Genomic DNA, 57,671 nt, shown 5'->3' on the forward strand with positions numbered 1-57,671 from the left:
CGATAGACCACCTTGCCCGTGCCCTCTATACACTCACCCATAATAAAGGGGTCAAAACCTTGCTCGGATAGCGCTTCACATACCTCATCAACATCCTGAGCAGCGCATATAACACTCATGCCTACGCCCATATTAAAGGTCTTGTATGCCTCATCTAAGGTAAGCCCCGCGCGACGAACCATATACGGAATTACTGGAGGCACATCCCAAGCAGGACCATCTTCGCCACAGCGGTCCACTACAGCATCCACGTTGGAAGGCAATGCGCGGTTAAGGTTTTCTGTAATGCCACCACCTGTAATATGAGCCATGGCATGAATGGGTGCTCCTGCCCTTAGAGCAGCTATCAAACCACCGGCATAAATAGTGGTAGGACGCATAACAGCATCTGCCAAGGACTCTCCACCAAGTTCCTCAAGTGGCTGGGTAAGCTCTTCTGTGGTCTTGCCTTCAATGGCAACCTTGCGAACTAATGAATAGCCATTTGAGTGAATGCCAGAACTCGGCAAGCCAATAATAACGTCACCCGCCTTGACCTTCTCGGGGCCAATCATATGGGGACGATCAACAACACCCACCACAAAGCCAGCTAAATCGTAATCATCTGGATGCATGACACCGGGGTGCTCGGCCATCTCACCACCAACTAAGGCACAACCAGCCTTACGACAACCCTCTGCAATGCCAGCAACGATTTGAGCTACATGCTCTGCTTTAAGCTTGCCAATGGCAATATAGTCCAAGAAAAAAAGTGGCTCGGCACCAACGGGAACTACGTCGTCCACACACATAGCTACCAGGTCTTCTCCCACCGTATCATGACGGTCTAACAGCTGTGCAATAGCAAGCTTGGTGCCTACGCCATCCGTACCAGAGACCAAAATAGGGTCATCCATCTCTTTAAACGACTTCATAGAGAAACAAGACCCAAAGCCGCCCAAGCTTCCAACAACCTCTGGGCGAGAAGTGCTTGCAACAGCAGCTTTAATAGCATCTACTGCACGAGCTCCCTCATCTACGTCTACTCCTGCATCGGCGTATGTTACGTGCTTGACTTGCTCAGACATATGCATGGCCTTCCTGTTGGCAACGGGTAGCAACTGTTAGCAATCGAGGTACGTGGGAGTTTTTGACTCCATAAACTTGTCAGACGCAAAACTATCGGGAATACAAACGGGATACTCCCCGGTAAAACAGGCAGTGCAATACGAGCCCTTTGGAACACAGGCAAGCATGCCTTCTACCGATAAAAACGCTAAGGAATCAGCGCCAATAAACTCACAGATTTCCTGAGTAGTGGCACGTGCAGAAATGAGCTGTTCCTGAACGGCGGTATCAATGCCATAAAAACAAGGCCACGCCACCTCAGGTGAGTTAATACGTACGTGAACTTCCTTGGCGCCAGCATCCTTAAGCATGCGAACAATTTGCATGGATGTTGTCCCGCGCACAATGGAATCATCCACCATAACAACTCGTTTACCTGCAACGTTATCAGGTAAAGCATTGAGCTTAAGGCGCACGCCCAGCTTGCGCAAGTCTTGCGTCGGCTGAATAAACGTGCGCTGCACGTAACGATTTTTAATAAGGCCCTCACCAAATGGAATACCAGACTGGTGAGCAAAGCCTTCTGCAGGAGGCATGCCAGAGTCTGGCACACCAATAACAATGTCTGCATCTACAGGAGACTCGCGTGCAATTTGACATCCCATGTTATAGCGCATGGAATAAATGGACTTGCCCTTTACGCGAGTATCAGGACGAGAAAAATAAATGTGCTCAAAAACGCAGTCTGCAGGACGGCGCGCCGCAATGCCTTGCTCACACACCATGCCATCATCCGAGAAACGCACAATTTCACCAGGATTGACATCGCGAACGTACGTAGCGCCCACAATATCCAAGGCACAACTTTCTGACGCAACAACCCAGCCCTCGGGCTTATCGTCACGCGCCTCTAAATGACCAATAACAAGCGGACGAATGCCATTGGGATCACGGAAGGCATATAAGGCATTTTCTCTAACGAGAGCCATAGCATAGCCACCCTCTATGAGCTCCATGGTTTTGGCAATGCCCTGCCGCAGGTGGCTTGTTTGCTGGGTATAGTAACCAACCAGCTTGGCCGCAACTTCAGAATCGGTGTTGGAGCGAAAAGGAACACCCAGCTTAATGAGTTCTTGACGCAAGGAATCTGTATTGACCAGCGTGCCATTATGCGCAAGCGCAATAATGGTGGTATCGATAACAGCTAAGTGAGGCTGCGCTGCCTCCCAACTCTTGGCGCCAGAGGTGCCATAGCGTACATGACCAACAGCAACCTTGCCAGGCATGGCTGCCAAATCTGTATCAGAGAAAACCTGATTAACAAGGCCTAAATCTTTACGTACTAATACTGTTTGGCCATCACCAACAGCAATGCCAGCAGAATCTTGTCCGCGATGTTGTAATGCAAATGTACCAAAATACGTCAGACGAGCAACGTCACGCCCTGGAGCCCATACTCCAAAAACGCCACACTCGTCATGCAGTGTGTCCTGCTCGCACAGGTCATCTACCTCAGCCATGAGCTGGGAGTTATGCATGGATGAGCTCCTTTGCGCTTAGGATTGCGAAGAGGTAGCAACCTCACTCTTTACTGCACACACAAGAATAGTACGTCCATATCCTTCAATATAGTCACAGGTGCCAAGCGTAAGCACATGTTTAACATTGGGAAGCAGTTGTGCTACATCAGAACGTTTTGTAACCGCCTTTTGGAGCTTCTCATTCAAATGTGCATGAAAAGCCTCATCCGTATCAAAATTAAACTGTCTGACTGACGTATCTTCTCCCGTGGTGTAGTACAAAAAGAGCGGCTCAAGCTCATAGTTGGCTGTCTCTGTTACGTACCAAATGGTGTCAATCGAATCAAAGAACTGCTGCTGGTCCATGTCAGAAATCTGTTTAAACATGGCGCCATTCTTAAGATGGTGGCCATATATAATGGTCTGCTGATCAACCATGCCAGGCTTAGTGTTTTGATAGTCCATAAAAATCTGACCACCTACACCATATACGCCCTCTGCATTGGTATTAAGATAGCGATCGTTATCTTTTCCCTGGTACACGGGATAGTTAATAACCGTGTTGGGAACCTGAATCCAGCCCACTACGTCTTTATTGATGGCCTTCAGTCCAGTCCAATCTACCGTAGGAGCGCCTCCCTTTTGAGGTACCTTTGCATAAGCAGCGAGCTTCTCATTGATTTTGTCTTGCTCATGATAGTCCCACTGAGCTTTGCCCCACATAAAACCAGCAACGCACAGCAGTACAATACCAACAACCAGCAAAATGTTAGAAATAATGCGAGAAACAGAACGCTTCTTTTTTGGTGGCTCTGGTACAGCATAAGGCTTGGAAGGCACAGGACTCTGGTTAGGAGCTGGCGAGAAGTGCTTAGCCATTGGTAAATCCTTTACTTATGCAAGCTTGCTGCCAATATATGCAGCAGCAGCGGGTTTATCAAAATTACCGTTAGTCTGCTTAGTGAGCGCTCCCATAACCTTGCCCATATCACGCTTGGTACTTACGCCCAATGAAGCAATAAGTTCATCTGCTAGAGCTTCTAGCTCACTGCCAGCAAGCTGCCGAGGCAATAAAGAAGACAGGATATCCGCCTGAGTGGCAAGAGACTTAATGCGGTCTGCATGGGAACTCGTATTGGCGCCGCGTAGGGCCTCGAGCTCCTCATTGGTAACCTTTTGGAGCTTTTTGATGCAGGCAACAATATCTGTTTCCGTGACATCGCGACGCTCATCTACCTCAATCTGCTTGATGGCCTGATTGATTTGGCGAAGAATAGAGAGACGCGTTTTATCCTGCGCTTTCATGGCTTGTTTAATGAGTTCTAATAACTCCGCCTTTTGCATACGGTCTCCTTACGTATTGATTACCTCAAGCGCCTGACGAGCAAGCTCTAGAAGGCACGTATAGTTAGAGCACAAACGCTCGCAAGTGCTCTCTTCAAAATATACACTACGCTTCTTCCATACCCTGCTTAAAGTCCATAATAACCTTGCGATATTCGGGCATCGTTGCACCTAAAATCTGAGTGGCATAAATAGCAGCATTTTTGGCACCACCAATGGCAACGCAAGCTACAGGAACTCCAGAAGGCATTTGCACCATAGACAGCAAAGAATCCATGCCGCCTAAATCAGAGGTCTTCATGGGAACGCCAACTATAGGCAGTGGCGTAAAAGCTGCTACGACGCCACCCAAATGTGCTGCCTTACCAGCGGCGGCGATAATAACTTTAAGGCCGCGCTCTGCTGCAGAAGCGGCCCATTCATGAACCTTGGCAGGATTGCGATGTGCAGAAGCGATAATCAGTTCATATGGAACACCAAACTCCTCAAGTTGTTTGGTGCATGCCTCCATGGCTGGCATATCCGATTTTGATCCCATGATGATTCCTACCACAGGCGCTTGTGCCATTTGGAGCCTCCTTGTATGAGTATGCGTATACTGTTCTAGTATACGTGTTAAACATATGTACCTGCCTACAGGTATGCTTGTACATTGTTATTGCACGGTATATAAACATTCACATTCTAATTGCCTGGAGGGGCCCATGAACAGCGCATCTACTCTTGTTCTTTATACGCGCCACGATGCATACATTCCTCGCATTGCCGCCATTCACGACCTATGCGGATATGGCAAATGTTCCCTTGGTGTTGCAATCCCTGTTTTGAGCGCAGGTGGCTGTGATGTATGCTCGGTACCTACCTCGCTTTTCTCGGCACATACGGGCTACAAGGTCTTTTATAGGCACGATACCACTGCCATGTTAGAGGCGTATCTCGATGCATGGCAGCAAGAAGACGTAGATTTAGATGGTGTGTATTCTGGGTTTTTAGGTTCTGCCGAGCAAGTGGCAACCATCAAGCGCTTGTACGCAGAATATCCCCATGCGCTCAAGTTAGTGGACCCCGTCATGGGCGACGGTGGCAAGATATACCCTACCTACACACCAGAGCTGTGCGATGCCATGCGCACCTTGGTGCATGGCGCAGACCTTCTGACGCCCAATATGACTGAGGCATGCATTTTAACTGATATTGCATACTCCGGGACTAATCCCTCTGACGAGAAGGTCGCGCAAATCTGTAATGCCCTTCTTAAGATGGGCGCTAAAAACGTAGTGTTAAAGGGCGTTATTCGCGGCGATGGTTACATTCGCGATTACCTTGCCGGCCAGGACTTTGAGCTGGAAGAAATCTGCTCTGAACTACTCCCCTTTATGCTGCATGGAACGGGTGATTTATATGCCTCTTGCTGCATTGCCGCTTTAATGAGTGGACGCGATTTCCGCAGCGCAGCAGAGTTTGCTGGCAATACCGTACGCAAAGCCATGCAAATAACCACTAAGCAGCCACACTACCTTGATCGCGGCGTAAGCTTTGAGCTGGTATTGAGCGAGCTTACATCGTTAGTAAGCGCGCTCTAAAAGCAGCGGATTTACTTTTGGCTGGAGTTAGAGTTAGAGCTAGGGCTTGAACCTGAGCTGGCGTCAGAGTCAGTGTTGGAGCTTGAACTTGAGCTGGAATCAGAACTGGAGTCAGCATCGGAGTTTGGTGCTGACTCAGTCTTTTGAGCTGCATTAAAATCGGTTGTAGGCAAAATGTTGCTCAAAACAATATTTGCCTGGAGCTTCTCGCGAATACCAGCCGTGGTTTCTTCATCTAAACCAGTAATGCGGCAGGTAAAGTTAACTCCTTGGTCAGAGGTATTCTTAGTCCAGATAAAGGTCATAAAGTTGCGCACGGTACCCACGGGGCGCAAAAAACCAAACATCGCATTATGTAAGAACTTGCCATGGTCGTCCACGCGCACGTTAACATGGTAAATAACCGCATGAACCTTGGGATTAAGCAAGGCATTGATGGACAGCGCTGATGCCTGAACCTGAGCAGAAGAAAAAGCCTCTGCTGCGTTATCAGACGTGGTATCAATCACCGTGACCTCAACAACACCAGAGCTTTCATCTGCTTGTTCTACAGAAAACTCCTCTGGAAATGAGGTAAAACCGTTGCCCCAACCAATACCATTTCTCATGGAGCGAGACACGGTCGTAATGTTAACTTCTTTAGACAGGTGCCCCGTAGTAATGCGGCGGATAAGCCCGCAACTTGTTTGAGCAAGCGTCACAATAATCAGCGTAATAACTACAAAGCCAACAGCCGTACGCCTAATAGTGCGGTCAATGGTGGAGCCCGATGGATCGTTGTTGGACAGCGGGTCTACATCTTGCGCATTGCCTTTCTCGGCACGACGCTTACGCTGAGCCTCGGCAACTTCTTTATTGGAGTGGCCCGTCTCATCCAAAGTCTCAAAAAGCTTCTCGGCCTCATCGGAGGATAAAAACTTTTTCTGTTTTGCTTTATGAAACCCCATTAACACCCTCTTTTACCAACCTCTGCGATGTAAGTATACGCAAAGATGGCAACGTTACTGCAGCTCGTCGTCTGTCTGTGGAGAAAGCCTATGAGCCACGGCATCACAAATGAGCGCACCAACCACGGTCTTTGCGTCCTCAATCTGACCGTCTAATACGGCATCTACCAGCTCATTTAAGGAAACTAAGTCCACATTAATAAACTCATCTGTGTCTGGATTAGACGCAGCAAACGTAAGACCGGTAGCCATATAAATATGGATAAGCTCGTCCGAAAAACCCGCAGAACTTGCAATGGTAGTAAGGTATGCAATGCTTGCAGGCACCATGCCCGTCTCTTCCAACAACTCACGACGTGCACAATCCAGCGGATCTTCCCCTGGCTCAAGCTTTCCAGCAGGGATCTCCACCGTTACCCGATCAAGCGCCGCGCGATACTGACGCACCAAACAAATACGCCCATCATCCGTAAGGGCAACAATAGCCACAGCACCACTATGACGCACCACATCACGCAGGGCTTCTCGTCCATCCGCCAAGGTAACCTTAAGGCGATCTACCGAGAAAATCTTGCCATCCCACACACGATTCTCTGACGCAATATGCTCACATAAATCCTGGTCACAGGGGTCATCATTGCCTAATACCAACTCACGACGCTGAGGCTCACCAGAATGGTGCTTCTTGCACCCCTCTTCTACCTGGGCATCATCTACAAACTCTGACATATACTAGACCTCCCATGCATCGCGGCCACGCAATGCGCGAAGTCCGATGTCCCTCCGAAGCGTTTTGCCTTCAAATGCGATGGCATCGCAAGCAGCATAGGCCCGTTCACGAGCAGCCTCAAAGCTGTGAGCGCGCGCCGTTACATTAATAACGCGACCGCCAGCCGTAACAAGCTCGCCCTTCTGGTTGAGAGCAGTGCCTGCCTGATAAACAGTAACGCCCTCAAGCGCCTGGGCATCCTCAATGCCAGTAATAACCTTGCCCTTCTCGTAAGAACCAGGATACCCAGCAGAGGTAAGCACCACAGAGACAGCCCAGTTATCTGCCCAAGTTAGCGTTGCTTGGTCGAGCGTACCAGCATCAATGTGCATAAAGACGTCGAGAAGGTCTGCGTGCATGCGAGGAATAACAACTTGAGTTTCTGGGTCACCAAAGCGAGCATTAAACTCCAAAACCTTAGGTCCATCCTTAGTAAGCATAAAGCCGCCATAAAGACATCCTTTATAGGTAATGCCCTCCGATGCCAACTGGTCTACAACCTTTTGCTCAATTTCTACCATAGACCTAAGTTCTTCATCCGTAACAAAGGGAACGGGAGAATACACACCCATACCACCCGTGTTAGGGCCAAGATCGCCTTCGAGCGCACGTTTATGATCTTGTGAAGTAGCCAAAGGAATGAGCGTTTTGCCGTCGGTAAGCGCTAGCAGCGAGCATTCCGGACCTTTGAGCATTTCCTCTACTACCACTACGTTGCCTGCCTCGCCAAATGCACTAAAGCATTCATGTACGCCAGCCAAGGCCTCTTCTGTGGTTTGAGCAACAATAACGCCCTTACCTGCAGCAAGACCGTCTGCCTTAACAACTACTGGACCACCAATTTTTTGTACGTAGTCTGCGCAGGTTTTCTCGTCTGTAAAAGCCTGATACGACGCAGTGGGAACGCCTGCGCGCATCATAATTTCTTTTGCAAATTGCTTTGAACCCTCCATGCGGGCAGCAGACGCACTGGGGCCAAACACCGCAATGCCGGCGGCAGATACTGCATCTGCCACACCAGCCACTAAGGGAGCCTCGGGACCAATTACAACCAAACCAATACCATGCTCAGAGGCAAAAGTGGCAACCTCACAAGGGTCTTCCGCGTTGAGCTCTACCTTTTGAGCAAGCTGCCACATGCCGCCATTGCCAGGGCATACATACAGTTTTCCAGCATGTTTAGATTCAGAAATCTTTTGCAATAAGGCATGCTCGCGACCGCCAGAGCCCAATAACAGTACATCTACCTTGGTATTAGCAACACTCATTGGTCTGTCTCTTCCTCGTAGTGAGCCAAAAATGTCTACATGCTTGTATCTAGTGCACCAATAAGACCATCAGGCACAAACGCAACACCAATTGCACCCACGCCTACATGAACTGCCGCGGCAGCACATACGTTGGAAATGCGAATGCGCCGCTTCTCAAACTCATTAGTATTCATGGGTTTTTCTACCATGGCTAGGTCACGCGGCATACCAGAACCAATTTCTGCATACGCGACAGGACCGTGCTCGTGAGAATAGACACTCATTTCACGCACGATTGCTCCGGCCAAGCGTACTAAGAGCTTACCTGAAGAAATGCGTATAAACCCACCATTTTCATCCAGCATAAACAGCTCGCGCGTACCAGACATGCGAGCCAGAAGCTGATGGGTTTTCCCACGCACACCCGTTACCCGACGGCCATTATGCCCTATAGAACAACCAGGCGCCGGAACAAGATACATACGTGAGTACTCACGCACCGTGCGCGCATGAGCAATAGCCTCCTCAAACGAAACACCCGCAGAACGACTTGCAACCAAATCCTCAACAATAAAACCCTGAGCCGCAGAGACAGTTTTGGAATCCATCACAATAATTTTGTCTTCTGCGTCTAGAGCACGCGCTGCAACAACAGCTGTACCGTACGAACCACTCAGCAAACTTGATGCGTGAACAGAAATAACATGGTCATAGCCCTGGGCGAGAAGATTTTGGTAAATTGCTTTGTACTCTTCTACAGACGGAGTTGAAGTTGTTATCTCCCCTTCCGCCTGTGCCAAAGTAATATAAAAATCAGGAACACATACGTCTACGTAATCCCGCAAGGTTTTGCCGCGACGCATGTGTATATACATTGGTACAGCACAGACGTTTTTCTCGGCCAGCCATTCGCTCGGCAAATCACACGCTGTGTCAGTAACAATCGCATAGGAGGCAGTGTTGTAAGTGACCTCGGACACGTTTTACTTCCAGTAACGATCGATCGTTTGTTCACGATCAGGACCAACAGTGATAATGGAAACACGCACGCCAGCAAGCTGCTCTAAGAAATCAATGTAGTCTTTTGCCTCACGGGGAAGCTGATAGAAATTGCGCACCCCAGAAATGTCGCACTTCCAGCCAGGCATGGTTTCATACACAGGTTTTGCATGGTAAAAAACACTTTGATGCTCGGGAACTGTAGTGTAACGTTTGCCTTCACATTCATAAGCAACGCAAACTTTAATCTCATCCAAGCACCCAAGGACATCAAGTTTGGTGATTGCTAAGTCAGTTAAACCATTAACGCGAGTTGCATAATTTACAACGACTGCGTCATACCAACCACAGCGACGTTTGCGACCAGTAGTTACGCCATACTCATGGCCCACTTCACCCAAAAGGTCTCCTGTTTTGTCAAACAGCTCTGTTGGAAAAGGACCAGAACCCACGCGCGTAAGATATGCCTTCGCAATGCCTAAAACACGCTTAATCTGAGTTGGACCAACGCCAGAACCAGTAACAGCACCACCAGCCGTGCAGTTAGAAGAGGTAACAAACGGATAGGTACCATGATCAATATCGAGCATAGTTGCTTGAGCACCCTCAAACAAAATGTTTTTACCAGCCTCAATTTGCTCATTAAGGAACAGGGAGCTTTCTACAATATAGGGACGAATGCGATTTGCAAAAGGAAGATAGGTTTCACAAATCTGATCTACGGTATACGTGGGCAGCTCATATACCTTCTCTAAAATGGGATTGGTATACGCCAAAGCCGCCTCGAGCTTCTCGCGAAAGATTTTCTCATCCAACATATCCTGGATGCGCAAACCAGTACGGTTCATCTTATCCATATAGGTTGGTCCCACGCCACGTTTGGTGGTACCAATGAGATTCTTGCCGAGCTTTTTCTCGTGTGCGCCATCTAAATCTTTGTGATACGGCATGACAATATGAGCGTTGCCAGAAATCTTGAGGTCATCACAAGAAATGCCCTGCTCTTCCAGCATGTCAATTTCCATGAGAAGTACTTCAGGATCTACAATGCAGCCATTGCCAATTACAGGATAGGTGCCTTTGTACATAACACCAGATGGCACCTGATGCAAAGCAAGTTTGTGACCATTTGCAATAACGGTATGGCCCGCATTTGCACCACCAGCATAACGACATACCACATCAAAATCACCAGAAATAAGATCGGTGACTTTACCCTTGCCTTCGTCGCCCCACTGGGTTCCCACCAATACGGATGCAGACATATACTTCCCTCTCAAAAAAGCATTGGAACGTGCCGTATGCGCGTTCTTGTCGGTTCCCTAGTATAAGGGATTGATACTTCAAATCCGCGTCTATCACTCGTAATCACGAGACAGTTCCACGAACTTGGTAGAACCAGGCATAAAGACCAGATGAACGATGCCTAAAGGACCAGAGCGGTTCTTTGCAATAATGAAGTCCGTTACATTGGCGTCTGGGCGATCTTCGCGCGATGCCTCTTCCTCCGTCATGGAGCGGTCAAGCAATATTACGATGTCAGCGTCCTGCTCGATTGATCCAGATTCACGCAGGTCAGACAGCTGCGGACGTTGGCCTTTGCGGTCTGCCACCTGACGGTTAAGCTGCGAAAGCGCAACAACAGGAACTTCAAGATCCTTGGCCATAATTTTAATGCCACGGCTCATCTCGGAAACCTCAGTGGCACGAGAATCAGAACGACGTCCGTTTGATGGCGGCGAGACAAGCTGCAGGTAGTCGATAATAACAATCCCGTTTTCTTTACCATGCAACATGCGTCGCGCTTTAGCACGAATCTCTGTAATAGTGGTGCCTGGCGTATCGTCAATCATAATATCGAGACTTGAAATCTCAGAAGTTGCTTGCACGATTTGCGCCCATTGGTGATCTTGAATATTTGCCGAACGAATATCCTGCAAGTTGATTTTTGCCTGAGCGGACAGCAGGCGCTGAGCAATCTCTTTTTTACTCATCTCAAGCGAGAAAAGCGCAACGGAAGCTCCAGAGGCAGCAGCATTTACAGCAAGGTTAAGACAAAATGATGTCTTACCTACACCGGGACGTGCGCCAATAACAACCATTTGACCAGCACGCATGCCAAGCAACGCTTTATCAATACCAGGAAATCCTGTTTTTACTCCAAGAGCATCTGTCTGATGTTTGGATTGTTCATCCAATTCCTCAAAGAGTTCTTCCATTACATCTGATATGCCTGAGTATGTAGAGCGAATAGCGCGGTTAGTAACACCAAGGAGCATTTGCTCTGCATCGTTAACAACCTCTTTAGTGTCCTCAGGAGCACTAAAGGCAAGCGCGGTAATCTGGGAAGAAGTTTTAATAATCTCGCGCAGCGTTGCATTACGACGCAAAATCTCACTGTGATATTGCCAGCTGGCAAGCGCAGGTGTGTTACCTGCTAAGTCAACAAGATAGGCACGACCACCTACGCGCTCCAGCTCTTTCTTACTCAAAAGATTGTCTGCTAAAGAAATAGAATCCACAGGGCGCCCGGTATCATGTAGCTCACGCATGGACATAAAGATGAGTTGATGCGAAGGAATGTAGAAGTCATCCTCTTGTAAGAAAGAAAGTCCCTCTTCTAGTACATCTGGCGAGATAAGCATTGCCGCAAGTACCGCAGCCTCTGCATGGGAATCCTGAGGCATGACCGCGCCTGCCTCTACGGTAGGAGCCATGGGAGCAGTAGCACGCGAGCGATTATCATTACTTTGGAAAAGAGAACTCAAAGCATATCCTTCCAACATTCTTCCTATTCCAGAATAGTAAAGCAAAATCAAGAGTTTATCCGTTAAGAAACTATGCGTTTACTACTTTGAAAAGGGCATTGTTAATAGCTACTCCGCTCTATCGTGGGGAATGTGAGTTTTAAACATTTTCGACAATTTTTTCTCAAATACGTAAACGGTTTTCGACAAACTCTGCACCAGTAAAAACCTTGTTTTTTAAAACCCCAGTTCAGATAGATGGCAACTATTTTTACCTGCAGTAATGCTGTTTTCGCAGGTAAACGGCATTGGTATTCTTGAGCACAAGAGAAGCCCCATTCTCACGCAAGCGTGTGAACAGGGCTTTTATAAAAACCTGCGTTGTGTAAAAAGTACAACTATGCTCGTAGCTAGCTTATTTTTGTTGAAATAGCTATCTGAGCTTTGAGGCCTGCTGATTTACTCAGCAGACTCCTCAGTTGCCTCTACAGCAACTTCCTCAACGGCCTCCTCGGTTGTCTCGGCAGCCTCCTGTACAGGAGCCTCCTCAACTACCAAAGAAGGGTCGCCTACAAGAAGTTGTACCTGTGCGTTAATCTCACGGTAGAGGTTAACGGTTACAACATGAGCGCCAGCAACCTTGATGGAGGTGTGCTCAATGCGCTTACGGTCAATCTCGACGCCAAGCTGAGCCTTAACAGCATCAGCAATCATGGTATTGGTGACAGAACCAAACAGCTGGCCCTCTTCACCCACCTTAACGTCAATGTTTACAGTCTTGCCCTCAAGAGCTGCCTTCGTTGCCTGAGCATCTGCAACGCGCTTCTCTTCACGCTTTGCGATGTTATGACGGCGCTCCTCGAGCTGCTTGATGTTGCCAGGGGTCGCAGCGAGAGCCATACGGTTAGGGAACAGGAAGTTCTCCGCATAGCCCTGTGCAACGTCTACGACGTCGCCTTCGCCACCCTTGCCCCTGAGCTCACCCAAGAGGATGACTTTCATGGACACTCCTTACGTAATCGAATGTCTTCGCATCCGACTTTGGTTACGAATTGCGGGCTAGTTACGCTCGCGACGGCCACCACGGCTGGACACTACAGGAACAGTGTACGGCAGAAGTGCCATCTCTCGTGCGCGCTTGATTGCAAGTGCAATGTCGTGCTGGTGCTGCGTGCAGGCGCCAGTGACACGACGAGGCTTAATCTTGCCACGGTCGGTCATGTACTTGCGAAGAAGTTGGACGTCTTTGTAATCAATGAAGTCCGTATCTTCCTTGCAGAACTGGCAATACTTGCGACGCGGCTGACGCTGATAATCAGTAGCCATGTCTTGTTACCTTTCGTCTGGCGACAATTTGTCGCAGAGCGTTCTTAGAACGGGATATCCTCATCAGCATAATCGGCAGCGGTTGGCGGAGCCTGAACAGGACGCACTGCTGTAGAAGCTGACGGGGCGGAAGCTGCAAAGCTGCCTGCGTTGCCGCCTGCACCTTGCTGATTCCTAGAGAGGAACTCAATCTCGTCAACAATAACCTCAAGCTTGCTACGACGCTGACCGTCGCGCTCCCATGAGCTGTAACGAAGCTTGCCCTCAATAGCAACCTTGGAGCCTTTGCTAATAAAACGTGCAACTGCATCTGCACGAGGTCCAAACATTACGCAATCAACGAAATTGGGATAATCTTCCCATTCGCCAGACTGAGGGTTGCGACGGCGATCATTAACGGCAACACCAAAAGAAAGAACTTGGGTGCCGCCAGCAGTTGCCTTAAGTTCAGGTTCACGAGTAAGGTTTCCACTGATAACCACGCGATTAATGCTCATTGTGATCACTGCCTCTCATTTGTGGGTACAACCCACCTTCCAGTACTAGTCCTTATCAGGGCGGCGTACAACCATGTGACGCTTTACCGCATCATTAATGCGAAGAACACGGTCGAGCTCTGCAATCTGAGTTGGATCTGCATGGAAGTTAATAAGGGTGTAATCACCCTCAGTAAGCTTGTCGATCTCATAAGCAAGCTTGCGCTTGCCCCAGTCCTCGACATTGTCGACCTGACCACCGTTATCGGTGATAGCAACATCAATGCGCTTCATTACACCAGCGCGCACTTCTTCATTAGAAGAAGGGTCGACAAAAAACAGCAATTCATAAGCCTTCATATTGTCACCTCCTCTGGGCTCAAGGCTTCGGGATGTGAAGGTTGCACCCGAAGCAGGAAAGGTTCGACCTGCAATGGTATCACAATGTCCTTGTAATGCCATGTGAAGGCTCATATTTTTATTTCCCTCCCGTACGTCTCCATAAATGGCAGTCTAGCAACCGTATCTAACACTACTCTAACAGCTATAAACATAATCCAAACAAAAACAAGCTCGTTTGTCCTGTATCTTACGTTTTATAAAAAGGCCTCCCGTAGCACCATGCTGCAGGAGGCCATATTTTTTACCCAGCAAAGTTAACCCAATAAAGCAGGAAAATACTTTCTGTTCTTATCCCTCAAGCTTAGAGCCGCACTGAGGGCAAAACATGCTATTCTCAGGAACCTTCGTGCCACACTCAGGGCAAAAGGCAGTGGTATCTGTTGTAGGTACTGACGTATTGTCATCCACAGCGTCATCTTTTACAGCCACAGCATCCACAGAAGAGTCGTTAGAGACAGGTGTTTCCTCAATAGGCGTAGCTGTCTCAGCAGGCGTCTCAGTAGGCTCATCAAGCTTAGATGGTTCTTCAGCAGGTGCAGGCTCTTCTGGCTGCATATTTGCTGTTGCATCCACAGATGCATCTGCTTCATTGGTTTTCTCGGCAGCAGCGGTGGCATCTACCTGAGCATCTGTCTGAGTATCCGTTACAGAATCTGCTGTATCAGGCGAGGTGGACTCAGGTAAAGGAATAGCCACGGGCGTAGGTACATAAGAAGCATTGGCTGATGTTGCTGAAGATGCAGGTGCGTCAGGATTTATAGGAGACGCGGGCGTTGTAGAACCAATGCCTGAGTTTGGCGATGTTAAGGGAGTAGGCAGTGGATCGTCTGGGTTGGTCCATTCGGAAACCCTAAACTGAAGCATCCAAAGGCCCATCATGTTATATGAAAGCAAAAGGGTAAAAACCGACGAAAAAGTAATGGCAATCCAAGACAAAACAACAAGAGGCAAGAAAGCAGTAATTAGTCTACTAATGATATCTAGCACAATTGACGCTTCAGAACCCGAGGAAACGTAAGGGCTGGCCAATCGACTAATATCTCCAGCTAAACCTGGAGCAGCCGTACCAAGAAGAAGTATTCCTATAACAACCGTCCATATAAAACCTATTGCCGATAGGATAAGGCCAAGTATGATTTGATCACCAGTAATCTTAAGTAGACCCTTCCAGTCATGGCTTATCATCTTCCAAAGATTGGAAAAGCTCATAGCAGCACTAAAGCGGCCATAAATGGTTGCATAAAGAGCTATAACACCCGCAACAACCTCGCCAAAAAGTAATACTGGAAAAGAAAGAATGGTCAAAAATGGCACAATTGCTATTACTACAGCCATAACAATGTGTAAGATTGCCTGCACAATAAGCATAATGATAAAAGCAAAAAAGCCCGTCTTGAGACACTTACCAAAATCGATGCTCTTTTGCTTAGGAGAAGATTCTACGCCCCATGCAGTTAAACGAGCCCATTCAAATGCAGCGCCCAAGACAACAAGGCCGCCGATAATAGGAATAAGTCCGCACAATGTAAGCAGTATAATTGCCTTCATCCATCCCTTTTCACGCGTAAGCATATGCCAAGAACGTGAAAGGTATTGCTTGTCTGAAAACTGAAGTTGAGACATATAAACTCCGTATGTTGACAGGTATAGTGATGCACATTATAGAGAAGTTCGACACGTGCCACTGCTATGCAACAAGTAACTATAGGGTGAATACATAAGTGTACTTTTACATCTATCTTTTAAGCAGCAAGCTCTTCAATGAAATCATCCTGATTTACACCCCACTGGATTGGTTTCATTCCATAGATTTCGCACGCCGATAAAACAGTTTGATCGATATGGCCATCTTTTCCATTGGCAGCATTCAGGAAAATATAGCCTGTAGAACCAGTGCGGCTCTGCTCAATATCTTCCCATCCAAAAAGAGCGTTCTTCACATTATTTTCTACCGGCGTATTCACGGTCTTAACAAGCTTCCGCTCTCCCCTCTTTACGCCTGGAATAGCATAATCAAACTTGTGGAGCATTCCAGATTTGCCTGTAAAGGATGGGCCTTCGATAGCTCTAATCTCATGCTTATCCATCCACTCACCGACTTCTTCATAAAATAGAGCTCGCACACTATCGGAGTTAATCTGGAACAAGTCATCGACCGATGCCATTGCTTGCATCATCATATTCATTTTGACTAGAAGATCACTGTCGCCTGCTTTGACATAAAGCTCTCCATCATCTGTTTTACTAATGCCAAAACCAGCGATGACACCGTTAAGCTTTTCTCTTCTCTTTTCAGAGTTAAATAAAAAGCCAGAAAGTTCCAAATCTGAAATTGTCTCGCCCAAATCAGTTAAGGCATAGCCGCCTGCCGGTAAATCACCAATAACGATAGACATACAATCATTATTGCGATTAAGCATGGGTGTAATAATTTTTACAGAATCACCTTGCTGTACTGCAGACATATTAGCAGCAATCCATTTTGAATAGCTATCAATAATCGTATTTGCCTGCTCGAGCAGCATTTCTTACACCCCCAACGAATAATTGCGTATTAGTTTATCGCTAATAGAATCAACTCGTAATAAGGACTCGAAAAATGGATAAATCGTTCCATTTTCATATTCAGCAACTATTATATCTTGCTGAAAGATTGGAACTGCGAATTTTGACCCATAATCAGGAACGTCAAGATGGATGTGGTTGCCATATATCATTGTGCCGTCAGGATTCCGATGTTTTAGCAGTTCTTGATTATTTGAGAAATCAATCCGAATCATCACATTGCTAGCGTAACGCGCTTGAGTTGCAGACTTCCTATCGGGCTGAGCGGTAAGCAAAATAGAAGATTGTAATTTTGATTCATGGATATCAAGAAAGAATTTAATTTTCATACATTCGTCGGAAATAAGCTCAATGTTTAACTTGCAGCCAGCTTTTGGCCAGTCTAGAACAGGAATACCATTTACTGGTCTCTTTGGCATCTTAAGATACTCTTGCGTTTTATCTGTAAGGTCAGAAAAAGAGTAAATCTTGTTGTCGATATCCACTTACACTCTCCCCTATATCTCGAAATTAAGTGGTACGGCGCACCCAACAACACGTCCGACAATCGCAATTGACTCAGTACCGGCCACTATATAATCGTATGCCCTCGAATGAAACATTGGGTCGGTTGAGTCAGATGCCAGCTCAACATCATTTTCCAGCTGCCTAACGCACTTTACAGTAGCTTCATGGATGTTTATGCAAACAACATAGAAGGACGACTATCGTCGAGCACCGTAATAAGCTAGTAAAAGTCTCCAAGAAAGCAGCCTAACCCCTTTTGTTCTATAACCCTAAAACGTGACCCAAATGTGACCCATAAAATGACCCGGCAGATAAAAATGCCTGATAGAGATATACGACACTTAAGGACGGGGTTTAATTTTCGCAGCAATGTTAAACAATCAAAACGCAGGTAGACAGGCTGTTTTATTTAAGAAGCACTGGCGGAGAGAGAGGGATTTGAACCCTCGTACCTCCATAAGAGGTAAACGGTTTTCGAGACCGCCGCATTCAGCCGCTCTGCCATCTCTCCCTATGTGCAAACGGCGCCTTGCGGCGCCGCGAAATAAACTGGCGGAGAGTCGGGGATTTGAACCCCGGAGACGCTTTCGGCGCCTACACGATTTCCAATCGTGCTCCTTCAGCCGCTCGGACAACTCTCCTTAATAGAAAACGCATCGGTTAGTATAACGTATTTCTCGCCGAAAAGAAAAGAACTTTTCTGTAAAGTCCTAGTAAGATACTTTCGTATTTATTTCTTCATTCGCAGGAGATTATGTGCTTCAGATACCTATTTGGCTAGACCTTGCCGCCGTTATTGTTGGTGCGTTAGCGGGAGTTTGGGCAGCTCAAGAACGTAAGTTGGACTTAGTTGGCTATATTGGCTTGGGATTTTTGTGCGGCCTGGGTGGTGGCCTCATCCGTGATATGGCTATGCAGGTTGGCAGCGTCTATATGTTGCAGTCTCCATATGCCATTCCGTTTGTTGTAGCAACAGGTGTTATCGGTTACTTTTTTCCACAAATTATCAAGCGATACCCCAATTTATTGGATTGGCTAGACATCTTATCTGTTGGCCTGTTTGTTGTTGCCGGCACCGATAAAGCCATTCACTACAATCTGTACCCCATGGCCTGCATGCTTATGGGTGTGCTTACTGGTGTTGGCGGCGGTATGATGCGCGACGTCTTTTTGGGCGATACGCCACGCATCTTCCAGCGCTCCAATTTCTACGCTGTGGCAGCTATTGGTGGTGCCGTTGTGTATTACACCCTCGTTGCCGTCAGTCACTACAATTTGGAAATCTCTGCTATAGCAAGCGTTGCTACAACTATGGGACTGCGCAGGTTATCGCTTTATTACAACGTAACACTGCCCACTGAAGTTGATTTGACTCCCAAAGTTGCAGCAAGCGCCAAAAGAATCAAAGAGAAAGCACGACGTAAAAAGTAGCACACGCACGTCTGCCCACGCATCCGCTTAAAGCACTTAGAACACTCAAACACGCAAAGTGCTCAGAGCGACGAGGAGCTACTTGTTTACAAGACCAGAGCGTACAGCCCACTTTTTGCGCTCGGTAGCGTTAAGAATGCGCTTGCGCATACGAATATTCTTGGGCGTAATCTCTACAACCTCATCATCCATAATGTACTCCAAGGCTTCTTCTAGCGAGAAGGTCCGTGGAGGTGTAAGTTGCACCGAAATGTCAGCGGTAGAGGAACGCTGGTTGCCCAAAGACTTGGTACGTGCAATATTAACCACCATGTCACCAGGACGAGAACGCTCACCCACCAGCATACCCTCATAACACTCATCACCAGGACCAACAAAGAGCTGACCACGCTCTTGCAGGGTACCCAATGCATACGCGACGGCTTTCTCGGTAGACATGGAAATCATGGCGCCATTTTGACGAGAACCAATGTCACCAGCAAAAGGACCATATTCTAAGAAAGTGTGATAGAAGACTGCCTCGCCGTGAGTAACATTAAGGACGCGCGTCTTAAGACCCATAATGCCGCGCGTAGGAATCTTAAACTCAAGATGAGTTTGCACAGTACCAGCTTCCATATTGGTCATGGTGCCACCTGCATCACCAAATACCTCAATAACCTTACCGGAATACTCGCTGGGGCACTCTACTACAGCCTGCTCAACAGGCTCAAGCTTATTGCCGTTCTCGTCCTTCTTGAACAAAACGCGCGGGCTGCCCACTTGGAACTCAAAACCTTCACGACGCATGGTTTCCATCAAAACAGAGAGGTGCAAAATACCACGACCAGCCACCTCGGTACCCGTCTTGTCGGGAAGCTCCTCAATGCGCATGGTTACGTTATTTTCTCGCTCGGCCATCAAACGCTCTTTAAGCTGACGACCGCCCACGATCTCTCCGTCACGACCAACCAAAGGTGAAGTAGAAGCCTCAAATACAATTGCGAGCGTTGGAGGATCAATCTCGATGGGATCAAGCTCTACGGGAGTATCTGGATCTGTATACACATCGCCAATGTCTGTGGAATCAACACCTACAACAGCGCCAATGTCACCAGCACATACCTCGGTGCACTCTTTGCGACCCAAATAGTCAAAGGTAAACAGCTGCTTGACCTGGCTCATTGTGCGAGAACCATCGTTTTTAACAACCAAGATCTTATCGCCTGCATGGATGGTACCCGAGTACACACGACCAATACCAATGCGTCCTACATAGGTAGAGTGGTCAATAGTTACGCACTGCATAGCCAAAGGAGCGTCCACGTCTGCAGAAGGAGCAGGAAGCTCGTCCACAACCATATTTAGTAGCGGGTACATATCATTGTTGTCATCATCAGGAGACAGACGAGCAAAGCCATTAACAGCACTGGCATACACAACATGCTCCATAGAAAACTCAAGCTGCTCATCCGTGGCGCCCAAATCCATCATCAAATCCAGACAGGCGTTGAGTGCTCGCTCAGGGTTTGCACCATCACGGTCAATCTTATTAACAACAATCATGATGGACAAGCCCGCATCAATAGCGTGACGCAAAACAAAGCGCGTTTGAGGCATAGGACCTTCTGCAGCATCTACCAGCAGCAACGCAGAGTCAGCCATCTTTAAAACGCGCTCCACCTCGCCGCCAAAATCTGCGTGACCAGGCGTGTCCAAAACGTTAATTTTTACGCCTTTGTACTCAATGGAAATATTCTTTGCCAAGATGGTAATGCCGCGCTCGCGCTCTTGATCATTTGAGTCCAGAACACGCTCTTCTACCTGCTGATTATCGCGAAAAGCATCCGTCGCACGCAGGAGCTTATCTACCAAAGTAGTCTTGCCGTGGTCAACATGGGCGATAATTGCAATATTGCGAATGTGCTCTTGGAGCATGGTTCCTACTTTCTAAATATTTTTCTGCCTCTGAGTACATCAGGATGTATACGTTATATTTTGTACGCTGCCGAGAAAAGCGACAAAGGAGATATTTTTACAAAAGTGAAGCAACTTCACCAGCAGGCTCGGGGTCACACCACTGAAATGCTTCGCCTGCGCCAAAGCCCTGCCACAATACATATGCCGAAAAAGCCTGCTGGCCTTTCTCGGCAAACTCAAGGATGAGGGCGTCTTCATAGCCGTCATTGCCCAAGTCTACGGCACCCTCATATACCATGGCATACCGCACCGGAACATCAAGGTTGTCTGGACGAGCCGCTTTTTCTAAAGCTAGTGCAGCTATGTAATTGTGAGCCTCATCAATACAGGCCTCTATGCCATCCTCAGAAAATGAGTTGGTAACGCGCGTGCCAGCGGCATCTTCTACCGAGGTAATGACGCATACCTCTACCCCTGCAGCAAGTGCATCCAACGCTGAGCCTAACAGGTCACAAGATAGTGCATCTAGCTCTTCTGAAACGGCACCTGACTGATCATATTGATTACTTTGGGCCACAAATCCCCTATCGTTAAGCGAAATAACTGCACTCATAATACTCTTGCATTGCAAATACATGCTGCACAGCACGCTTTGTCACAGAGCCTGCAGAATTAGCATCACAACAGCATTGGTGCTTCTAGGGATTTGTTGCCTTCATAAAGGCTGTTAGAGCCCTGCCAAACAAAGAGCCTTGCTGCTGGAGCAAGGCTTCAAAACAACTTCTAACGACACTTTTTGGTGATTACAGCATTACTGTTACTTCTAACAACTTTTTTCCTTCAAAAAAAGTTGTTAGAACTCTAGAAATCAAGCTAACGACAGAAAGTTGAGCTTACATTCCAAAAGCTGTCTTTTTGATGCTGCGGCATGCTTGTTGCTGCATACCATGCCGAGCGCACTGTAAAAAGGTGGCAACCATATTGGCCACCACCTTACAAAAAGCTATGTACTAGGACAAAACCGTACTAAAAAAGACTCTTATCCCAAGAATCCAAAATACACTCCCACAACACCCAAAATCATGGTGAAAATAATAATCCACGTTGGAGAGATTTTCTTACCCAGCATCCAGTAATACAAACCCATAAAGCCCATGCCAACAATGCCAGGCATAACGCCGTCAAGAATTTCTTGGAGTGTCTTTGCAGACTCGCCCGTACCAATAGGCAGAATAACTGAAGCCCAGAACATATCCTTAGTCATAGACCCAATTACCATGGCGCCCACAATGCCAGCAGCAAACATAATTTTGTCCATGAGCCCTGACTTCTGAGCTTGCTCAAGGAAATTCACGCCCAAGTTATAGCCCAGTTGTACACCATATACACGAGTGAGAAACGCGGGGATATTGTAAATGAGCAAATACACAAGAGGCGCCAAGGCATTACCTTGTTGAGCAAGAGAAATTGCCACGCCAGCAGCAACAACACGCAATGTTGCCAAGAAAATCGAATCGCCCACACCAGAAAGAGGGCCCATAAGTGCAGACTTTACTTCATTAATAGCATCGGGTTCCATCTCACCACGAGCTACACGCTCTTCCATAGACATAGCAATGCCGCCTACAAAAGGAGCAAACTGTACCGTGATGTTAAAGAAGGCCATATGACGCACGAGCGCTGCTTTATACCCCTCAGGATTACCAGCATAAATCTTCTCTAAAAGCTTATTAACCATCAAGGCAAAGGCAAGGTTCATTTGCTTGTAGTAGGTCCAAGAGAACTCCATACCAAGCGAACCCAAATTCAAAGATGAGGCAATGAGGTCAGCCTTTGTAAGCTTGTGAGTAGTAGGTTCAGCAGCAGAACCTAGAGCAGGCTCAGTAGCGGGTACATTAGAAGTCATCGTCATCAGCTCCTTCCACTGTGGTTGCAGGCTGCAGCTTATCAAGCAGACCGAGTTTCTCGATAGCAATAATGATTGCTAGTAAAGAAACGCCCAAAACAGGAACGTTCATGTATGAAGTAAGCAAGAAACCCAAAACAAAGAAAGGAAGCAGCTCACGATTAAGAATCATGCGAGCAAGCATGGCAAAGCCCATAACGGGCAAGATGTTTGCTGCCACACCAAAGCCATCAAGCACAAAGGATGGAATCCAATTAAGGAGACCCTGAACAGCGTCGGCGCCAAAGTAAAACGCTAAGAAACACAAACCAAAACGCTTGGCAACGCCTAACAGACCCAAAATCCAGTGTATGGCGTACACACCTTTAATGTCGCCCTTCTCGGCTGCCTTATCGGCAATTCCAAGCAGCAAAGGGCCAAGCGCGTTAATGGCATTACCTAAAGCCAAAGCCAGAGTGGCAATGGGCATAGCAAGAGCAATTGCTGCTTCGGTGCCCTGTCCCAAAGAAATGGCAAATGCGGCCGAAAGCACACCGCCAGTGGTAACATCAGGTGGCACGTAGGCACCAATGGAAATAGACCCCATAAACAGCAATTCTAAGCTGGCACCAATCATCAAACCAGCTTGTAAATCACCAAGCACCAGGCCCACAAGCGGGCACAGGACAATAGGCCTAAACGCATACAGTGTACCAAGCTGAAAATCAAGACCGCCAAGAGCACCAATAAGACCAATTGCCAAAGCTTGTCCGAGCATTTGTTCCTCCAATCTTTTTGTCTGCGTAATACTGCTAAATCAGGTGGCTCATATCAACTTTCTTGTCGTCGCACAAGGCGCGGTATTCCACTTCTACTCCACGCGCGATAAGCTCTTTGAGCATGGCAATCTCTTCTTGCTCCAAAAAAATCTGACGAGTAACCTCTGTCGTAGTGGAGCTCTCTTTGGTGTTTCCCAAGTTAAGGCTGGTAATTTGTGGGCAGCCATCAATGAGCGCTTTGGCATCCGCAATGGTTTGCACACATATCAGCATGCGGTACTTATCGGTTACGCCAGAGTTAATGGCTTCAATGGCGCTTGCCATGTCTTTAATTACAAGCTTGCATCCCGCGGGCTTGCCCAACTTAAGCGTCGTGCGCCACGTAACATCATTGGCTACTTTATCGCCTACAATAAAAATGCAATCTGCATGCTGGGCCGTGGTCCAGCTTACCGCTACTTGACCATGTAAAAGTCTATGGTCAACGCGCAAAAGACAAATCATAGCTCCCCCTCATACTCATCTTTCCAAGAGGCAAGATGCTCCCCGTGATGTAATGCGTGCTAAAAATCATCGTCGTCATATATGTCTGACAAAAGGTCATTACAATACTTTGGCGATACTTCTGAACTGGCAACAAGCTCACGAAGCAGCTGCGGTAAATCAGGAGCATCGTTCAGAGAAAGCGCGAGGGTAAGCAACAAGGGCAAGTTCATATTTGCTACCAAATAGATACGCTCCTGATTTTGGATGCGATTTAGAAACGCATTGGTAACGCTCCCGCCCATCAAATCAGTTGCTACCACAAGCTCATCCGTTTGCGGAATGGTTGCCAACAAGGCGTCTATCTGAGCTGTTACATCGCTTGATCCATCTACAAAAGCATTGATGACATGCACGTCACAAGGGTGACCAGCCAAAAGCTCAAGACTTTCGGCAATCCCCTGTGCAAAATGAGCGTGCGATGCAAGTACTAAATGCCTCATGCAACTTCCTTACGGCTTTGAATGCGATTACCCGCGTTGAACTGTTTTAATAATCAAACTGGTGATAATACCGACGATACTTCAGGTTATGCTTGGTGACTGTCTCGTAATACCTGGTAAGACGGTCAACCATAAGGCACGATAAAATCCAAGGGCTTACAATGACACGAAACTCATCATCAATGCTGGGAGTTGCAAATTCTTCCAGGTCAATAACGACAATATCTTCGTCGCCAGTACGGCCGCTCTTTAAAAATGCTTCTACACGATTATCCAAAGCGCGGCACTCGTCCAAACCCTTAAACAAAAACACGGGAACACCAGGCTCTACCAGCTCAAGCGTACCGTGGAAAAAGTCTGCCGAGGTAATATAGCGCGTGCGCTTCCACTGCATCTCTTCTAGTAAACACATGGCCAGCAAAATAGTCTCGCCCCACAAAGCTCCTTGTCCAATAAACATGGTGTAATCTGCCAGCGCATATTTACGAGCTAGCGCTTCTGCCTTAGGCTCAAAGACTTTGCGAATATCGATAAGATCTTGCCAAATGTTGCTTGTTTGCTCAATGAACTTATCAAACTTATCAAAGCACCCGCGACGATTAAGAATGCGAAAACCAAAGCAATCCGCCAGGTAGTAGCCCATTTCACAACCACCATGTGCATGATCGCTTGCCATCTTCACGCAGTTTTGTGCACCAATTGCCTGACCAATTTTGCTATGTGCATCAGTCATGGCAACAACGCGAACACCCATCTTATTGAGCTTGTTAATTGCTTCTAGAACTTCTGGAGTTGTACCAGATTCAGATGCAGTAAGTACAACAGAGTTGCTGGTCATACGCTTGTGGCCAGAGACATTAAACTCCGCGGCATGAATTAAATGAACCTCAAAGTCCTTATCGCTATACTTGTTCATCAAGTACTCGAGCTGCATAAGCTCGTCCCACGTGCCACCAACACCCATAAGAAAAAGTGCATCAAAGCCCTCATCATATATACGATCTGCCAGGACAATCATTTCTTTGCCAGCTTTTACAACGGCAGCACCATCGGCAAGATATGCCGCTTGATCAAAGTTCATGATTTCAATTTTTTCAGTCTCTGCCATAGAACGCTCCTTTACCTCAGAGTTATATGACATATACAAGTACCTATATAATAAATACCAATCTGAGAACCACGGTACACCCTGCCCTAAAGCAATATCTTGGCAAAGCACCTTCTTACCGTAAGTGGTATTAAATTATCGCTTTTCGGTATAGATTAGACACGAACGGTCAACACAGCAGCATCACGGATGGATACGGAGGTGGCTACTTCGAGTATTGTTCCTGCCGCATCAAAGCTCTTGCACGTTAAGGTAAGGGCGGGTTCTAATACCTGGGCTTGTAGGAGCTGCGCTTGTCGAGCACTTAGCTCTGTAAGATCAATGGTTTCATAGGTATGCACAACCGCATGACCACGCATGCTAAAAAACTCATATAGCGAGAAAACCGTGAGGTCAAGTTCCTCCACACCAGGAAATAAATTACAAGGAACCACTGTTTGTTCTATGGTTTGCGGAATACCGTCTAGCGAGTTAAGGCGCCGAATACAGCAAACCAAATCCTTAGGCGTGAGGTTAAACACCTGGGCATAGTATGGCCCTGCAGGGCGCACGCGTTGTTCTAATACACGTACCGAAGCAATTCTTTTCTCGTCAGTGCTTTGTTTACGAAAGCCGCGGGGCATGATGGGAGGCGCTGTAAGGCCATCATTGCCCACAAAAACACCACGTCCCTGCACGCGAAGAACGATTCCCTCTTCTACCAGCTTATCAATAGCTTTACGTACTGTAAGCCTCGTAGTGTTAAATTGCTCTGCCAACATATGTTCTGAAGGTAAGGCAAGACCTTTTTCATACAGGCCATCTGCAATGTCAGCCCTAATTTGCTGACGAATCGCCAAATAAAGAGGCAGTTGTGAGGTTTTGTTTTTTGAGGGCGTGCTCTCTGGGTTAGTCATTATGCACCCACTGACTTACATAGCGAATACAGTTAGGAAGGGTTAAAGACTTACAGTGTTCCAACACGTCTCCAGATTTTGATTTGAGTGTGCTGCTATTACAAAACACTAAGGTATCTGGCTCTACCCCCAAGTATCCTGCTTCTTCTTGTGTAAGACGTGCCACGGTAAACTTGGAATAGCTGCTTGTATTTTTGCGCGCCACCTGCCCATAAATGCACGTAAACAAAGATTCCCGCTCATAGTTATGCGCTTGAACGCCCGCTATTATCTGCGGGTTGGTGTAGCTTTTCTCATATATGGCCGGTTTGCCAGATAGTAACCGAATGCGTATCAAGCAAAACAAGGGCGTCCCCACCGGCACTTTAAAGCGATACGCTAGTTTTGCATCTGCAGATACAAGGTCTTGAAAAATAACCTTGCTCGTAGGCTTTTCTCCGCAGGCCTCTACCGAGGCACTAAAACCATCTGCTCTTTCGATAATAAGTGTAGGATGCTGCGCACAGACATAATTGCCCGAGCCATGCAAGCTCTCTATTACATGTTTAGCGCGAAGTTGCTCAAGCGCGCGGCGCAGCGTTGTGCGTGATACCGACAACATGGCACACAGCTCCCGCTCTGCTGGAAGCTGGTCATTTGGCTTAAACGTTTGGTTGTTGATAAGAGCCATGATACCTTCATAAGCAACTTCAAATGGCGTAATTGTTTGCTCTATACGATTCATAAGCACTACTCGTTTGAATCCTCTACTGTATCTAATGGTGCACCCGCCAATGGCGTACCCGACGCCACTGCAATCATTGCATCAAACTCTTTCTCGAGCTTTTTGGCGGCGGCATATGCCTGCTTAAACGCATAGGATTTTTTATGTGTCATACGTGATAGAAAAGGAATAACAAGCCGCTGATTCGTCTTCTTGAGTGCTACTACCAAAGCAAGTGATTTTACTTGATCATGTGCAAGAGCGTTTGCTTCATTAAGGCGTTGTGGATTAAGCAAAAAGTTCATGATGCCGCGGGAGCGCTCATGAGCAGCTTGTTGTACCTCTCCCTCATCTACTACCACTGCACACTGCTCAATATCACGGTACGAGAACACCTTTTCTTGCTGGGCAGGAAACTGAACTGACCATGCCTGATGGCAAGCATCCTGACGGATAGTTGGAATAAAAGAAAACAGCGGTGCTTTATAAAGAACTTTTGTTGCATGAAAGACCTGCTGTATGCTGTCTGATTGTTTATCCATGCGTACATCCATTAGTTTTACGATACGGTATATAAATCACTGTAAATTAAATACCAATTTATGCAAGCGCTCAGATGTGTAAACTTACACTATATAAGAATGGTTAATTACTTGGTTGATTATCCGCTCGCATAATCAACCATCCGCGCGCACTGCGTCCTACCTTTTAGAGGAGCTTATGCTATGCACCTGTGTGATATGCGTTATAAACATCCTTTTCGTTCGTATCAACAGCGGGTTCTTGATAATTTCTCTTCATACCAAAAAGATGGGACGATTAACATAGTTGCTGCTCCTGGTAGTGGGAAAACCATCCTCGGATTGGAAATGATACGCCGCCTTGGAAGCCCTGCCCTTGTTTTATCACCATCTGTTACGATACGACAACAGTGGGGCGAGCGCTTTGCTGATGGCTTTCTTCCAGAGGGTGCACAGGTGCATGACTATATTTCATACTCTTTGTTGAGCCCCAAAACCATAACCTCTATTACCTATCAATCGTTACATGCCGCTTGGGTTAAAAAGTCTTCTACCAGCATAAATCAAAGCGCTCAAGCTAAAAATGAAGCGGATGAACCCCTGCAGCAAGATAGCCAGGAAGATGGTTCGGAGGATTTTACTAACTTTGATATTTTAGACGCTGTCACACAAGCCGGCATCACCACCATCTGTCTTGATGAAGCCCACCATCTGCGTGCAGAGTGGCAACGTGCACTTGAGGCCTTTATTAAAGCTCTTAAAGGAAAAGTGTTTGTTATCTCCCTCACAGCCACGCCACCCTATGACTCTACACCCAGCCAATGGAAGCGCTATACCGATGTATGTGGCGAGATTGATGAAGAGATCTTTGTTCCTGAGCTCGTGGCAGAAAAAGCTTTATGCCCCCATCAGGATTACATTTACTTTAACTATCCCACTACCAGCGAAAAACTTCTGGCGCAGCGGTATCGCCAGCAAGCAAACGATGCGCTTGCTTGTTTGAAAGATGCTGGACTTATAGATAAAGCAATCAGCACTATGGTTTGTGCTGAGAATAACTGTACTGAGAATAACGCGGTATTAAACGACCAAAAGTATCTGTTTGTTCTTGATCATGAGGTGGAGTTTCGTTCACTTTTTAGATTTGCTCATCATTTAGGTATTACGATTCCAACGTGGTGGTTGCAGGCAGTATTTCCCCATAAACGGCTTGGCCACTATACACCAGCCGACGCAGAAAAAGGCTTGCAGTTTATTCTCGATAACCCCAATTCTTTTGGAAGCGATACTGTTAGCGCTATACAGAAATGCCTTGCCCAACATGGACTTATTACACGCAGGCAAGTAAACCTATTAGCCAACCAAAAACTAAGCCGCACACTTGCTGGCTCTATTGGAAAAATGCAATCCATTCAACGCATTGCTACACTTGAGTCATCTCAGCTAAAAGATGAACTTCGCATGGTAATTCTTACTGATTACATTCGTGCTGAAACAACGAATCATATTGGGCGTGATACGGGCTTTACGCACATTGGTGCAGTCCCTATTTTTGAAGCGGTACGGCGTAGTGTAGGTGAAGCACAAGGGCTGGCTCTTCTCACCGGCTCACTTATTATTGTTCCCACCACAATACAAGCTCAAATAACCAAGATTGCAGCGCACTACAAGTGTACCGTTGTTTTTAGTCCTCTTAAGGATGCTGGCCCTGTTCCCTATGTAAGGGCATGCTTTTCTGGTAAAAGCCAACTGTGCGTTCGCATACTAACAACAGCTCTTGAGCAGGGTCTTATTCAAATCCTTGTAGGGACTACAGCACTTTTAGGAGAAGGATGGGATTCTCCTTGCGTTAATACCCTCGTGCTTGCTTCGTTTGTAGGTAGCTTCATGCTTTCTAACCAAATGAGGGGGCGTGCTATCCGTACCTATGCAAAACAGCCTAATAAATGTGCAAATATCTGGCATCTTGTAACCGTGGAGCCTCCCTTTAATCAAGATCAAAAGCTTTTAAATCTCTTATATGGCACAGATTTATCGCACGATGAGTCAATCCTTGGACAAGATTGGAATACCCTGACAAGACGATTTGACTGTTTTATTGCTCCTTCATATGAGGGTTCATACATAAAAAGTGGTATTGATCGCATAAGCATCGTACAACCACCGTTTACTGAATCTCATATAGAGACAATAAATCATCAGATGGAACAGCGTGCGTGCAATAGATTGGATGTGGCAGCAGCATGGCAAAATATCACAGATGTCTCTATAAAGCCTACCATTAGCGAAGTTTGTGAGACAGCCGATGTTCCCACATCAATTGGATTGACTAACTTTACTTTACTTAATGGCTTTGTTTTAGCAGCAATTGCCTGTATTGACTGGCTTTGTGGTGCTGTTGTACTGGAAGGCATGTATTCAAAACGCTTGGTTACTTTTTTTGATGGCGACTTCTTTATCTTGGGAACCCTTGTTGTTCTACAGATTATTGGAATCTTTTTACTCACAAAACTTGCGCTCTACCTTATGCAAAGATTCTCTCCAAAACGACGCTTACAGCGCATGGGCAAGGCTCTTTATGAAGCTCTTATACAGGCTGAAGTTCTTTCTAGTTCAACAGGAAGAGTTCACGTAGATTCTGATTCTCTACAGTCTTGCTTTACCATCTCGCTTAAGGGAACTTCCCTTCATGACCAGCATGTATTTGCTGAAGCTTGCAAACAAATGCTCTCCCCTATTGATAATCCTCGGTATGTTCTTATCGAACAAAGGCGTGCTGGTCTGTTTGGAATGCAACGCTACCGCCACAGTTTTGCCTGTCCTGATGCGCTCTCCAAGCGCAAAGAAGATGTTGAACTGCTCGTTGATGCATTTAAAGCATTTGGCACCTATCAAGCGGTGTATACAAGAAACCCAGAAGGACGAGAAACGCTGTGGCGTTGTCGAGAACACGCGCTTGTTAACCTAAACGGCCAGCAGGTACAAAACTTTTTTGGGCTTTCATAGCGAGGTCTCTATCTCTACATTGTGTATAGAGACCTCGCTACAGCTGCTGCCTCTATATCCTTGTAACCTTATCCTGCTAAACGCTCGATAAGATGCTGAATTTCTTGTATGGGCGTATTGGTTATGATGCCCCAAACTGACATCACAAAAATAATAGCTGCAATAGTCATTTGCAGAACAAGAGAAAACATGCCGCCACCCACAGGCAATACTTTTGCTTTTTGTACAACAAGACACACAAAACAAAAGACAAGAAATGCCACAGACATGGTAGCCAACACGTAATTGGGAAGCATACTGGTCATTTATATTCTCGCTCTCTAGCTACGAGCTTTTAGTTATTGTGTCACTTGCTAACGTTTTAGCTGGTAACGTCTTACCTAACAGCACTTATTTACTAAAGTTTTGCCAAAAATCTGCCCAAGATGCTTCTTCCTGGCTTTGATCAACATATAAGAAGCTTTCCTCATCGTAAAAATCTAAAGAAACAATTTCATCCAGCGTTTTTGGCACAAATAGATTAAAGAACTCTTTTTTAAAGGAACTACCATATTGCAAATAATACTGCCCAGTCATAGCAATGTAGTTGGTCTTCTTTACTGATTCGGGCGTGTAGCTTATTGGTTCTCCAGCCTCAGATAAATCAGGGCTGATTGCCAAAAGTACTAGCCTCGAATCTGAATTACGAAAACCCAGAATAAAGTTTTGATATTGATATGAAAGCGTACGCCCAAATCCAAAATTTGCCCCACGTATATCTTCCGAGAAGCCATACGCTATCTGATAGCTTGACCCTTCTTCGACCTGTGAATCAAAAAAGGTGCGCATACGAGCTTTAGTGTCATCACTTTTTGCTTGATCTACCTCGACAGGCTTCCTAAAAGATTTAAAAGCATCAAAGAATCCCATTTGCGTCTCCTTATCTGGTGGTTGCCATGCATCATGCGATTTTGTATAGCTGCCTTTTGACATAAACGCATTTCTTTCAGATTGTTATTAGAAAAATAGTATATAGTTTTTGAAAAAAATCTCGTATCTATTAGTTTAGATAAAGAAAACTTACATAATTATGAAAAATAACATGAATACTATTCTCGAATCAATGTAAATACATACAGCAAGTATGCTAATTAAGAAGCTTGAATCTCTTAAAAGATACAAGCATACGTTTTTGAAATGCAATAAACACATATCAGTTGGGGGGCATATCAATATGATACGCATTTTTACAAATTCAGGAGTTACCTATACTGCTCAAGGCAAGTATCAGCTGCATATCACTGATGAGAGAATTTCTTACGACACAGTACAGGGAAAACAATCTCTAGACATACCTTTTGCAGAAATCAGTTCCATTTTTCTTCTTGGGTATTGCAATTCAAATCGGCACTATTCAGTAACTTTTCGTGATGCTGCAGGAAAAGATATTGGAGAGATTGATACAGATATTTTTGAAAGCCCCAATACCACTATTAATGGGCATAACATTTTAGAAACTAAGTCTATCCTTATTGCCTTTGCAGAAAATAAATTAACATCGGCATTTCCTGACAACATTGATAATCTTGACATACTGCTTGCGCGGACTCTTAAGGAAAAAGAAATTAGGCTTAAAGGAGGTGCTCTTGTTGGAGGAAAGCACCAAGTAAACCTTTCTGATGTTCGTAGAGTTAAGTGCGTAGGTAATGGAGCTTTAAATAACCTTTTTATTTATACCAAAGAGAAGGGTGGCTTCTTTGATACGCCTGATATGAAGATTCCTGTTACTGAGCTAACTTTGCCTATTCTTGAAGCTGTAATGGCTCGCAATACTGGCAGAGGTATCGATTTTAGTCAAGGTAACGGATTTGATCAGAAAACCAGTGAATATATTATTACACGTTATATGAACTCTACATTCTTCCTAAATGAGAATGGAAGCCTCTCTGATGACTGGCATGAAGTTGCCTTCAACCATATTCAAGCTTATCAGTCAGATATTTCTTTTCAGTCAGATATTTCTTTTCCCGCTTATTAAGAACACTTGAATGAGAAAAAATACCTCGATAGATAAAAAGAATTAGAAGAAGCGAAGGTATAGAAATTTCTTAGGAACGATAAGAAGCGGTAAAAACTCTCTATAACAAGAAAAGCCGGAAGGTTAAAACCTTCCGGCTGCATATTCTTGGTGGAGCCTAGGGGGATCGAACCCCTGACCTCAGGCTTGCAAAGCCCGCGCTCTCCCAGCTGAGCTAAGGCCCCGGCGATAATCACCTTAGCGGCGACTCGGCTAGCGCTAAGGTGACTATTGACGAAGTGTTGGTGGGCCCGACAAGGTTCGAACTTGTGACCTCCCGGTTATCAGCCGGACGCTCTGACCAACTGAGCTACGGGCCCAACGCAAGAAAACATAATACGGCAGTAGATTTAAAAGGTCAACATAATTTTTTGTATTCTTACAATGTTTTTGGGTAACATAGCTAGCACACATCTTTTAACCAGATGCCTACAAGAGTGGAGGTGAAGTCATGAGCATGGTCCGGATGGATATTGAGTCTATTGTGGTTGGTAATGGACCGGCTACATCGCTCATCACTCTTCGCCCTCGTCATAACTCAAGTTCTTATGCTCAGACACAACTTCCCATCCGTATTGGTATGACGGAAGCAAGTGCTATTGGTATGGGTGTGGATAACGTTCCTCATCAACGCCCCTTAACACATGATTTGCTTAAAGCTGTTATCACACAACTTGGTGCTACGGTTACCAGCGTTACTATCTCTAAAGTAGAAGGACCAACGTTTTTTGCATCAGTTCATCTGCTTACAGCCAATAAAGAGCGTAAAGCTATTGATTGTCGTCCGTCAGACGCAGTTGCGTTAGCGGTACGTACTAAAGCACCTATCTTTGTTGAATCTGAGGTGCTTATGACAGCATCGTATCCTGATTTTAAAGCGGTAAAGAAGGATGAACAGGATAAGGAGCTTGCTGAGTTTCACAGCTTTATTGAGGGTCTTTCTCCAGAAGATTTTTCTTAAACCTACTGCCTTAGCCCTACAGTGCAAACACCTTCCCAGTATAGTAATTAATCTCATACCCTTTTGCAGCGTTATAGACTTCCACCTCTTCATCGATAAAACCATCGGAAGTTTTTACGTCTACAATAACCGAACGTGGAATACGCTCTTCTCCTTCGTAAACGGGAGTTGCTACAAACTGTACTGTGCCAGAAGGGTTTGCCTGTAACCAAGTACGTATAGCAGTTTCTACCAGAGCCATTCCCCCTTGGTCATCATTAGCTCCCACGTTTTGCATTCGTGTGCCTGTTATTAAGTTTTCTATAATCTCTTTGCCACCTAAGGATTTTGCTAATAGATGACTTCTATTCCACATACGTCCTTTATAGACAGAGTTGTTATAAAGTTTAATTTGTACTTCGGGGTTTTTGCTTGGCCATCCCGAGGGATTAGGCATTTGCTCGCGATCACGTGACATGCCGTCTTCCATCATCTGATAGGTAATACATGCACGAACTTCACGCGTGCGGCCTAAGGCATCAAGACCAGAATACAAAACTTGACCTTGCGCCAGCTCCTGATTGATATGAGAAGCGCCAATAAGACGAACATAGTTTGGACTTTCTTGCTCATTCCAACTTGTATAACCCAGCTGACGACCTGTAGATGAATCCCCTGCGCCTACGGATTGAGTTTGTCCTGGTAAAATGCGAGAAAAAACAGTAAATAGACTACCAAACCCATGGTGGGCAAACGATGGGAATAAGGCACTAATTACAAGCGCAATAACAACAATCCCCGTTGTTTTGCGGTTCCTTTTAGATAAAAAGTTCTTACGTGCCATGTACTTTCCCATCACAACAAAACGCACTGCTGACGTTTTATCTTATAAAAAAGCGCGACTCACACGTATGAGTCGCGCCTTACCTACACTACGAGCAATTTACTCTTCATCATCCAAATCTGGGGTAATCTGCTCATCATCACCAATATCAATTGGTGCTTCTTCGCTTGTGTTTTTCTCGCCAGCAGCAAGAAGATCAAGTGCTGTTTGGTTCTCATCTACCTTTTTAGCAGTAGCTTTTTGGGCAATCATGCGAGCGACCGCAGTAACACGATCAGACTCAGAGACATTCATGACCTTTACACCCTGCGTGGAGCGTCCAAGCTTGCTAATGTCACCAACCTTTACCCGAATAAGAATGCCTTCCTCAGACACAATTACCAGCTCATGTTGAGGACCAACAACCTTCATGCCTGCTAATTCACCCTTGCGAGCAGTCATTTGGATGGTAAAGACGCCTTGACCACCACGGTTATGAACGGGATACTCAGAAATAGGAGTACGTTTGCCATAGCCCTTCTCGGTAATAACAAACAAGTCACCTTGACCGTTAGAAATCTCCATGCCCAATACCTTGGCAGTGCCCTTTAAGGTAATGCCACGAACACCAGAAGTATCACGACCCATGGCGCGAGTTTGGTCCTCTTCAAAGACAATTGCCTTGCCATCCGTCGAAACCAAAATTACTTTGCACCCTGGTTTAACTCGACGCACGTCAATGAGCTCGTCGCCATTCTTGAGGTTAATGGCAATAATGCCATCGTGGCGAGTGCGGTCATATGCACTCATGGCCGTTTTCTTGATCATGCCATTACTTGTAGCAAACATGAGATATTCATCGGCTGGGAAGTCACGTGTGGTGATAACAGCCTTGAGGTGCTCACCTTCTGCTAAGGGCAGCATATTAACAATTGCAGAACCACGCGCCGTACGTGAACCAATAGGTAGCTCGTGAACCTTCACACGATACACCTTACCAAGGTTGGTAAAAAACAGCACGTAATCATGCGTAGATGCCACAAAGAGGTGCTCTACAAAGTCATCTTCCTTGAGCGATAAACCAGCAACTCCCTTACCTCCACGTTTTTGTGAACGATAGGTAGCAACAGGTAGGCGCTTTACATAGCCAGTACGAGTTACCGTAACAACCATGTCTTCTTCTGCGATAAGGTCCTCAACGTCAAGGTCAACGGCTTCTTGCGTGGAAATCTTGGTACGACGATCATCACCATACTTAGCAACAATCTCACCCAGCTCGTCCTTAATAACTCCCAGAATCTTCTCTTCATGGGCGAGAAGATCCTCGTAGTATGCAATTTGCTTATGAAGCTCCTCAATTTGAATAGCAAGTTCGTCCCGAGCCAAACCCGTGAGGCGACGCAAACGCATCTGAAGGATTGCCTCGCCTTGAATGTCATCAATACCAAAACGCTCATTCATACGCGCCTTGGCCTCAGCATCATCATGTGAAGAGCGAATGATATGGACAATCTCGTCGATATTATCGACAGCAATAAGAAGGCCTTCGAGGATGTGAACACGTTTGCGAGCTTTATCCAAACGATAGGTTGTACGGCGAGTTACTACATCAATTTGATGCTTGATGTAGTAATGCAGCATTTCACGCAAAGAAAGCGTGCGAGGAACGCCATCTACCAGGGCAATATCTATGACACCAAAGTTTGCCTGCAGCTGAGTGCGCTTATACAGGTTGTTAAGAACAACCTGCGGAACGGCGCCCTGCTTTAGATCAAGTACGATGCGCATGCCCTTACGATTTGACTCATCACGCAGATCACTAATGCCTTCGATTTTTTTCTCGTTAACCGCTTGAGCGATTTTCTCTTGAAGAAGGCCTTTGTTTACCTGATAAGGAATCTCTGTAATGACTAAACGCTGACGCGAGCTCTTACCAATGTTTTCTACGTGAACCTTGGAGCGAATGGTAATAGAACCACGGCCAGTCTCATACGCCTCACGAATACCCTCGGTACCCATGATGATGCCGCCTGTTGGGAAGTCGGGACCAGGAAGCACCGTCATAAGCTCATCGAGCGTTGCATCAGGATTATCAATCATCATGTTGATAGCCGCAGCTACCTCACGCAGATTATGGGGAGGCACGTTTGTGGCCATACCAACTGCAATACCCGAAGAACCATTTACTAAAAGATTAGGGAAACGAGCAGGCAAAACCGCAGGCTCTGATAAAGACTCATCGTAGTTTGGTTGCGAATCCACGGTATTCTCGTTAAGGCCAGCGAGAAGTTCCATAGCGCCGCGCGTCAGACGAGACTCTGTATAACGCATCGCTGCTGCAGGGTCACCGTCAATAGAACCAAAGTTACCATGGCCGTCTACCAGAGGGAAACGCATGGAAAAGTCTTGCGCCATACGCACCATAGACTCATAAATTGCAGAATCGCCGTGAGGATGGTACTTACCCATTACTTCACCAACGGTCCATGCGGACTTCTTATGAGGCTTGTTAGGCGTAATGCCTGCCTCATTCATTGCATACAAAATACGGCGATGAACTGGCTTAAGTCCGTCACGAACATCAGGTAGTGCACGAGCAACAATAACGGACATGGAATACTCAAGGAACGATTGCTTCATTTCCTCGCCCATATCAGTTGGCTTAATAGCACCACCATGAATATCTTCTAAAGAAATACGAGTCCCTGCTTCATCAGAAATAGTACGAGAAAGACCAGCACCGCCACCAATGCCACCTTGCTCAGCAAGGGCATCAGCATCTATGAGGTCTTCATCAGACTCATTCAACTCATCAAGCTCGTCCGTAGTGGTTTCGTATTCGTCTTCTTCCTCATCAACAAAGTCGTTTTCTAACTCGTTGTCCATATCGACATCGTTGTCGAGGAAATCGTCGTGATTGTTTGTATCGTCTGCCACGATATACCTTTCTTAGATGTCTTAAATATCTAGGAAGCGCACGTCACGTGCGTGAGTTTGAATAAAGTCCTTGCGCTTCTCTACCTGTGTACCCATCAAGTCAGAAACCGCACGATCTGCCGCCATAGCATCATCAATAGTTACACGCAAAAGGATACGATTTTTAGGCTCCATAGTGGTACTCCATAGCTGCTCAGGGTCCATCTCACCCAAACCCTTATAGCGCTGAACCGTATATTTAGAAGAATCTTCAAACTGACGAGCCTCAAGAGCAAGCTCTTCATCTGTATAAATATACTTTCCGTTCTTGCGACCCTTAGGTTTGATTTGATAAAGAGGTGGCTGTGCAACATAAACATAGCCAGCATCAATCATGGGTTTCATATAGCGATAAAAGAAGGTAAGCAGCAAGATGCGGATATGTGCACCATCAACATCAGCATCGGTCATGATAACAATCTTATGATACCGCGCTTTTTCTATATTAAACTCTTTTCCTACCCCCGTACCAATTGCGGTGATAAGGGATTTGATAGTGTCAGAATCAAGTGCGCGATGCTCTTGAACACGCTCAACATTAAGGATTTTTCCGCGTAGAGGTAATACTGCCTGAATGGAACGATCACGTGCCATCTTGGCAGAACCACCTGCGGAGTCACCCTCGACGATAAACAATTCTGTCATAGCTGCATCTTTAACTGAACAGTCTGCCAATTTACCCGGCATAGAGGAACCTAATAACGGAGTTTTTCGCGTTGCCTGACGAGCTTTTTGCGCTGCTAAGCGACCCTTTGCTGCTTGAGCAGCTTTCTTACAAATTTCCTTTGCTTGGTTAGGATGCTCTTCTAGGTAATCTGCTAAACCATTTGCTACTACACGGTTGGTAAGGGTTCGCATATAAGAGCTACCCAACTTAGCTTTGGTTTGTCCTTCAAATTGAGGATCGGGCAGTTTAACGGAAATGACTGCTGTCATACCCTCACGAATGTCATCGCCTTGAAGCTCAGGATCTTTTGCCTTAAGAATACTGTTTTTCTTGGCGTAATCATTAATAACCTTAGTAAGGGCATTGCGGAAACCAGTAAGGTGCATACCGCCTTCCTCGGTAAAAATATCATTTGCAAAGGAGAGCGTACGCTCTGAAAAGCCCTTATTCCACTGTAAGGCAACCTCTACCTCACCCATTTGCGACGCAGGAGCACTAGAATCAGATTTACCTTCAATAAAAATGGGCTTAGAGAGGCCTGGTAGAATTTCTTTACCTTCATTGAGGAACTTAACAAAGTCTACAATGCCGCCAGCATAGCAATACTCAACCGTACGAGGTGTAAGCTCACGCTCATCTGTAAGCGTAATCTTAAGATTGCGATTAAGAAACGCTGTTTCTTGTAAACGATCGTTGAGCGTATCAAAGTTATATGTGGTTGTCTCAAAGATTTCTTCATCAGGCCAGAATGTAATAGTTGTACCAGTAACTTTAGTCTTGCCGACTTTAGTCATCTTCTTAGTGGTTTTGCCACGTGCAAACTCCATTTCGTAGATAAAACCGTCTCGTTTTACCTGCGCAATAAGACGTTTAGAAAGAGCATTTACAACAGAAACACCTACACCGTGAAGACCGCCGGATACCTTATAGGCAGTATTATCAAACTTACCACCTGCATGCAGAATAGTAAGAACAACCTCAAGCGTAGGGATTCTTTTTTTAGGATGCATGGCTACCGGAATACCACGACCATTATCTTCTACCGTAATAGAATTATCAGGATGTACGGTAACCTTAATCTTTTTACAGAAGCCTGCCATGGCCTCATCTACTGAGTTATCAACAATTTCCCATACTAGGTGATGGAGTCCCGATGCAGACGTGGTACCAATATACATACCAGGACGCTTACGAACTGCCTCAAGGCCTTCGAGAATTTGAATCTCTCCAGCGTCGTAGGAGTTCTCCTTCTTCGTTTGAGCTGCCACTGCCCGTCCCTTCTACAAAGACAAACTAAGTCTGATTGCTTAGATACTAAGTTGTATATAAGTAAACAAACACCTATCCAACTGATTGTTAATTTTACTATTTTTGTATGTATCTGCCTATACCTGTGTAAAAAAGCTTATTTTGAACACTTAAAAATGGCTCTGTGGCGCACGCAGACGTGTTTTAACGGTAGTTTACCTAACCTAATGAATCCTTACTCATTTGCCGTCTCATTGAAGAAATTATCGCGTCATAGACCTTTGTTTTTAGTGGTTCTGAAAGATGTTTTGTTAACTCATTTGCTTTATTTTTTTGTTCTTGCGTTACTTCTTGTAAGGGACCCTCAGGCGATAGTTGCTTTTTTTCACTATCGTCTGCTTTGTGGCGTTTCGGATACCTTGATAACTTAAATTGAATATCCGAAACTTCAAATCCAAAATGAGCTAAGCGGACTAAATAAATCTCTTTGTTAGTAGTAAAGTCCTGTAAAATACCAGGATTATCTATATAAACATACAGTATTGGCAAACGATTTTGAGCAGCCATATCTTTTAAAAATATGCCGCAGGTATGTGTTTGTTCAAATTTGCCGTTTGCTCCAAACCAAGCACGATATGCCTTTTGGGTATCAGACAACCCAACAGATAAATCTGTAGTAAGTAAGCCCACCATAAGCTCACCAGTAGTGACAATGTGATTCTGATCAGGATTTGTTATATCTGGATGTATTTTTGTATCACGACGTTTATACACCATAGGTAATCACCTGTGCTTGCTTTAATAAATCTGCCGAGAAGTACGACGTGTTTGTTGTAGTAATGACAGTTTGAATCCCTTGGGAAATAAATGACAACATAGCCTTGCGGCGGTTCTCATCTAACTCGCTCATAACGTCATCTAACAGCAGTAAGGGTTTCTCGCCAAGTAACTGCTGAGCAAGCTGCACCTCAGCCATTTTCCACGCGAGGATAATAGAGCGCTGTTGCCCTTGTGAACCATAGGTTCGAGCATCTATTCCATTAATACTAAAGAGAAGGTCATCTCTATGAGGGCCTAGCTGAGTTTGTTGGCGGCGAATATCATCCTCACGAGTCTGCTGGAGCGTATCATAAAATAGTTGTTGTACTTCTTCTCGGGATAGATGAGTAATATTGTTAGAGAGCGTACTTTGATAGGTACAATCCAACACTTCCCCACCAGAAATAGTTGCATAGGCTTCTTGAATATAAGGCACTAGTTGTTTAAACAAACTCACTCGATGTGTAAGGAGCGTTGCGCCACCTAAAGCAATAGACTCATCCCATGCAGTAAGTAACTGAGTATCTACAAAAACATCCTTAAGTAATGCATTACGCTGCTCAATTGTACGAAGATAGGTACGCAAAATTGTGTCATAACCCCTATGTGCTTGCGATCCAAAACTATCTAAAGCAGCGCGCCTATTACTTGCAGAGCCCTTAATAATGCTTAAATCATCAGGACAAAACAAAACTGACATGAGGGTGCCAAGAAGATCTTGAGCACGACAGGGTTTACCATTGCGTTTAAAGGTTTTTTTTGCCGCGGTAACCGTACACTCAACATCAACAACACGACCGTCTCCTTTAAGCTGAACTGCTGCACGGCCCTGGTCTTTTCCATGAAGAAGTAACTCAGACGCACGGGCATGCCTAAAAGAAGACCCCGTTGTAAGAAGTTGTAAGGCCTCTATTGTATTGGTCTTACCCGTAGCATTTTGACCAATAAGAATAGTGGTGCCTTCACCCAGGATAACAGTTCTATCCTGGGCATTTCTAAAATTGATAAGTGAAAGTTCGTGAGCTACTAGCGACACAAAACTACATCCTTACCGGCATAAGCAAATACAAGTAGTTAATCTTGCCCCAGGTCTTAAAAACAGCAGGTCTCATTGCGTCTTGTAATTCAAGCGTAAGCTGAGCATCAGAGCCTGCAGCAGAAACACAATCTTCTACATAACGATAATTAAGAGCAATTGATAAAGAACTACCCTCTGCTTCTACTGGTAGCGTTTCAGATGCCTCGCCCATATCGGGAGAAGTAGTAGAAAGCTTAATGCTTGCATCATCCGTATTTACATCCATACAAACCTTAGGATTATTAGCAGAAATAGTGCTCACACGACGAAGCGCACCAGAAAGCTCAGATGACATAAGCTTTACACTTGTCTGATTTGAAGCAGGTAATAATTGCTTATAGTTAGGGAAGTTGCCTTCAATACGACGGGATACATAGGTGGTATCTCCAAATACAAAAACAACCTGGCTGTCCGTACTACCAATTAAGATAATCTCACTCTCTGATGGAATCGTAAGGACATCATGAAAAACAGTACCAGGAATAATCATTTCAAAACCGTCATTAAGCGCTGAGGTTTCTACGTTCGTATCACACACGGCCAAACGGAAAGAGTCGGTAGCAACTAAACGAATAACATTATTCTCAACCGTCATAAGGACGCCAGACAACACAGGACGAGAAGTATCTTTTGAAGTTACACGATAAACCTTATCTACCATAGTAGAGAGTAAGGTAGCAGGAAGCTCTACAGATCGTTCTAATACAAACTCAGGAAACTCTGGGAAGTCTACAGGATTAAGAACAATTAAGTTAAAGGTAGAAGAACCACAGGTAATCACACAAGATGAACTTGTTGCATTAAAATGTACCGAACCACCATCAAGATTTTTTACAATATTAAGTAGTGTTTTGCCAGATAAAACGGTCTGTCCAGGGGCATCTATCTGAGCAGGAATCTTACAGCGGATGGAAATAGCAAGGTCAGTAGACTGTAGCTCTAACATACCATCTACAGCATTGATATGAATTCCAGTAAGAATAGGTAGAGTAGCATTAGAGCTCATACCCTTACTTACAATAGAAAGTGCCTTTGCCAAAGAAGACTGACTTACCGAGAAAATCATGAATCCGCTCCTTCTATTTTGTATATAGTATAGATATATACATAAAGAACTTAGTAATAATAAGGCTTGTAGAAACGTTTAAATCTCAATCTTTTTGCTGGTAAATGCCTAAAAGATTGGGTAGTACCTATCAAAAATCTTTCTACACTCCTTACGATTCTTACATTGTAGAAAACTCATCTTACAAAAACCAAACACTTACTAACACGGCTTTAAAACCTTTTAAGAGCTTTTAAACACCCTTATTTTAGTCGTTTAGAATTATGTCTTTAAGCTGCATGACTCTATCGTATAAAACTCGCGATTCTTTAATGGCTTTTTCTGTCTCACTTACACTGTAATAAATAGTGGCATGCTTACGTCCGCCTACATGTTTTCCAATTTGTTCTAAGGTGTTATCTGTCATTTCACGCGCAAGATAACAGGCAATCTGCCGCGGTAACATAATTTCTTTTTTACGTGTTTGACCAACAATATCAGAATGAGATACATGATACGCATCTTCGACAACTTTTAAGATTTGATCAATAGTAACCACGCGTTGTGATGTACCAAACTTCTGAGTAGCGAGCTTAATAATGTCTTCTCGTTCAAGTGTTTTACCTGCACGTTCACACTTAGTTGCTTCTAAAAGGCAACTTTGACAGAAGCTTTCAATGACACGAATATTAGTGCCTGCACGGTCTGCCATAAGGTGGAGGTTTTCTTCTGAAATAGTTCCCTCAAAACCCATGAGCTTCTCGCGCTCGGCATCTTCTTTGGCGCGCTTATAAAAGTTCTTAATAAGAGCTAATTTAAGGTCATAGTCTGGGGTTTGAATAGGACAGGCAAAGCCAGAATCCAAACGAGAAATAATACGTTCATCAAAGTCTTGATTACCCAAACCCAACTCTGCAGGTGATTTATCTGCAGCAAGCACTATTTGCTTACCGTGATCTACAAGGTAGTTAAACAAGTCAAAGAAGAAACCAACACTACCAGGCCCTTTAAGGAACTGGATGTCATCGATGATGAGAATATCAATGTCACGGTAGTTTCTACGAAACGCCTCTTTTACCTCTGCTGACGTATCGCTCATCGCGGTGACATATTCACTAATAAAATCATGACTTACGCGGTAGACACAAAGTTTATTAATTTTATTTTGTATGATGTAGTTTTGGATAGCTTTAAGAAGGTGTGTTTTTCCCAATCCACTTCGTCCGTAAATAAAAAGAGGATTGTAGTTTTTAACACCATCTGCCACTTGTTTAGCTGCCTGCAATGCCAGCATGTTCTCTTCACCTTCAACAAAGCGATCAAAGGTGAGTTTAGAATCATTTTCTGTTACTTCTGCAATCAACGGATTTGCTGCACGACGTTGTTCAATGCTCGGTATTTGTGAAACCACTTGGGGTACAGCTTGTTGAACTACACCTCCACTACCTGCATGGTAGTGTGGTTGTAAAGAATCAGTTTGATTTTGGGTGGTCATACTTTGGGTAGCTTGTTGCGGTAATAAGCCATTATTAAAAGTATCTTGATGAGACAACACTTGTAATTCTGTTTGAGAAATAACAGAAGAGGTTTTCATCTGAGGCTTTGCGTTCAGGTTGATTTCTACTGCAAATGCAATGGGCTCAAAGGCTACTTGCTCCAAGCATTTCTCGATAAGTGGAGTAAGTTTTTCAATTTGGAGTTTCATAAAACGCGATGGCGCGAGTACAGAAATAGAGTCACCTGTAAACGAGCAGGGTTCGCACTTTTCTAACATGGCTCGCTTAGATGCTCCAAGCTCTTCCATGTTTGTTGCTAAATCAAGTACATCACTCCACAGTGCCTGTGCATAGGAATCTACTGTGTTTTCCATTACCCCACCAACCGTCGTTTAGGATTGTAGAAAACTCATTATATGAGACTATGCGAATAATGTCGAAAACTCTTTATTGCGTTGTTTACTGTTTGATAAGTGAATGTATATATGTCTTACCAAGGGCAGTTAGTTGGCGCTTTTGTCCAGTTTTATGTGTGAGACCAAGCGTGTCCAAGAGCTTAAGTTCACGCGACCAAGTTGGTTGAGATCCACCAAAACGCTCTGCAAGTTCTTTGCCGCCAACTTCTGATTTGGATAAGAAAAGCGTCAAAATCTGTTCTCCACGTGCACTAAGACTTATGTTAGTGGACGATGTCTCTGTAGTGGTATCTGTTGCTGTTTTAGCGGGGTCTGAAGTTATTTGTACAAACACCCCTGCCCCTGTAGCTCCACCTGCCTGATTTTGAATATCTCCAGGTAGGTTTGGTATAGAAGCGGGCTGACAAGAAACGCGTGGGGTAATAGGCAAAGACTCCTCCCCTGCAGGACGCGTAGAAATTGTCACAATAGTGCCAGAGGAGATGTTGTCTTGGATAGATAATGAACCACCTTTATCCATCATATATTGTTGTGCAATAGGCAACCCAGAACCAACACCACGAATATAGTGCTTCATGGAATCTGTGGCAGATGTGGTACCAAATTGAAGTGCTTTGTCCTTCTCTTTAATACCAGGGCCCTGATCACAAAAACGGATGGTATTGCCATTATCCAAAATAGTAATGGTAGGCTCAATAAAGGCTGCGTGAATATAGTTCTCTACAATCTCACGAATGATAGTAAACGGAATAGTTCCGCCTTGCTCGTGTGAGAGCTTTGTAACGGTTTCTGTAAGCGATGAAAGAAAATCACGAATATTGGTTGGTTCTAACACGACAACACGGGGTGTAACTGCAGGATCATCATAGATAGCAATACGTGCTGGATAGGAAACTACACTATCTTCTGCAAGTGAATTATGAGGTTTTTTGGCTTCTTCCTCTACAAAAGGAAAGAAATCCCGTGCCATGTATGACTCCTTTATCAACAAACTTTCGGCCGTTGTTGAAAGTTTCAAAAAATAACTTTCACGTTGAAGAAAAGTTTTCAACACTCGATAAAAACTTGTCGATAAATGCGTGAAAGTACATGAAATCTCATGAAAGATAATAGCAGTTACTAGATAAGTATTCATGTGTAAGTAAAGTTTCTTTTCGTATTAATGAAATTTCATGATAGAGTGTGACTGAAGATTTACATAAATCATGAAATTAGTGGGAACATTGACAGAAAGTAGTGGTATTCCCTACAATTTCAAGGCTTGACAGAAAAACTCATTAACCTGTAATCCAGGAGGAATAAAAAATGAAGCGTACTTATCAGCCAAATAAGCGCCGCCGCGCTAAGACTCATGGTTTCCGTGCTCGTATGGCCACTAAGGCGGGTCGTGACGTTTTGTCTCGTCGTCGTGCTAAGGGTCGTAAGCGCCTCACTGTTTAAGGCATCTTATGGAGACCATCAAATCCAAACAGGAATTTGAGCGGGTCTTCGCCAATGGTAAGCGTGCATCACATTCACTCGTACGCATTACATTTGTTAAAGAAGATCAAAGCGCTCCAACAAAAATTGCATTCGTAGCCGCTAAAAGACTAGGCAATGCAGTTTTTCGTAATCGTTGTAAGCGCGTTCTCCGAGAGGCCGCCCGCAGGAGTGATATTCCTCGGGACGGTCTTTCTGTGATTTTCTTTGCAACGCACAAAACAGCTACTGCGTCTCCCCGTGAGCTTGATGAGGCACTTACCTGTCTTTATAAGAGATTTTAAGAGTTAGGGAGGTAAAGCAATGGCGAGCAGAGCAGCACGAGCTGCCATTACTATCGTCAAGTTTTACCAAAAATGGATATCTCCGGTATTGCCGGATTCGTGTATCTACTCCCCCACGTGTTCTCAGTATGCAGTTGAAGCATTACAGAAGTATGGCTTTATAAAAGGCTCGTGGCTGGCTCTTAAAAGGATATTGCGCTGCCATCCATTTCATAAAGGTGGATATGATCCTGTTCCTTAATAACCTACACGTGCGGAGGAAACATGTGGGATTGGTTTATTAGCTTTTTATATCAAATATTAGCCTTCTTAGCTGGGCTTGTAGGCGACTGGGGTCTTGCAATTATTGTATTGACTTTTATCATTCGTCTCATTCTTACTCCACTCACTTTAGGTTCCACGAAGTCTTCTGCGCGCATGCAGGCACTTCAGCCAAAAATGAAGGAGATTCAGGAGCGTTACGCAGACAATCCTCAGCGTATGAACGAGGAAATGCAAAAGTTTTACTCAGAAAATAAGTTTAATCCATTAGGTGGTTGCTTACCGCTACTTTTGCAAATGCCCGTCTTTTTTGCGCTGTTTTCCGTGCTTCGTGATAGTCTTCCTGTAGAAGCACACTTCTTTGGCATTTTAGATTCCCTATCTCAGTCTGTAGCTGGTGCACTTGCTTCTGGCGGTATTGCAGGAGCATGGGTATTTATCGTTCTTGATATTGCTTTTGGTCTTTTAACGTTTCTCCCCATGTATTTAAACTCTGCAAACTCTTCTGCAGAACAGCGTTCTCAAACCTTGATTATGGGTGTTGTTATGGCAGCCATGATGGTGTGGTTTGGTTGGAACGTGCCCGTTGGTGTTTTGCTGTATTACGATACATCTGCAGCTTGGGGTGTTATTCAACAACTCTTTATTACCAATAAGGTTATGGAGAGTGTTCGTCAAAAAGAAGCTGCTCGCGTTGCTAATCAGGTAGTAGTAGACGTTGTACGCAAAGAAAAGAAAGCTCGACCTCATAAGAAGAACTAGTTGCTTCTTTAGTTCAGATTAATTTAAGGAAGTAATTGAAGGAGAAAAGCATGGCTGATGAACTCAGCACAGATGTGATAGAAACAAGTCTTGATGGTCTTTTGGCAACCCATGAGGCTGGCGAGAAGTTTTCTGATGCTCAACTTGATACCATTGCGGATTTTGCTATTAGTTGCGTCCGTGAGCTCCTCTCTTTCTTTGGTGAGAATAGCTGCGTTATTGATGAGTATGAGGGTGATGAAGGCGAACTCATTCTTGATGTGAATGGTGGTAACCTCGCCGTACTTATTGGACGTCATGGTCGTGTACTCGATTCATTTCAGATGATTGTTTCTTCTTTAGTAAATAGGATGCTTGGTTTCCACTTCCCTGTTGTTGTAGATATTGAGGGATATAAGAACCGTCGTAAACAAAAGATTGAAAGCATCGCGCTTTCTGCTGCAGCTCGTGCAAAGTCTCGTGGTCGTGTCCGCCTAAAGCCAATGAATGCGTACGAGCGTCGCTTAGTACATCTTGCGTTAATTAATGATACTGAGATTATTACTCACTCTGAAGGAGAAGACCCTGAGCGCTGTGTTGTTATTACAGCTGTACGCTCTGACTAATATTTCTATCTTTTACAAGGTATTATTAAGAGGATGAGATTTTCTCATCCTCTTTTTTATGCCAAAATCTTGTGATGCATGGAGTTTTGTCAGGAGATAACATGTTTTTAGAAAGTAATTCTACTCGTAAACAGTTAAGGGATGAAGCAAAGTATTTTAATATTGAGCTCTCCCCTATACAAGAAGATTTACTTCTAAAACATTTAGAGCTTTTAATAGAAAAGAATAAGGTCCTAAATCTAACACGTATCACAGATACAGAGTTAGCAGTGCGTCTACACAGTATTGATTCTTTACTTGTCTATAAAAGCGCTTCTTCTGAAGAGTTTTTTAATTTCTTAGATATTGGTACGGGAGGAGGATTTCCTGGCATTGCTCTTGCCGTAATGTCTAATGCAAACGGTGTCTTATTAGATTCCGTAGCTAAAAAGGTACTTGCAGTCTCTGAGTTTCTTTGTCAGCTTGGTTTATCTAATCGAATTAGTACTTCCTCCGAACGTGCTGAAATCTACGCTCTAAATCATAAAGGCGAGTTTGATTTAATTACTGCTCGCGCTGTAGCCCCTTTAGCTTCTTTGGTTGAATATGCTGCACCCCTAGTAGCTCTTAACGGTAGGTTTATAACTACAAAAGCTCAAATTACTAATGAAGAATTAGAATCAGGTATAAAAGCAGCTAAAATCTGTGGTCTTAAATATGTTTCACGTGAAACATATGAATTGCCAAAGGACAGTGGGCATCGGGAAATAATTGTATTTAGAAAGATAAAAGAACCTTCTATTGTTTTACCCCGCTCAAACGGAATGGCGAAGAATAAGCCATTAGCTTAGTTGTAAATAGTTGTTGTAATTCTGTTTGTATACATGAGTTAAATGTGTATGCGAGTAATTCCGCTCAAAAAGCTAATGTTTCACGTGAAACATTAGAACTTCCCTGCTATTCTTTTATCAATCGATAAAAAAGGAGCTTAAATGGACTATAGAGATGTTAGTAAGTACAAAGAAGATGACGAACCAAAAGTTATCGCAATAATTAATCAAAAAGGTGGCGTAGGAAAATCTACAACGGCCGTAAATCTATCCTCTGCTCTTGGGGAACTAAAACGAAAGGTTTTAGTTATTGACCTTGATCCACAAGGAAATACAACAAGTGGTTATGGTATTGATAAAGAAGAATTAGAAACAGATGTGTACGATGTTCTGTTAAACGATGTTGATATAACAGAAAACATCATCCAAACAATGGAACCACATGTTTTTGTGTTGCCTGCAACAATTCAATTAGCAGGCGCAGAAATCGATTTAGTGGGTATTGAAAAACGCGAATATGTTTTAAAAAATGTAATTAACTCTATTAAAGATGAGTTCGATTACGTATTTATTGATTGCCCTCCCTCACTTGGATTATTAACAATTAATGCTTTTGTTGCAGCAGACAGTTTAATAATCCCTATTCAGTGTGAATATTATGCACTTGAGGGGCTTTCAAAGCTATTAGAATCAATGGAAATGGTTCAAAACAAGCTTAATCCTGATTTAGAAGTGTTTGGCGTATTAATGACTATGTATGACAGTCGCACAACACTATCAAATCAAGTGGTAGAGGAAGTACGTACGTATTTTAAAAACAAAGTGTTTAAGACAGTAATTCCTCGCAGTGTAAAAATTGCAGAGGCGCCAAGCCATGGATTACCAATAAATAGATATTCTCGTTTAAATAAAGGCTGTCTCGCATACTCAAAGCTTGCAAAGGAAGTGACAAGACGTGGCTAAATCAGGACTTGGAAAGGGGCTAGGTTCCCTTATTAGTGAAGCTAATCATGAGGTTAGTGCGATTAAAGCAGATTCAAAGCTTCCTCTGAGCTCTATTAGACCAAACCCAAATCAACCTCGTAAGGTATTTGAGCCAGAAGCGCTTGCAGAGCTAGCAAACTCTATTGAGCAAAATGGTATTTTACAACCAATTCTTGTACGAAAAAAAGGCGTAAAGTATGAGATTGTTGCTGGTGAGCGTAGATATCAAGCGGCAAAACTTGCAAAGCTCAAAGACGTTCCTGTAATCATTAGGGAAGTATCTGATGAAGAGATACTACAGCTGGCACTCATTGAGAATCTGCAACGTTCCAACTTAAATCCAATTGAAGAGGCACAAGGATATAAGCAGCTCATTAAAAAGAATAAAATGACACAAGAGGAGCTTGCAAAGGTTCTTTCTAAATCAAGATCAACGATTACAAACACACTTAGATTACTCGACCTTCCTAAGAGTGTTCAAACTTATATGCTTGATGGAAGTTTAAGTGCCGGTCATGCTCGTGCAATCCTTGCGGTGCCTACAGAAGAGGGTAGAGAAAAACTTGCACAAAAGGTTGTGGAAGATCATTTATCGGTGAGACAGACAGAATCTCTCGCTCCATTATTTTCTGGCGAAAGGAGCGAAGCAAAACCGCGCCAGGCTACTCCGCAATCATTTAAACGCGCAGCACGTCAGTTACGTTTAGCTCTTGACACCAATGTTCGTGTTAAACAAGTGCGAGGGAAAAATAAAATTGAAATTGAATTCAAGGATGAGGATGATCTTATAAGAATCCTTGATTCATTTAAGAGTGATAGGTAATGAAGCGCTTATATGGAATAGTAAAAATAGCAATTGGTTCTGCGATAGTTGCTTCAACTACATACTTCCTTATTTTGACTAAAGAAAATAGGGAAGAGGTAAACGACGCACTTAAAAAATCGATTAAGACTATTGTGCATACGAAGGACACTATTGCACAGGCTGTTAAGAAAAATGAACAAGAGCTTGACCAGTCACTTGAGCTTCTTCAAGACTCAGTAAGGCAGCAGTGGGATAATCTAGCGTAATAGCGCCACAACAAAGAAAAATATCCTATACAGAACATATGTTCTGTATAGGATATTTGTATAAAATTAAAAGAGCACGCAGGAAGAGTTAGTTGAGTACTTGCTGTTTGAGTTGACCACATGCAGCAGCAATATCATTGCCGCGCGAGTTACGTATGGTGCATTCAACACCAACCTGAGCAAGTTTACGCACAAATAGTTGTGCTCGTGCATCTGTAGAGGGTTTAAATGGGGAGCCAGGGACCTCATTGAGCATGATTACGTTAACATGAGCCATAGTATCACTTGCAAAATCACAAAGTGCTGCAAGCTCATCGTCTGTATCGTTAACGCCACCAATAAGTGCATATTCGTAAGATGGTCTTCGGCCAGTCTTCTCTACATACTCCTGCATGACATCCCAAAGACGTAATAAGGTAAAGCGTTTAACGCCAGGCATAATCATGTCACGTGTTTTTTGTACAGCTGAGTGAAGAGAAACAGCAAGAGTAAATTGCTCAGGCTCAGTTGCAAACTTATGAATCATGGGAATAATGCCACAGGTAGACACGGTAAGGTGTCGTGCGCCAATGCCAAGTCCCTCTGGGGAGTTGAACAAGCGTAAGGCTTTCATGGTCTCTTTATAATTGGCAAACGGTTCACCCTGACCCATTAATACAACGCTTGTAGCGCGCGTACCAAAGTCTTTTGCAACGTGAACAACCTGATCATACATTTCTGCTGCAGAAAGAGAACGATTCAGACCAGCAGCACCAGTTGCACAGAAGGCACACGCCATGCCACAACCTGCCTGTGTAGACACACAAACAGAAAGTTTATTACGGGTTGGCATACCAACACATTCAACTGAGGCACCGTCTGCAAACTTTAGAAGGTATTTACGGCTGCCATCTTTGGATACTTGCCGTGCAATCTCATCAGTGCCGCCAATTACAAACATTTGAGTAAGTTGTTCTCGTAAAGAAGCAGGTAGATTACTCATCTCGTCAAAAGATGTAACATGCTTAGTCCACAACCAGTCCGCAATTTGCTGAGCACGAAACTTAGGTTGTCCCATACTAAGCACCATGCGCGTGAGCTCGTCGGGCGACAGCGAGCGTATGGCAGTACGCGTAGAGACAGCCTGTGTAGAAGTGGCTAAAAACTCTGCGTCTTCTGTATTCATATTTAAACCTTATCTATGAGTTACGTTTACAGCCCAGAGTGGAGTATCCTCATACAAAGAACTGTCATACAAAGTCTAACGTACATTTACGTTCTTGATGAGGAGTTTCACAATGGCCAACATTGATGTCACAACCTGCAAAGTTGCACTTATTTCTGGTGGTTGGTCTGACGAGCGCGAAATTGCACTAGCAAGTGGACGTGCATGTGAGAAGGCATTACACCAAGCAGGTTTTGAGCGCGTTGATTTTATCGACATTGCCGAGAAGGGCGCGGTATCTAAGCTTGAAAATGGTAACTACGATGTAGCCTTCATCGCAATGCATGGTCTGTACGGTGAAGATGGCTGCATTCAGGGCTTGTGTGAGATTCTTCATGTGCCCTATACCTTCTCTGGTGTTCTGGCATCGGCAATGGGAACTGAGAAGCAAATTACAAAAACGCTATACAAAGCAGCTGGTATTCCTACGCCTCATGGGTATGAAATTACAAAAGACCAGAAGATTGATGAGCAGTATGCACAAAAACTTGTGGATGAGTTAGGTCTGCCAATCTTTGTAAAGCCTGCTACTAACGGATCAAGCTATGGAGTTTCACGTGTAACATCTGCTGAAGCGCTTCCTGGAGCAGTTAAGCTTGCGTGTGCAGGTGGCGATAATGCTCTGATTGAGAAGTGCGTTGTAGGAACAGAAATTACCGTACCTGTTATTGGCAATGATGAGCCACAGGCATTACCAATAGTAGAAATTGTTACGGGCGCAGAGTTCTACGATCTTAAAGTCAAATATGAGCCCTCTTCCTTGCATCATGTTATTCCAGCAAGACTTTCCGAGAAGGCCTATAAGCTAGCACAGCAGTATGCGTGTGAAGCGCATAAGATTTTGGGCTGTAGGGGAGCGTCACGTAGTGACTTTATTGTTACTGCTGATGATGAACCTGTCTTGCTCGAGACAAACATGATTCCTGGCATGACTGAGACTTCACTTCTTCCTGACTCTGCACGTCATGCTGGAATTGAGTTTCCTGAACTTTGCCGCAAGTTTATTGAGTTTGCGCTCGAGTGCGCATAGGCGGTTATATGGTACAAACAACGAGTTCCGCATTGGTCGAGCAGTTTCTACTGCCCGATACGCCTGTTGCTGTTGCGCAGCTTTATGGTGGTCTTCGAGAGCAAGCAGACCAACAAGATTTTGGTTTGCTGGTGGACGATGTTGTCGTCTTAGACACCGAGACCACAGGCCTATCGTTTAAAAAATGTGAACTCATAGAGATTGCAGCAGCACGTATTGAGGGTGGTCAGATTTCTGACACCTTTCAAACCTTTGTGCACCCGCACGCTCCAATTCCTGAAGAGATTACTAAGCTTACGCGCATTTCTAACGTTGATGTAGTGGACGCCCCCTCTGCAGAAGATGCGGTAGCAGCTTTGGCGAAGTTTGTTGGCGGCATGCCCGTTCTTGCACATAATGCTACGTTTGACCGAACGTTTATAGAAAAGGTCAAGGGCGGCAAACTAGTTAGTGATACGTGGATTGACACGCTTGCTTTAAGTCGTATTGCTTTGCCTCGCTTGTCTTCTCATAAGCTTGCAGATCTGGCGAGTATTTTTGGTTGCGCAGCGGTGTCACATCGTGCAATTGATGATGTAGTTGCCCTGGCTGGCGTTTGGCCTGTTATGTTATGTGGTCTTCTTAACTTAGGGCCGGGATTGCTACGAACGTTAGCAGATATGCACGAGGATATAAGCTGGCAATTTAGGCCTATCTTTAGCTACTTGGCACGTATGCAGCCCGAGAAACCCTTTGCGCTTGAGCATATTCGTCGTGAACTTTTGCTCGATGATGTGCCTGCGCGTAGGGATGCTGCAGCGTTTGATCAACCTATCAATCCCATTACAGCCAATCAGATTAATGAGGCATTTAGTTTGTCTGGTTGCGTTTCTCGCATGTATGATGCATTTGAGCTGCGTCCCGAACAGCTCCAAATGGCACAAGAAGTAAGGGCAGCTCAGGCGTCAGAGGAATCACGTTCAATAGAGGCGGGTACAGGCGTTGGTAAATCCATGGCATATTTATTGCCAAGCATTATGTATGCGCAACAAAACAACGTTACTGTGGGTGTTGCTACAAAAACAAATGCCTTAACAGACCAGCTGGTTGCCCATGAATTGCCTGCTTTAAACGATGTGCTCGAACAAGGAGTTCGTTATTTTGCGCTTAAAGGATACGAGCACTATCCCTGCTTGAGAAAAACCTTGCAAGCAACGTATACACATTTACCTGTTCAAGATGTGGATACAAGCATGCGCTCGCAGGCGACCATCGCTCAAGATCAACTAACTGCTCTTGCGGTAACCTTAGCGTATGCCTGCCAGTCACCCTCAGGGGATTTAGATGCATTAGGCATTAAGTGGCGCAGTGTTCCACGCTCTTTGCTCACTACAACATCTGAAGAATGTGTTCGTGGTAGATGTCCGTTCTTTCCGCAGCTTTGTTTTGTACACGGTGCACGTCGTAGAGCAGCCTCTGCAGATGTTGTGGTCACTAATCACTCACTGCTGTTGCGCAATGTGGCAGCAGAAGGAAATATCTTGCCTCCTATTCGTCACTGGATTATTGATGAGGCTCATTCGTTAGAAGACGAAGCTCGGCGTCAGTGGGCGGTGGAGGTTTCTGCACATGCAGCACGCGCGGCATTTGAAAGCCTTGGTGGCGCTCACACCGGTGCTATTCATGAATTATTGGTTCAAGCAGCAGGTATAGAAGGGTCTACGCTGGTAAGCTCCTTATTAACCAAGGCTGCTACCGCATGCACGCGCGCATCTATTGCAATAAGCGAGCTTTTCTCGACCGTGGCAGACTTTTGTAAAGAACACAATCATTCGCGCGCCTATGACACGCAAACCATTTGGATTAGTCAGCAGCTTCGCACAAGCGATGCCTGGCAAGCGGTTATGGAGGCAGCCGAGCCCGCTATCCACGCGCTGGATGAAGCAGCTAAATTGATTCTTGAGGCGCAGAAAAAAATTGATGAGACAATCCAAAAGCCGCAGACTGAGCTTTCCAGTGAGGTGCGCAACCTTGCGGAACTTCTTGATGGGCTAAAGCTTATTATTTCTGGCGAAGATCAGAGCTATGTGTATTCTGCTCGCATAACTCGTGGTCGAGGTGGCCTTACGAGTGAAGCGCTTTTGGCTGAGAAGCTCGATATTGGTACTGAGCTGGCACAAAAGTGGCTGCCCGAGACCATAAGTACCATTTTTACGTCGGCAACCATTGCAATAGGCAATGATTTTACTCACTTTAATCATTCGGTGGGTGTGGATAGTTTGTCAGATGGTGCGCATAAAGATGTGCGTTTAAGTTCAAGTTTTGACTACGACAATAATATGCGTGTTCTTATTGCGCGAGACGTGCCACAGCCAAACGACCCAAGGTATCTAGAGGAGCTCGAGGACCTTCTGTTTGACGTGCATTGCGCTATGGGCGGTTCGGTGCTTACTTTGTTTACAAACCGTCGTGAGATGGAGCGTGTATACGAAGGTCTCCAGCCGCGCCTTGCAGGTAAAGGCCTCGACCTTGTTATGCAAGAGCGAAACAGTGCGCCAAAACAGCTGCGTACTACGTTTTTGTCTCAAACCTCTTTGTCGCTCTTTGCACTTAAGGCATTTTGGGAGGGTTTTGATGCAAGTGGAGATACCTTGCGTTGCGTGGTTATTCCTAAGCTACCGTTTGCAAACCCCAATGACCCTCTTTCCAAAGAACGTGAGGTTAGAGAAGAGCGTTCCTGGTGGAAGCATTCGCTACCAGAGGCGATTATCTCGGTAAAGCAGGCTGCAGGACGACTGATTCGCAGCTCAACAGATGTGGGTGTGTTGGTGTTGGCAGACTCTCGCCTTGTAACTAAAGGTTATGGCAAGCAGTTCTTAACAAGTCTGCCCACCTCAAGCTGCACGGCGCTTGAAGCGTCAAACATTGGTCGCTACATTGAGCTGTGGCGTGATTCACAAAAGTAACCGTACTTGGCTTTGCGAGTCGCATCATCCTTGCGGCTACTGCTGTTGCTACTGCTGTTGCCGCTGCTTGAGTTGCTTGGCAAGAAGGTCTTGGGCATAGTCCGAGACCTTCTTTGCGAGGTTTGGGTCTTTAATTTTGACGCGTCTGCCGCAGGCAGCAAGATGCCGAATGAGCCAAGGAGAACCATAGTTGGGAATGACAAGCTCCACGCTTGTATCGTCATGCTGCGTACGCTGAATTGGATGCCAAGGATAGAGCTCTTCGAGCCGGGGGTCTAACAGCGTAATAGTTGTTGTTGCGACGGCCTGCTCGTTGTTTTTCTTGTGCGCCGCCAGTTTCTTATACAGCACTTGCTTAGTCAAGCTGCTCTTATTTTTGCCCTGCTCATTCTGACCCTGCGGGTACACTGGAGCTTTGTGCTGAAGATTACTGATTCGATCAAGCCTAAACGTTCGGAACTGATCGCTTGCAAACTCATACGCCTCCAGATACGCAAAACCGTCCTGCACATATACGGTATAGGGGAATACCAGGCGATTCTTTGTTGTATTACTGTGCTGAGAGGCATAAGTAAACGCAAGGCAGTAGTCACTCATAAGCGCTTTAATGCAGCCGAGAAGAACGTCGGAGTTTGTAAGCGTATGAGCACTAGCAACGGTCCGAGCAATTTCTTGGGCGTTTGTTGTGGGTTGCGCATAGCTGTGTTGAATAAGCTGGTAAAGAGGGGAGGCGTCATCAAAGCCGCTTGTCTGTAGCGCCGCAAGCAAGGCAATTGATTCTGCTTTTGTAAGACGTAACGGCTTTACGGGAGTGTGGGAAGAGATAAGTTCAAGCTCGTCGTCATTCTCGCCACATGCGAGGGGGAGGTATGAAGTCTCATCACCTGCCACGTCCACAAGCATGTCCATGAGCCGCTGTGCTTCGTCATACGAGATGCCAAGCTTGTTGGCAACGCCTTGTGTTTGAATTGGCTCATGAGATTGGCTGAGTGCACCAAGCAAAACGGTGAGCTGTTTGATGGTTGTTTGTCCGCCTTTACGGCCGCGCATTGATTTAGAGCTCATTATGCGAAGCCTCCTTAAGCAGGGTTATATAGGCATCTACCAGCGTATCTGGAGAAGTGGGCGTAAACGCGTTTGCAAGAGCCCAGCGTGCTGCCTCGTGAAGGTAGTTCGGATTAATAGATAGAACAAGTTCATTAAGCTGCTGGTTATATGTGGCGGAAGTCTTGTCCAGTTGTTGTGCCAAAGTAGTCTGCTCTGATGTGGAAGGGACAAAAAACACCGCTTTTACTTGCTCTTCTCCGTATTGGAAGGGAAGTTTGAGGTAGTCTTTTACAGAAAAGCTCGCCGGAATAGTGTAGTGCGTAGAAAGAGGCACCACGCTTTGCAGACGATCTTCTCTAAAGATGCGAATATCGTTGAAGTTAGGGGTGTCGGAAGAGAAGGACGCTCCAACAAAGTAAGAAATACCACGAGAGGAAAACAAGCCCAAAAGCGCCAGCTTGCGTGTGCTGTGGGCGCCCGCTGCGTTACGGTATTCAATGCAACAGCCACAGTGGTTTACAAAGCACGCATGCAGTTTGGCAATCATTGGTGATGGGGCCGTTGTGTTATGGAAGCTTGTGGTGCTTGTTGCAAGAGCAGTTGCGGTATCCAGGGTAAACACTCGATGGATTTTAGCCAGCGCCATACGCAGGTCTTCTCGATAAGGGAAGTCGGGTTGATGTAAATACGGTGCACAAATTGATTGAATAGCCATGGCGTCGTCATGCGTTAAGGCAGAGTCATCGGCAAACGTGGCTTTCTTGTCCAACATATACACATCACCAAGCGAGGCATCGCGTACAGAAATGATGGAAATGCCACATTCTGCCAGGTAGCTTCGGTCTCGTTTAAAGGCCTTCTCGGCAGCAGCTTTGGAAAGATGTGTATACAGCGCTGCGGTAACTTCTGTGAGCGAAAGGGGAGCAGAGG

General features: G+C 45.1%; 57 protein-coding genes and 4 tRNA genes (1 of these 61 running past the window's edge). 16 read left to right on the forward strand and 45 right to left on the reverse strand.

Features of this window, described 5'->3' with window-relative positions; genetic code table 11:
• From purM to purE, 5 genes are all read right to left on the reverse strand, one after another.
• On the reverse strand, nt 1–1,067 hold a 1,067-nt coding region (purM, locus tag SPD80_RS03285; RefSeq protein WP_320828473.1), incomplete at its 3' end, for a phosphoribosylformylglycinamidine cyclo-ligase.
• A 36-nt stretch (nt 1,068–1,103) separates the two neighbouring features.
• Nucleotides 1,104–2,585, reverse strand: a complete 1,482-nt coding sequence (gene purF / locus SPD80_RS03290) for an amidophosphoribosyltransferase (protein WP_320603976.1) — start codon at nt 2,583–2,585, stop codon at nt 1,104–1,106.
• Between the two features lie 18 nt (nt 2,586–2,603).
• Complete coding sequence (gene srtB, locus SPD80_RS03295) at nt 2,604–3,446, reverse strand: class B sortase (protein ID WP_320828474.1); 843 nt, start codon at nt 3,444–3,446, stop codon at nt 2,604–2,606.
• Nucleotides 3,447–3,461: 15 nt separating this feature from the next.
• Nucleotides 3,462–3,911, reverse strand: a complete 450-nt coding sequence (locus SPD80_RS03300) for a GatB/YqeY domain-containing protein (protein ID WP_320828475.1) — start codon at nt 3,909–3,911, stop codon at nt 3,462–3,464.
• Between the two features lie 106 nt (nt 3,912–4,017).
• Nucleotides 4,018–4,479: a 5-(carboxyamino)imidazole ribonucleotide mutase gene (gene purE / locus SPD80_RS03305; RefSeq protein WP_320828476.1), complete on the reverse strand. Its 462-nt coding sequence runs from the start codon at nt 4,477–4,479 to the stop codon at nt 4,018–4,020.
• A gap of 136 nt (nt 4,480–4,615) precedes the next feature.
• Here purE and SPD80_RS03310 point away from each other — a divergent pair, with 136 nt between their 5' ends.
• Nucleotides 4,616–5,494: a bifunctional hydroxymethylpyrimidine kinase/phosphomethylpyrimidine kinase gene (locus tag SPD80_RS03310; protein ID WP_320828477.1), complete on the forward strand. Its 879-nt coding sequence runs from the start codon at nt 4,616–4,618 to the stop codon at nt 5,492–5,494.
• 11 nt (nt 5,495–5,505) lie between these two features.
• Here the strand turns inward: SPD80_RS03310 and SPD80_RS03315 are convergent, their stop codons facing one another.
• The 15 genes from SPD80_RS03315 to SPD80_RS03385 all read right to left on the reverse strand — a co-directional run bounded on the left by SPD80_RS03315 (nt 5,506) and on the right by SPD80_RS03385 (nt 18,123).
• Nucleotides 5,506–6,441, reverse strand: coding sequence for a hypothetical protein (locus SPD80_RS03315; RefSeq protein ID WP_320828478.1), 936 nt, complete (start codon nt 6,439–6,441; stop codon nt 5,506–5,508).
• 54 nt (nt 6,442–6,495) lie between these two features.
• Nucleotides 6,496–7,170 (reverse strand): NUDIX hydrolase, encoded by a 675-nt coding sequence (locus tag SPD80_RS03320; RefSeq protein WP_320606232.1) that lies wholly within the window; start codon nt 7,168–7,170, stop codon nt 6,496–6,498.
• A gap of 3 nt (nt 7,171–7,173) precedes the next feature.
• Entirely contained in the window at nt 7,174–8,478 is a 1,305-nt protein-coding gene (purD, locus tag SPD80_RS03325; RefSeq protein ID WP_320606231.1) for a phosphoribosylamine--glycine ligase, read from the reverse strand.
• A 35-nt stretch (nt 8,479–8,513) separates the two neighbouring features.
• On the reverse strand, nt 8,514–9,440 hold the full coding sequence (locus SPD80_RS03330) for a DegV family protein (protein WP_320606230.1): 927 nt from the start codon (nt 9,438–9,440) through the stop codon (nt 8,514–8,516).
• A gap of 3 nt (nt 9,441–9,443) precedes the next feature.
• Nucleotides 9,444–10,724: an adenylosuccinate synthase gene (locus tag SPD80_RS03335; RefSeq protein WP_320828479.1), complete on the reverse strand. Its 1,281-nt coding sequence runs from the start codon at nt 10,722–10,724 to the stop codon at nt 9,444–9,446.
• A 93-nt stretch (nt 10,725–10,817) separates the two neighbouring features.
• Nucleotides 10,818–12,227, reverse strand: a complete 1,410-nt coding sequence (gene dnaB, locus SPD80_RS03340) for a replicative DNA helicase (RefSeq protein WP_320828480.1) — start codon at nt 12,225–12,227, stop codon at nt 10,818–10,820.
• A 438-nt stretch (nt 12,228–12,665) separates the two neighbouring features.
• The gene (gene rplI, locus SPD80_RS03345) at nt 12,666–13,208 is read right to left on the reverse strand and encodes a 50S ribosomal protein L9 (protein WP_320828481.1); all 543 of its coding nucleotides are present in this window, start codon (nt 13,206–13,208) and stop codon (nt 12,666–12,668) included.
• Between the two features lie 57 nt (nt 13,209–13,265).
• Entirely contained in the window at nt 13,266–13,532 is a 267-nt protein-coding gene (rpsR, locus tag SPD80_RS03350; protein WP_002563056.1) for a 30S ribosomal protein S18, read from the reverse strand.
• 44 nt (nt 13,533–13,576) lie between these two features.
• The gene (locus SPD80_RS03355) at nt 13,577–14,029 is read right to left on the reverse strand and encodes a single-stranded DNA-binding protein (RefSeq protein ID WP_320828483.1); all 453 of its coding nucleotides are present in this window, start codon (nt 14,027–14,029) and stop codon (nt 13,577–13,579) included.
• A 45-nt stretch (nt 14,030–14,074) separates the two neighbouring features.
• A complete protein-coding gene (rpsF, locus tag SPD80_RS03360) occupies nt 14,075–14,368 on the reverse strand; it encodes a 30S ribosomal protein S6 (protein WP_320604003.1) in 294 nt (97 codons plus the stop codon).
• A 330-nt stretch (nt 14,369–14,698) separates the two neighbouring features.
• Nucleotides 14,699–16,033, reverse strand: coding sequence for a zinc-ribbon domain-containing protein (locus tag SPD80_RS03365; protein ID WP_320828485.1), 1,335 nt, complete (start codon nt 16,031–16,033; stop codon nt 14,699–14,701).
• 119 nt (nt 16,034–16,152) lie between these two features.
• Nucleotides 16,153–16,935 carry a DUF1829 domain-containing protein gene (locus SPD80_RS03370; RefSeq protein ID WP_320828486.1) on the reverse strand — a complete coding sequence of 261 codons (783 nt, stop codon included), beginning with the start codon at nt 16,933–16,935 and terminating at the stop codon, nt 16,153–16,155.
• 3 nt (nt 16,936–16,938) lie between these two features.
• Nucleotides 16,939–17,460 (reverse strand): DUF6978 family protein, encoded by a 522-nt coding sequence (locus tag SPD80_RS03375; protein ID WP_320828487.1) that lies wholly within the window; start codon nt 17,458–17,460, stop codon nt 16,939–16,941.
• A 442-nt stretch (nt 17,461–17,902) separates the two neighbouring features.
• Nucleotides 17,903–17,993, reverse strand: a tRNA-Ser gene (locus tag SPD80_RS03380).
• 39 nt (nt 17,994–18,032) lie between these two features.
• A tRNA-Ser gene (locus tag SPD80_RS03385) sits at nt 18,033–18,123 on the reverse strand.
• A gap of 115 nt (nt 18,124–18,238) precedes the next feature.
• Here SPD80_RS03385 and SPD80_RS03390 point away from each other — a divergent pair.
• Nucleotides 18,239–18,913: a trimeric intracellular cation channel family protein gene (locus tag SPD80_RS03390; RefSeq protein WP_320604824.1), complete on the forward strand. Its 675-nt coding sequence runs from the start codon at nt 18,239–18,241 to the stop codon at nt 18,911–18,913.
• Between the two features lie 78 nt (nt 18,914–18,991).
• On the opposite strand, the gene typA is transcribed toward SPD80_RS03390, so the two are convergent.
• The 10 genes from typA to SPD80_RS03440 form a co-directional block, all read right to left on the reverse strand.
• On the reverse strand, nt 18,992–20,830 hold the full coding sequence (gene typA / locus SPD80_RS03395) for a translational GTPase TypA (protein WP_320604822.1): 1,839 nt from the start codon (nt 20,828–20,830) through the stop codon (nt 18,992–18,994).
• Between the two features lie 97 nt (nt 20,831–20,927).
• The gene (locus tag SPD80_RS03400; protein WP_320828488.1) at nt 20,928–21,425 is read right to left on the reverse strand and encodes a hypothetical protein; all 498 of its coding nucleotides are present in this window, start codon (nt 21,423–21,425) and stop codon (nt 20,928–20,930) included.
• Between the two features lie 426 nt (nt 21,426–21,851).
• Nucleotides 21,852–22,718 (reverse strand): PTS system mannose/fructose/sorbose family transporter subunit IID, encoded by an 867-nt coding sequence (locus SPD80_RS03405; protein ID WP_320828489.1) that lies wholly within the window; start codon nt 22,716–22,718, stop codon nt 21,852–21,854.
• Nucleotides 22,708–23,475, reverse strand: coding sequence for a PTS sugar transporter subunit IIC (locus tag SPD80_RS03410; protein ID WP_320828490.1), 768 nt, complete (start codon nt 23,473–23,475; stop codon nt 22,708–22,710). The genes SPD80_RS03405 and SPD80_RS03410 overlap by 11 nt, the downstream gene beginning before the upstream one ends.
• A 34-nt stretch (nt 23,476–23,509) precedes the next feature.
• Nucleotides 23,510–23,980: a PTS sugar transporter subunit IIB gene (locus SPD80_RS03415; protein ID WP_320604405.1), complete on the reverse strand. Its 471-nt coding sequence runs from the start codon at nt 23,978–23,980 to the stop codon at nt 23,510–23,512.
• 59 nt (nt 23,981–24,039) lie between these two features.
• A complete protein-coding gene (locus SPD80_RS03420; protein WP_320828491.1) occupies nt 24,040–24,462 on the reverse strand; it encodes a PTS fructose transporter subunit IIA in 423 nt (140 codons plus the stop codon).
• 46 nt (nt 24,463–24,508) lie between these two features.
• Nucleotides 24,509–25,570 carry an SIS domain-containing protein gene (locus SPD80_RS03425; RefSeq protein ID WP_320828492.1) on the reverse strand — a complete coding sequence of 354 codons (1,062 nt, stop codon included), beginning with the start codon at nt 25,568–25,570 and terminating at the stop codon, nt 24,509–24,511.
• A 155-nt stretch (nt 25,571–25,725) separates the two neighbouring features.
• Nucleotides 25,726–26,466, reverse strand: coding sequence for a GntR family transcriptional regulator (locus tag SPD80_RS03430; RefSeq protein ID WP_320828493.1), 741 nt, complete (start codon nt 26,464–26,466; stop codon nt 25,726–25,728).
• Nucleotides 26,459–27,190, reverse strand: coding sequence for a GntR family transcriptional regulator (locus SPD80_RS03435; protein ID WP_320828495.1), 732 nt, complete (start codon nt 27,188–27,190; stop codon nt 26,459–26,461). The genes SPD80_RS03430 and SPD80_RS03435 overlap by 8 nt, the downstream gene beginning before the upstream one ends.
• Nucleotides 27,191–27,195: 5 nt before the next feature.
• Complete coding sequence (locus SPD80_RS03440) at nt 27,196–27,711, reverse strand: hypothetical protein (protein ID WP_320828496.1); 516 nt, start codon at nt 27,709–27,711, stop codon at nt 27,196–27,198.
• A 183-nt stretch (nt 27,712–27,894) separates the two neighbouring features.
• On the opposite strand from SPD80_RS03440, the gene SPD80_RS03445 reads away from it, so the two are divergent.
• Nucleotides 27,895–30,696, forward strand: a complete 2,802-nt coding sequence (locus SPD80_RS03445) for a DEAD/DEAH box helicase family protein (RefSeq protein ID WP_320828497.1) — start codon at nt 27,895–27,897, stop codon at nt 30,694–30,696.
• Nucleotides 30,697–30,764: 68 nt separating this feature from the next.
• Here SPD80_RS03445 and SPD80_RS03450 read toward each other — a convergent pair whose 3' ends face one another.
• Nucleotides 30,765–31,001: a hypothetical protein gene (locus SPD80_RS03450; protein ID WP_320604417.1), complete on the reverse strand. Its 237-nt coding sequence runs from the start codon at nt 30,999–31,001 to the stop codon at nt 30,765–30,767.
• Between the two features lie 85 nt (nt 31,002–31,086).
• On the reverse strand, nt 31,087–31,605 hold the full coding sequence (locus tag SPD80_RS03455; protein WP_320604419.1) for a hypothetical protein: 519 nt from the start codon (nt 31,603–31,605) through the stop codon (nt 31,087–31,089).
• Between the two features lie 214 nt (nt 31,606–31,819).
• Between SPD80_RS03455 and SPD80_RS03460 the strand changes: the two genes are divergently transcribed.
• Nucleotides 31,820–32,713, forward strand: coding sequence for a hypothetical protein (locus SPD80_RS03460; protein WP_320828498.1), 894 nt, complete (start codon nt 31,820–31,822; stop codon nt 32,711–32,713).
• A gap of 148 nt (nt 32,714–32,861) precedes the next feature.
• On the opposite strand, the gene SPD80_RS03465 is transcribed toward SPD80_RS03460, so the two are convergent.
• Both SPD80_RS03465 and SPD80_RS03470 read right to left on the reverse strand, forming a co-directional pair.
• Nucleotides 32,862–32,937 (reverse strand) — tRNA-Ala (locus tag SPD80_RS03465).
• Nucleotides 32,938–32,995: 58 nt separating this feature from the next.
• Nucleotides 32,996–33,072 (reverse strand) — tRNA-Ile (locus SPD80_RS03470).
• A gap of 131 nt (nt 33,073–33,203) precedes the next feature.
• Here SPD80_RS03470 and SPD80_RS03475 point away from each other — a divergent pair.
• On the forward strand, nt 33,204–33,713 hold the full coding sequence (locus SPD80_RS03475) for a bifunctional nuclease family protein (RefSeq protein WP_320604423.1): 510 nt from the start codon (nt 33,204–33,206) through the stop codon (nt 33,711–33,713).
• 16 nt (nt 33,714–33,729) lie between these two features.
• Here SPD80_RS03475 and SPD80_RS03480 read toward each other — a convergent pair whose 3' ends face one another.
• The 8 genes from SPD80_RS03480 to SPD80_RS03515 all read right to left on the reverse strand — a co-directional run bounded on the left by SPD80_RS03480 (nt 33,730) and on the right by SPD80_RS03515 (nt 45,230).
• Nucleotides 33,730–34,536, reverse strand: a complete 807-nt coding sequence (locus SPD80_RS03480; RefSeq protein WP_320828499.1) for a DNA/RNA non-specific endonuclease — start codon at nt 34,534–34,536, stop codon at nt 33,730–33,732.
• A gap of 99 nt (nt 34,537–34,635) precedes the next feature.
• The gene (gyrA, locus tag SPD80_RS03485) at nt 34,636–37,452 is read right to left on the reverse strand and encodes a DNA gyrase subunit A (RefSeq protein WP_320828500.1); all 2,817 of its coding nucleotides are present in this window, start codon (nt 37,450–37,452) and stop codon (nt 34,636–34,638) included.
• Between the two features lie 21 nt (nt 37,453–37,473).
• Nucleotides 37,474–39,426 carry a DNA topoisomerase (ATP-hydrolyzing) subunit B gene (gene gyrB, locus SPD80_RS03490; protein ID WP_320828501.1) on the reverse strand — a complete coding sequence of 651 codons (1,953 nt, stop codon included), beginning with the start codon at nt 39,424–39,426 and terminating at the stop codon, nt 37,474–37,476.
• A gap of 199 nt (nt 39,427–39,625) precedes the next feature.
• The gene (locus SPD80_RS03495) at nt 39,626–40,183 is read right to left on the reverse strand and encodes a hypothetical protein (RefSeq protein WP_320828502.1); all 558 of its coding nucleotides are present in this window, start codon (nt 40,181–40,183) and stop codon (nt 39,626–39,628) included.
• Nucleotides 40,173–41,261, reverse strand: coding sequence for a DNA replication/repair protein RecF (recF, locus tag SPD80_RS03500; RefSeq protein ID WP_320828503.1), 1,089 nt, complete (start codon nt 41,259–41,261; stop codon nt 40,173–40,175). The genes SPD80_RS03495 and recF overlap by 11 nt, the downstream gene beginning before the upstream one ends.
• A 4-nt stretch (nt 41,262–41,265) precedes the next feature.
• A complete protein-coding gene (gene dnaN / locus SPD80_RS03505) occupies nt 41,266–42,369 on the reverse strand; it encodes a DNA polymerase III subunit beta (RefSeq protein ID WP_320828504.1) in 1,104 nt (367 codons plus the stop codon).
• A 247-nt stretch (nt 42,370–42,616) separates the two neighbouring features.
• Nucleotides 42,617–44,218 (reverse strand): DnaA ATPase domain-containing protein, encoded by a 1,602-nt coding sequence (locus SPD80_RS03510; protein ID WP_320828505.1) that lies wholly within the window; start codon nt 44,216–44,218, stop codon nt 42,617–42,619.
• A gap of 85 nt (nt 44,219–44,303) precedes the next feature.
• Nucleotides 44,304–45,230 carry an ATP-binding protein gene (locus SPD80_RS03515; RefSeq protein WP_320828507.1) on the reverse strand — a complete coding sequence of 309 codons (927 nt, stop codon included), beginning with the start codon at nt 45,228–45,230 and terminating at the stop codon, nt 44,304–44,306.
• Between the two features lie 335 nt (nt 45,231–45,565).
• Between SPD80_RS03515 and rpmH the strand changes: the two genes are divergently transcribed.
• From rpmH to SPD80_RS03560, 9 genes are all read left to right on the forward strand, one after another.
• Nucleotides 45,566–45,700 (forward strand): 50S ribosomal protein L34, encoded by a 135-nt coding sequence (gene rpmH / locus SPD80_RS03520; protein ID WP_002562937.1) that lies wholly within the window; start codon nt 45,566–45,568, stop codon nt 45,698–45,700.
• Nucleotides 45,701–45,708: 8 nt separating this feature from the next.
• Nucleotides 45,709–46,023, forward strand: a complete 315-nt coding sequence (gene rnpA, locus SPD80_RS03525; protein ID WP_320605448.1) for a ribonuclease P protein component — start codon at nt 45,709–45,711, stop codon at nt 46,021–46,023.
• Nucleotides 46,024–46,042: 19 nt separating this feature from the next.
• A complete protein-coding gene (yidD, locus tag SPD80_RS03530) occupies nt 46,043–46,264 on the forward strand; it encodes a membrane protein insertion efficiency factor YidD (protein WP_320605447.1) in 222 nt (73 codons plus the stop codon).
• A gap of 23 nt (nt 46,265–46,287) precedes the next feature.
• Complete coding sequence (locus SPD80_RS03535; RefSeq protein WP_320828508.1) at nt 46,288–47,046, forward strand: YidC/Oxa1 family membrane protein insertase; 759 nt, start codon at nt 46,288–46,290, stop codon at nt 47,044–47,046.
• Between the two features lie 50 nt (nt 47,047–47,096).
• Nucleotides 47,097–47,651 carry a protein jag gene (locus SPD80_RS03540; RefSeq protein ID WP_320828510.1) on the forward strand — a complete coding sequence of 185 codons (555 nt, stop codon included), beginning with the start codon at nt 47,097–47,099 and terminating at the stop codon, nt 47,649–47,651.
• Nucleotides 47,652–47,752: 101 nt separating this feature from the next.
• Nucleotides 47,753–48,481 carry a 16S rRNA (guanine(527)-N(7))-methyltransferase RsmG gene (rsmG, locus tag SPD80_RS03545; protein WP_320828511.1) on the forward strand — a complete coding sequence of 243 codons (729 nt, stop codon included), beginning with the start codon at nt 47,753–47,755 and terminating at the stop codon, nt 48,479–48,481.
• A 141-nt stretch (nt 48,482–48,622) separates the two neighbouring features.
• Nucleotides 48,623–49,423 (forward strand): AAA family ATPase, encoded by an 801-nt coding sequence (locus SPD80_RS03550; RefSeq protein ID WP_320828512.1) that lies wholly within the window; start codon nt 48,623–48,625, stop codon nt 49,421–49,423.
• Entirely contained in the window at nt 49,416–50,267 is an 852-nt protein-coding gene (locus SPD80_RS03555; RefSeq protein WP_320828513.1) for a ParB/RepB/Spo0J family partition protein, read from the forward strand. The genes SPD80_RS03550 and SPD80_RS03555 overlap by 8 nt, the downstream gene beginning before the upstream one ends.
• The gene (locus SPD80_RS03560; RefSeq protein ID WP_320828514.1) at nt 50,267–50,515 is read left to right on the forward strand and encodes a hypothetical protein; all 249 of its coding nucleotides are present in this window, start codon (nt 50,267–50,269) and stop codon (nt 50,513–50,515) included. Before SPD80_RS03555 ends, SPD80_RS03560 begins: the two co-directional genes overlap by 1 nt.
• 88 nt (nt 50,516–50,603) lie before the next feature.
• On the opposite strand, the gene rlmN is transcribed toward SPD80_RS03560, so the two are convergent.
• A complete protein-coding gene (gene rlmN / locus SPD80_RS03565; protein WP_320828515.1) occupies nt 50,604–51,680 on the reverse strand; it encodes a 23S rRNA (adenine(2503)-C(2))-methyltransferase RlmN in 1,077 nt (358 codons plus the stop codon).
• A gap of 112 nt (nt 51,681–51,792) precedes the next feature.
• On the opposite strand from rlmN, the gene SPD80_RS03570 reads away from it, so the two are divergent.
• Nucleotides 51,793–52,749, forward strand: a complete 957-nt coding sequence (locus SPD80_RS03570) for a D-alanine--D-alanine ligase (protein ID WP_320828516.1) — start codon at nt 51,793–51,795, stop codon at nt 52,747–52,749.
• An 8-nt stretch (nt 52,750–52,757) separates the two neighbouring features.
• A complete protein-coding gene (locus tag SPD80_RS03575; RefSeq protein WP_320828518.1) occupies nt 52,758–55,694 on the forward strand; it encodes a helicase C-terminal domain-containing protein in 2,937 nt (978 codons plus the stop codon).
• A 48-nt stretch (nt 55,695–55,742) separates the two neighbouring features.
• On the opposite strand, the gene SPD80_RS03580 is transcribed toward SPD80_RS03575, so the two are convergent.
• Nucleotides 55,743–56,759, reverse strand: coding sequence for a helix-turn-helix transcriptional regulator (locus SPD80_RS03580; protein WP_320828519.1), 1,017 nt, complete (start codon nt 56,757–56,759; stop codon nt 55,743–55,745).
• A protein-coding gene (locus SPD80_RS03585; protein ID WP_320828520.1) for a helix-turn-helix transcriptional regulator crosses the window boundary here: on the reverse strand, nt 56,749–57,671 show its 3' portion. It continues 109 nt past the right edge of the window; the window shows 923 of its 1,032 coding nt (coding positions 110–1,032); its start codon lies beyond the right edge, outside the window; the stop codon is at nt 56,749–56,751. Before SPD80_RS03585 ends, SPD80_RS03580 begins: the two co-directional genes overlap by 11 nt.

Origin of the sequence: Atopobium sp. (genome assembly GCF_034113385.1) — a bacterium.
GTDB lineage: Bacteria > Actinomycetota > Coriobacteriia > Coriobacteriales > Atopobiaceae > Atopobium.

What these genes read in the sequence shown, in the direction of transcription:
- purF (WP_320603976.1), bottom strand. Translation starts at nt 2,585, where the DNA reads ATGCATAACTCCCAGCTCATGGCTGAGGTAGATGACCTGTGCGAGCAG.
- srtB (WP_320828474.1), bottom strand. Translation starts at nt 3,446, where the DNA reads ATGGCTAAGCACTTCTCGCCAGCTCCTAACCAGAGTCCTGTGCCTTCC.
- SPD80_RS03300 (WP_320828475.1), bottom strand. Translation starts at nt 3,911, where the DNA reads ATGCAAAAGGCGGAGTTATTAGAACTCATTAAACAAGCCATGAAAGCG.
- purE (WP_320828476.1), bottom strand. Translation starts at nt 4,479, where the DNA reads ATGGCACAAGCGCCTGTGGTAGGAATCATCATGGGATCAAAATCGGAT.
- SPD80_RS03310 (WP_320828477.1), top strand. Translation starts at nt 4,616, where the DNA reads ATGAACAGCGCATCTACTCTTGTTCTTTATACGCGCCACGATGCATAC.
- SPD80_RS03315 (WP_320828478.1), bottom strand. Translation starts at nt 6,441, where the DNA reads ATGGGGTTTCATAAAGCAAAACAGAAAAAGTTTTTATCCTCCGATGAG.
- SPD80_RS03320 (WP_320606232.1), bottom strand. Translation starts at nt 7,170, where the DNA reads ATGTCAGAGTTTGTAGATGATGCCCAGGTAGAAGAGGGGTGCAAGAAG.
- purD (WP_320606231.1), bottom strand. Translation starts at nt 8,478, where the DNA reads ATGAGTGTTGCTAATACCAAGGTAGATGTACTGTTATTGGGCTCTGGC.
- SPD80_RS03335 (WP_320828479.1), bottom strand. Translation starts at nt 10,724, where the DNA reads ATGTCTGCATCCGTATTGGTGGGAACCCAGTGGGGCGACGAAGGCAAG.
- rplI (WP_320828481.1), bottom strand. Translation starts at nt 13,208, where the DNA reads ATGAAAGTCATCCTCTTGGGTGAGCTCAGGGGCAAGGGTGGCGAAGGC.
- rpsR (WP_002563056.1), bottom strand. Translation starts at nt 13,532, where the DNA reads ATGGCTACTGATTATCAGCGTCAGCCGCGTCGCAAGTATTGCCAGTTC.
- SPD80_RS03355 (WP_320828483.1), bottom strand. Translation starts at nt 14,029, where the DNA reads ATGAGCATTAATCGCGTGGTTATCAGTGGAAACCTTACTCGTGAACCT.
- rpsF (WP_320604003.1), bottom strand. Translation starts at nt 14,368, where the DNA reads ATGAAGGCTTATGAATTGCTGTTTTTTGTCGACCCTTCTTCTAATGAA.
- SPD80_RS03365 (WP_320828485.1), bottom strand. Translation starts at nt 16,033, where the DNA reads ATGTCTCAACTTCAGTTTTCAGACAAGCAATACCTTTCACGTTCTTGG.
- SPD80_RS03370 (WP_320828486.1), bottom strand. Translation starts at nt 16,935, where the DNA reads ATGCTGCTCGAGCAGGCAAATACGATTATTGATAGCTATTCAAAATGG.
- typA (WP_320604822.1), bottom strand. Translation starts at nt 20,830, where the DNA reads ATGCTCCAAGAGCACATTCGCAATATTGCAATTATCGCCCATGTTGAC.
- SPD80_RS03400 (WP_320828488.1), bottom strand. Translation starts at nt 21,425, where the DNA reads ATGAGTGCAGTTATTTCGCTTAACGATAGGGGATTTGTGGCCCAAAGT.
- SPD80_RS03405 (WP_320828489.1), bottom strand. Translation starts at nt 22,718, where the DNA reads ATGACTTCTAATGTACCCGCTACTGAGCCTGCTCTAGGTTCTGCTGCT.
- SPD80_RS03410 (WP_320828490.1), bottom strand. Translation starts at nt 23,475, where the DNA reads ATGCTCGGACAAGCTTTGGCAATTGGTCTTATTGGTGCTCTTGGCGGT.
- SPD80_RS03415 (WP_320604405.1), bottom strand. Translation starts at nt 23,980, where the DNA reads ATGATTTGTCTTTTGCGCGTTGACCATAGACTTTTACATGGTCAAGTA.
- SPD80_RS03420 (WP_320828491.1), bottom strand. Translation starts at nt 24,462, where the DNA reads ATGAGGCATTTAGTACTTGCATCGCACGCTCATTTTGCACAGGGGATT.
- SPD80_RS03425 (WP_320828492.1), bottom strand. Translation starts at nt 25,570, where the DNA reads ATGGCAGAGACTGAAAAAATTGAAATCATGAACTTTGATCAAGCGGCA.
- SPD80_RS03430 (WP_320828493.1), bottom strand. Translation starts at nt 26,466, where the DNA reads ATGACTAACCCAGAGAGCACGCCCTCAAAAAACAAAACCTCACAACTG.
- SPD80_RS03435 (WP_320828495.1), bottom strand. Translation starts at nt 27,190, where the DNA reads ATGAATCGTATAGAGCAAACAATTACGCCATTTGAAGTTGCTTATGAA.
- SPD80_RS03440 (WP_320828496.1), bottom strand. Translation starts at nt 27,711, where the DNA reads ATGGATAAACAATCAGACAGCATACAGCAGGTCTTTCATGCAACAAAA.
- SPD80_RS03445 (WP_320828497.1), top strand. Translation starts at nt 27,895, where the DNA reads ATGCACCTGTGTGATATGCGTTATAAACATCCTTTTCGTTCGTATCAA.
- SPD80_RS03450 (WP_320604417.1), bottom strand. Translation starts at nt 31,001, where the DNA reads ATGACCAGTATGCTTCCCAATTACGTGTTGGCTACCATGTCTGTGGCA.
- SPD80_RS03455 (WP_320604419.1), bottom strand. Translation starts at nt 31,605, where the DNA reads ATGGGATTCTTTGATGCTTTTAAATCTTTTAGGAAGCCTGTCGAGGTA.
- SPD80_RS03460 (WP_320828498.1), top strand. Translation starts at nt 31,820, where the DNA reads ATGCTAATTAAGAAGCTTGAATCTCTTAAAAGATACAAGCATACGTTT.
- SPD80_RS03475 (WP_320604423.1), top strand. Translation starts at nt 33,204, where the DNA reads ATGAGCATGGTCCGGATGGATATTGAGTCTATTGTGGTTGGTAATGGA.
- SPD80_RS03480 (WP_320828499.1), bottom strand. Translation starts at nt 34,536, where the DNA reads ATGGCACGTAAGAACTTTTTATCTAAAAGGAACCGCAAAACAACGGGG.
- SPD80_RS03495 (WP_320828502.1), bottom strand. Translation starts at nt 40,183, where the DNA reads ATGGTGTATAAACGTCGTGATACAAAAATACATCCAGATATAACAAAT.
- dnaN (WP_320828504.1), bottom strand. Translation starts at nt 42,369, where the DNA reads ATGATTTTCTCGGTAAGTCAGTCTTCTTTGGCAAAGGCACTTTCTATT.
- SPD80_RS03510 (WP_320828505.1), bottom strand. Translation starts at nt 44,218, where the DNA reads ATGGAAAACACAGTAGATTCCTATGCACAGGCACTGTGGAGTGATGTA.
- SPD80_RS03515 (WP_320828507.1), bottom strand. Translation starts at nt 45,230, where the DNA reads ATGGCACGGGATTTCTTTCCTTTTGTAGAGGAAGAAGCCAAAAAACCT.
- rpmH (WP_002562937.1), top strand. Translation starts at nt 45,566, where the DNA reads ATGAAGCGTACTTATCAGCCAAATAAGCGCCGCCGCGCTAAGACTCAT.
- rnpA (WP_320605448.1), top strand. Translation starts at nt 45,709, where the DNA reads ATGGAGACCATCAAATCCAAACAGGAATTTGAGCGGGTCTTCGCCAAT.
- yidD (WP_320605447.1), top strand. Translation starts at nt 46,043, where the DNA reads ATGGCGAGCAGAGCAGCACGAGCTGCCATTACTATCGTCAAGTTTTAC.
- SPD80_RS03535 (WP_320828508.1), top strand. Translation starts at nt 46,288, where the DNA reads ATGTGGGATTGGTTTATTAGCTTTTTATATCAAATATTAGCCTTCTTA.
- SPD80_RS03540 (WP_320828510.1), top strand. Translation starts at nt 47,097, where the DNA reads ATGGCTGATGAACTCAGCACAGATGTGATAGAAACAAGTCTTGATGGT.
- rsmG (WP_320828511.1), top strand. Translation starts at nt 47,753, where the DNA reads ATGTTTTTAGAAAGTAATTCTACTCGTAAACAGTTAAGGGATGAAGCA.
- SPD80_RS03550 (WP_320828512.1), top strand. Translation starts at nt 48,623, where the DNA reads ATGGACTATAGAGATGTTAGTAAGTACAAAGAAGATGACGAACCAAAA.
- SPD80_RS03560 (WP_320828514.1), top strand. Translation starts at nt 50,267, where the DNA reads ATGAAGCGCTTATATGGAATAGTAAAAATAGCAATTGGTTCTGCGATA.
- rlmN (WP_320828515.1), bottom strand. Translation starts at nt 51,680, where the DNA reads ATGAATACAGAAGACGCAGAGTTTTTAGCCACTTCTACACAGGCTGTC.
- SPD80_RS03570 (WP_320828516.1), top strand. Translation starts at nt 51,793, where the DNA reads ATGGCCAACATTGATGTCACAACCTGCAAAGTTGCACTTATTTCTGGT.
- SPD80_RS03575 (WP_320828518.1), top strand. Translation starts at nt 52,758, where the DNA reads ATGGTACAAACAACGAGTTCCGCATTGGTCGAGCAGTTTCTACTGCCC.
- SPD80_RS03580 (WP_320828519.1), bottom strand. Translation starts at nt 56,759, where the DNA reads ATGAGCTCTAAATCAATGCGCGGCCGTAAAGGCGGACAAACAACCATC.